The sequence below is a fragment of the Pelomonas candidula genome (genome assembly GCF_043555985.1).
GTDB lineage: Bacteria > Pseudomonadota > Gammaproteobacteria > Burkholderiales > Burkholderiaceae_C > Pelomonas > Pelomonas candidula.
Map to the genome: position 1 here is coordinate 1 of NZ_JBIGIC010000001.1, position 54799 is coordinate 54799.

Below are 54799 nucleotides of genomic sequence, written 5' to 3' on the forward strand. Positions count from 1 at the left end.
CCATTTGCATGATTCAAATCTAATTTCCGTGAGCGTTTAAAGTCCGAAGGACCGTTGCAAGTCACCCTGCAACATCACTTCGCCTCAAACGCCCACGCTTATCGGCTGCTAATTATTAAAGAACATCGCAATCTTCAGAGTCTTGACTCTTCGTCTTGCGCGCTGATTACGTTTATCGTTATCAGCAAAGAGGCGAGATTCTAATCTGCTTTTTCGTCGTCGTCGAGTATTTTTGAAAATTTATTTTCGCGATACTCAGCAATTTCGATCACTTTGCCACTCGCCTTAATTCGCTTTCGCGAATTGTTGTCAGCAGCAAAGAGGCGAGATTTTTATCTGCTTTCGCGGCGTCGTCAAGCACTTTTTGAAAATTCTCTTCAGAACCCTCCGGCGCCTGGCGACTCTTTCAAGCCCGCCCTGATCTTTCGATCCGCCCGCCAATCCCATCTGCCGCCGCCTCCGGCTAGGCCGCTGTGATCAGCGAAGCCTGCCACTGTAGCACAAGGTTTTGAAGCTTGGGAAGAGTCTGCGGCAAATTCTTCGAGAAATCTCTTGCTCGCCCCAACCTGCTTGGGGCCCTGCCTGTTCCATACATGGGTAAAGCCCGACAAAAATGACTGAGAAGCTGCGCACTGCAGAGCAAACGCCGAGCGTCCGCTGGCGCTGCATCGGCTTACCGGTTCAATGCACTGCAGCCACTCCGCCCTTGGCGACGGCCAGTTCCTTCTCCGCGACCGCACGGGGGTCTTCGCTTTCCAGCAGCCTGGGCAACACGCCGGCCAGCCGCTGCGCGTCCGAACGCAGCAGGCGCTGCTTGACGGCGGGGATCTGCGACGGGTGCATGGAGAAGCTGCGCAGCCCCATGGCCAGCAGCAGTTCGGTGAAGTCGGGGTCACCGGCCATCTCGCCGCAGACGCTGACACCCTTGCCAGCCGCACGCGCCTGCGCGATGGACTGGCTGATCAGTTGCAGCACGGCCGGATGCCAGGGATCGTAGAGATGCGCCACTGCCTCGTCGGCACGGTCGATGGCGAGCGTGTACTGGATCAGGTCGTTGGTGCCGATGGAGACGAAGTCCACGTGGCGCAGCAGCAGCGGCAGCATGACGGCCGCGGCCGGTATCTCGATCATGACGCCCAGCTCGACACGGGTGAACGCATGGCCAGCGTCGGTCAACTGCTGCTGCACCTTGCGAATCGTCTCCGTGATCTGCCGCACCTCGCTGAGGTGGGCCACCATCGGCACCAGCAGTCGGACCTTGCCGAAAGCGCTCGCTCTATAGATAGCGCGCAACTGCTGGCGGAACATGCTGGGCTCGGCCAGGCTCCAGCGGATGGCGCGCAGGCCCATGGCCGGGTTGAGCACATGCTCGTGGCGCAGCTCGTTGACGGTCAGGCGGTCCAGCGGCTTGTCCGCACCGACGTCGACGGTGCGGATGGTCACCGGCATGCCCTTCATCGCCTCGACGGCAGCCTTGTAGGCGAGGAACTGCTCCTCCTCGCTCGGCAGCTCGCCGTCGCGGTTCATGAAGAGGAATTCGGTGCGGAACAGGCCCACGCCGGTGGCGCCTGCGACGACGGCCGCCTCGGCGTCGACCGGCATTTCGATGTTGGCGTGCAACTCGACGTGCTCCCCGTCCAGCGTGACGGCCGGCGTGTGGCGCAGCCGGGCCAGGCGGGCCCGCTCCAGCTCGCTCTGGCGCTGGCGGAAGCGGTATTCCTCCAGCACGATGGGGGACGGGTTGACGATCACCGTGCCAGCATCGCCATCGATGATGACCCAGTCATCCTGCATGATGAGCCGCGAGGCCTCGCGCGTGCCGACCACGGCCGGGATATCCATGCTGCGGGCGACGATGGCCGTGTGGGACGTCTTGCCGCCGATGTCGGTGATGAACCCGCGGAACACGCTGCGCTTGAACTGGATCATGTCGGCCGGCGCGATGTCGGCCGCGACCAGCAGCAGCGGGTCCTCGCCGGCGAAGTCCCGCGGCGTCACCGGAGCCGGAGCGTCGCCCTGCGCCTGGGCCAGCGCGCCCAGCACACGCTCGACGACCTGCTCCAGGTCAGCCTTGCGCTCGCGCAGGTAGTCGTCCTCCATCTCGTCGAACTGGCGGGCCAGCACCTCAAGCTGGGCAGACAGCGCCCACTCCGCGTTGTAGTGGCGGTCGACGATCCACTGGCTGGCGCTGCCGGTTAGGGCCTCGTCGTGCAGCAGCATCAGATGCACGTCCAGCAGCGCGGCGAGTTCGTGGGGCGCGTCGTCGGGAAGTTCGTCCTTGAGCGTCTCCAGTTCCTGCACGACGGCATCGCGGCCACGGAGCAGGCGGGCGATCTCCGCCTGGATCTGATCCGGCGCCACGAAATAGTGGGCCACGTCGACACGGCTGGACGCCACCAGCACGGCGCGGCCGATCGCCACGCCGCGCGAGACCGCAATGCCGAACACCTGGAAACTCATCAGCGCACTCCCCAGACCGAGGGGCCAATGTAGCCGCTTGCAACGGTCCCGCGCGTCATGGTTTTTTCATAAGGGCTTCACCGCAGCGTCAAACCGGCCCACCAGCATGACGGGCCATGAACCGCAGCCAAATCGTCACGCATGCGCTGTCGCATGCCCCCGTCGCATCGCGCCCGGAGCGCGCTCCCTCCACCCGCCTCAGCGTCAGCTGGGCCAAGAGCGAAGCCGAGGTGCGTGAAGCCCAGGCGCTGCGCTACCAGGTCTTCGCCGTCGAGATGGGCGCACGCCTCGCGGCCCCCAAGAACTCGCCGGCCGGCCTGGACGTCGACCTCTTCGACGCTTACTGCGAGCACGTGCTGGTGCGCGCCGGCACCGAGGACGGCGAGACCGGCCCGGTCGTCGGCACCTATCGCGTGCTGACCCCGGCGGCCGCCAGGCGCGCCGGCGGCCTCTACAGCGACACCGAATTCGACCTCACCCGTCTGCGCTCGTTGCGCCCGCGCGTGGCCGAGATCGGCCGTTCCTGCGTGCACCCCGACCACCGCAGCGGCGGCGCCATCATCACGCTGTGGGGTGCGCTGGCCGAGTTCATGGCCCGCAACGGGCTGGATACGGTCATCGGTTGCGCCAGCGTCAGCATGCGCGACGGCGGCCACTTCGCGGCCAGCCTGTGGAAGCAGATCGCCGCGACGCATCTGGCCCCCATCGACTGCCAGGTGCGCCCGCGTCTGCCGCTGCCCATCGAGCATCTGCGCCAGGATCTGGTCGTGGAGCCGCCGGCGCTGATCCGCGGCTACCTGCGCTGCGGCGCCAAGCTGATGGGCGAGCCCGCCTGGGACCCTGACTTCAACACCGCCGACCTGCCGCTGTTGCTGCGCACGGCGGACCTGCCGGCGCGCTTCAGGCGAATCAGCCTCTAAGCCAGTTGGGGCAGAGCCGCTCGCCAAGCTCGATCGACCTGCCCAGCAAAGTCTTATTGACCTTCGCCGAACTTGTCGTTGACGAGGGCGGTGATCGCTTCCTGAGCGGCCTGTTCGTCCTCGCCGTCGGTCTCCAGCTCAACGGAGGCGCCGATGCCGGCGGCCAGCATCATGACGCCCATGATGCTCTTGGCGTTCACACGGCGGCCGTTGCGGCTCATGTGGACGTCGCACTTGAAGCTGCCGGCCAGCTTTGTCAGCTTGGCCGAGGCGCGCGCGTGGAGACCCAGCTTGTTGCTGATGGTGAGAGTGGAAGTGATCATTCTTCGGGCGGCAAGGGAGGCGTGGCGATGACGCCGGCGACCGCACCCTGCGCGGCGCGCCGGGCCAGTTCGGTCAAGGACTTCTGGCTGGCGTAGCAGAGCGTGCGCCACAGCATGGGCACGCTGACGCCGGTGAGCACCTGCACCTGCTCGCCCACCAGGCGCAGCGCGCCGTTGCAGGGCGTGGCGCCGAACACGTCGGTCAGCACCAGCCATTCCCGGCCGTCGCCGGCCATCAGCGCGCGGGCGGCGGCCTCGACGTCGTCGGCACACTGGCCGGGCTGGACGTCCAGCACGGTCAGCGTCGGCGCGCAGTCGGGAAAGGTGTGCTCGGCCACCTGCCGCAGCGCGGAGGCGAGCGGAGCGTGGGCGATCACGAGCAGTTGGGCCATGGGCGGGATGTTAGCGGGCGGGCTCGACGCGCAAGCCCGTCACGAAGCTTTCCCATGCCGCCGCGTCGTCCTGCGGCGCCGTCATCAGCGCCTGGTAGAGCCGCCCGCCGTGGGCGAACACGGCCAGGCGCGTGACGCCGCCGCTGCCCGCCAGCCGGTACTGGCCCGCCTCCCGCAGCGGGGTCATGCCGGGCACCTGCAGCGCTTCGGCGGCCGGCAGCGGTTGACCCAGCTTGGTGGCCAGCGCCTGCGCCATCGCCTTCAGCGCGGCGCCGGACTGAGCCGGATCGGGCGCGTCGGCCCAGGACAGCGCAAAGCCCTTGCCGCCCGTCTCGCAGCGGGCCAGGCCCATGCCCGAGCGCTGCTCGGTGTCGGGCTTGCACGGGAACAGCGCCAGCGCACCGGACTGCGCCGGTCGCACCTCGCGCCAATTCAACGCCGGCTGGCAGGCCGAGAGCCATCCCAGCATTAGGGCAAATCCGGCAACGGGGGTGAGGCGCATCCCCGAATTATGGGCAGCCGCCCCACGACAATTCCTCGATGCAAGAACTGCCAACTCCACAAGCGCTGGCGGGCGTGCGCGTGCTGGATCTCTCACGCGTGCTGGCCGGCCCCTGGTGCACCCAGACCCTCGCCGATCTCGGCGCCGACGTCATCAAGATCGAACGCCCCGGCAGCGGGGACGACACGCGCGCCTGGGGGCCGCCGTATCTCAAGGATGCCGACGGCCGCGACACGACCGAGGCCGCCTACTTCCTCGGCGCCAACCGCAACAAGCGTTCGCTGGCCGTCGACCTCGCCACGCGGGAAGGCCAGGCCATCGTCAGGAAGCTGGCTGGCCAGGTGGACGTGCTGGTGGAGAACTTCAAGGTCGGCGACCTGGCCCGCTACGGGCTGGATGCGCAAAGCCTGCTGGCCGAGCACCCGGGCCTCGTCATCTGCTCCATCACCGGCTTCGGCCAGACCGGCCCCTACGCCGACCGCGCCGGCTACGACTACGCCGTGCAGGGCATGGGCGGGCTGATGAGCGTGACTGGCGAGCGCGACGACCTGCCCGGCGGCGGCCCGCAGAAGGTGGGCGTGGCCGTGGCCGACCTGTTCACCGGCATGTACGCCACCGTCGCCATCCTCGCCGCGCTGCGCCACCGTGACGCGACCGGCCAGGGCCAGGTCATCGACATGGCGCTGCTGGACACCCAGCTCGCCATGCTGGCCAACCTGGGCAGCAACTACCTGTGCAGCGGCAAGGTGCCGGGCCGCATGGGCAACGCGCACCAGAACATCGTGCCCTATCAGGTGTTCGAGGCCGCCGACGGGCACCTGATCCTGGCCGTCGGCAACGACCGCCAGTTCGCCAAGTTCTGCGACGTGGCCGGCCGGCCCGAGTGGGCTGCGGACCCGCGCTTCGCGACCAACGCCGAGCGTGTGCGCCATCGCGCCGTGCTGGTGCCGCTGCTGGAAGAGGCCATCCGCGGGCGCCCACGCAACGAATGGCTCACGGCGCTGGAGGCCGCCAAGGTGCCCTGCGGCTCGATCAACAACATCGCCGAGGCGCTGGCCGACCCGCATGCGCAGCAACGCGGCGCCGTCGTCGACATGGACCACCCGTTGACGCCGGACCTGCGCCTCGTGGCGAGCCCGATGAAGCTGTCCGCCACGCCCGTGCAATACCGCCAAGCGCCGCCGCTGCTGGGCCAGCACAGCCGGGAACTGCTGCGCGAGGCCGGCTGCAACGAGGCCGACATCGACCGTTGGCTCGCGGAGGGCGTGATTGCTTGAGGGGCCCGCACCCCGCCCACGCGAGCGGACCTGCCCTGCGGGCAAACCCACCCCGTAACCAAGGGTTTCCACCCAGTCGGGGGATGGAGGCGGGGACGTCCTGTCTACAGAGTGCGTTCTCTCACCGCGGCGGGCCAACAACCTAGAACCATCCGCTGCGGTTCAGTCGTCAGGGTCATGTCCACACCGCCTTCTTCAGCGCCAGTCAGCGCCGCCAACGATGTCGCACCCGAGCCCACGCCGGTGCAGTGGGCCGACATCGTCCAGCAGCTCGGCGCCGAGATCGCCGGGCCGCTGAGCGCCGCGCTGGAGCAGATCCAGAACCTCGCCACGACCGGCCAGATCGACCGCCGCGGCCTGCGCCTGCTGCGCCGCAGCGTGGACGACGCCCGCACCGCCGGCATGCTGGGCCAGCAACTGGCCCGCCTCGCGTCCGGCCGCCTGCGTCTGAACCGCGAGCGCCAGCACCTCACGCAGATGCTGCGCAGCGTGCTCGCCCAGCGCAGCCGCGAGACACAGACGCGCGGCGTGCAGGTGCGCCAGACGCTCAAGCCTGTCGAGATCTGGGCCGACGGCGCGCTGCTGTTCGCGCTGCTGAACGCGATGATGGACTGGGCGCTGGCCAACACGCATTCGTCGGTGGACCTGCGCCTGGACCTGACGCCCTGGCCCGTGAAGGCGCGGCTCTCCTGCCGCTTCGCCCACCGCTCGCTGGAGCTGCTGGGCGAGGAGGCCGAGCCACGGGGCGCATCGGCCACGCTGGACTCGCTGGCCTGGAAGCTGGTGGAGCAGACGGCCATCACGCTGGGCGTGCTGCCACTGCGCGAGCAGGAGGCCGGCATCACACTGCTGACGCTGGAGTTCACGCAGCTCGCCCCCGAGGAGGCGCCGCCGCCCGACAGCACCCACGCCAGGCTGGAAGCCGAGGCCGAGCGCATGGGCGGCAACTCGCGCCCGCTGGCCGGCTGCCAGTTGCTGATCCTGTCGGCCAACCGCGACCTGCGCGCCGAGTCCCAGGCCGCCGTGCGCCACATGGGCATGCTGGTGGACGTGGTGGGCAGCGTGGCAGAGGCCGAGCAGTTCTGCCGCGAGGGCCTGCCGCACGCGCTGCTGTTTGACGCCGCGTTGATGAACGAGGCGCTGCTGCAGCTGATCGCCGAAGTCATGCGCGACGCACCGGACTTCAGCTTCGTCGAGATGTTCGACGGCGAGCACCGCACCCAGCTGTCCACCGCCACCAACGACGGCATCGCCCGCATCTCGCGCCGCCACCTGCCCGACGCGCTGCCGTCGCTGCTGATGTTCGAGCTGGCCAAGCGCAATTGAAGGTTTTGGGCAGGTGCCTAGAATCCGGCCCATGCTGACCCGCCGCCTGCTTTCCACCGCCCTGCTGGCCTGCGCCGCTGCGCTGTCGGGCTGCGCCCGCGACCGCGCCCCCGAGGTCAGCTACGTGCTGCTGAACGGCCAGAAGGCCAGCTCGCAGCAGTGGGCCGGCAAGGTCATGCTGGTGAACTTCTGGGCCACCAGCTGCGCGACCTGCGTGGGCGAGATGCCCCGCATCATCGCCACGCACAACAAGTTCAAGGGCCGCGGCTTCGACACGCTGGCCGTGGCCATGAGCTACGACCCGCCGGCCTTCGTGTCCCGCTTCGCCGAGACGCGCGGCCTGCCCTTCAACGTCGCCATCGACAACATGGGCTCGGTTGCCCAGGCCTTCGGCCCGGTGCAGATGACGCCGACGACCTTCCTCATCAACAAGCACGGCGAGATCGTCAAGCGCTACGTCGGCGAGCCGGACTTCGCCGCGTTGCACGGTCTCATCGAGCAGTTGCTCGCCGAAGGCTGAGCCCCTCGCCTGACGGGCCTCCTGGGGTGGCCCGACGCTCGGCCCGGAATACCCGCCTGGATTAGCCCACCGTCGGGTTCAGCGCCGCGTGCGCCTGCTCGTCCGCGTGGTAGCTGGAGCGCACCATCGCGCCGACGGCCGCGTGCGTGAAGCCCAGCTCGTAGGCTTCCTTCTCGAACTGCTTGAACATGTCCGGCGTCACGTAGCGGCGCACTGGCAGGTGGTGGCCCGACGGCGCCAGGTACTGGCCGATCGTGATCATGTCGATGTTGTGCGCGCGCATGTCGCGCATGACCTGACGGATCTCGTCGTCCGTCTCGCCCAGGCCGACCATGATGCCGCTCTTGGTCGGCACACCGGGCACTTCTTCCTTGAAGCGCTTCAGCAGGTTCAGGCTGAACTCGTAGTCGGAGCCGGGGCGCGCTTCCTTGTACAGGCGCGGCGCGGTTTCCAGGTTGTGGTTCATCACGTCCGGCGGCGCGGCCTTCAGGATGTTCAGCGCGCGGTCGGCGCGGCCGCGGAAGTCGGGCACCAGCACTTCGATCTGCGTACCCGGCGACAGCTCGCGCGTCTTCGTGATGCACTCGGCGAAGTGAGCCGCGCCACCGTCCTTCAGGTCATCGCGGTCGACGCTGGTGATGACGACGTACTTCAGCTTCAGCGCCGCGATGGTCTTGGCCAGGTTCAGCGGTTCGTCGACGTCCAGCGGGTCCGGCCGGCCGTGGCCGACGTCGCAGAACGGGCAGCGGCGCGTGCACTTGTCGCCCATGATCATGAAGGTGGCCGTGCCCTTGCCGAAGCACTCGCCGATGTTGGGGCAGGAGGCTTCCTCGCAGACGGTGTGCAGCTTGTGCTCGCGCAGGATCTGCTTGATCTCGTAGAAGCGGGTGCTGGGCGAGCCGGCCTTCACGCGAATCCAGTCGGGCTTCTTCAGCACCTCGGCCGGCACGATCTTGATCGGGATGCGCGAGGTCTTGGCCTCGGCCTTTTGCTTGATCGACGGGTCGTAGGTGGTCGTGTCGGACATGGTCAGGGCGTCGCGAGGTCGAATTGGGCCGAGAGCCGCTCGGCGAGCCGGCCGGCCGCGGTCGGCCAGTCGGTGAAAACCCCGATTTTATCGAGGGATGTGGTTTCCAGTCCTTCGTACCCGCAAGGATTGATGCGCAGGAAGGGTTCCAGGTCCATCGCGACGTTCAGCGCGAGGCCGTGGTAGGTGCAGTGACGACTGACCTTGATGCCTAAAGCGGCGATCTTGGCCAGGCCGTTGAACGGCCGATTCGGGTCGACGGGGCCGGCCAGCGCCGCATGGCTGCCGGGGTCGCCCGGGCGCACGTAGATGCCCGGCGCGCTGGCCACGCGCAGGCCGGTCACGCCGTAGCTGTCCAGCACCTGGATCAGCGCCGTCTCCAGCCGGAACACGTACTCCTTGACGAAGATGCCCTGGCGCCGCAGGTCGATGAGCGGGTAGGCCGTGACCTGGCCGGGGCCGTGGTACGTGACCTGGCCGCCACGTTCGGTGGGCACCACGGGGATGTCACCCGGCAGCAGCAGATGCTCCGGCTTGCCGGCGATGCCTTGCGTGAACGTGGGCGGGTGCTCGCAGAGCCAGAGCTCGTCCGGCGTGTCTGCATCGCGCGCCGCCGTGAAGGCGCGCATGGCCTCCAGCGTGGGCAGGTAATCGACCCGCCCGAGGGTCTTGACGATCATGGCGGCATCATAGGCAGCCACCGTAAGCCCTCGCCGTCGCTCGCCGACTCATGCCGATGAAGATTCCGCTGATTGCCCTGCTGCTCGTCGCCTCGCTGGCCCGGGCCGAACCGCTGGACGACGCCGTGGCCGCCTACGACGAGGGCCGGCTGAAGGCCGCCGCCAGGGGCTTTGCCGCCTCGGCCGCGCGCGGCGAGCCGCTGGGCCAGTTCAACCTGGCCATGATGCATTTGCGCCGCGAACTGCCTGGCGCAAGCGACGCGAAGGCCTGGCAGTGGCTGCAGCGCGCCGCGATGCAGCACTACGCCCTGGCCGAGAACGCACTGGGCGAGATGATCGAGCAGGGCCGCCACGGGCCGCTCGACAAGACCGCCGCCTGCGACTGGTTCGAGCGCGCCGCCGAACATGGCAACGGCGACGGCGCGCTGGCCGCCGGCACCTGCTTCTACCTCGGCCGCGGCCGGCAGCAGGACATGGCGCAGGCCCACCGCTGGTATCTGCAGGCCGCCACCGCAGGCGACGTCGGTGCCCAGTACCTCGTCGCGTCGATGTTCGAGACGGGGCTGGGCGTGGAGGTCGATGAACGGCTGGCGCGGTATTGGTACGACGTCGCCGCCAAGAACGGCGACGTCGCGGCCAAGGCCAAGCTCAAGGCGCTGAGCGAATCGAGCTGAGCTACTCGAAGCGCTGTGCGCTCTGCCGTTCCGTTCGGTCCCGCTGTGCGATGCGCTCCTCAATCCGCTGCAATTGAGCGCGTGCCCAGGCCACGACGTCAGGCTCGTCGGCCGAAAGCAACGCGCTCAGACGGACCACGAAGGGCTGGGCCGCGGCAGCGTAGGAACCTGCCCAAGAATTGGGAAGTGCGCCCGATTCAAAAGACGCCAGGATTCGTGAGCGGTCATGCGCCTGCTGCAGCAGCGCCCGTGCCAACGGGCCGAAACCTTGCGCCGGCTCGTCAGCGAAAACCTTGATACGCGCTCCCAACCAAGGGCCTCGCCGCGCCGCATCGTGGGCCACCCACGCCAGCAGCACGGCGTCGGCCACCTTGCTGAGGGGGTGCTCGTGCCGAGCGTCCATCAACCACCAATCCTTGCGGGCCTCCTCTTCCTCGTCGTCAGCTCCCGGTCCGAACGCATCGAGAGCCACCACAGGCCGCCCTGCAAACAGCTGCCCGACAACGACTTCTGCCACCCCGGCCAAGAAGCCCCCGTCGCGTCGTTCCATGAGAACCGCGCAAAGATGTTCCGCGACCTCCCGTCCTCGTTGACCGGACAGCGCCGCAGGCACGAGATCACTCACGCTGTACCAGTCACTTTCGTCGGCGAAGCTTGCATCCACCCCGAGCAGCAACTCTGCACACAGTTCGCGAGCCTCGTCGTCGACCTCCGCATTCATGCTGCTCAGGCCAAACAAACGCATGCGATGCAGGCTGATCGCCTCTCGTAGCCCCTCGGGGAGGGCCTTGATGGATCGCAACAGTTCGGCGTGGCTTGCCGACGAAATCCCACTCAATAGCCCACCGAATTTCAACCATCCAAACTTGGCCGCCGGCACCTGCCCCTGCCTGGCAAGTGCCGTCAGCCGCGCCGCGCCCGCCTCGTCGACCGTCTGGCCGGTGTGCAGTTCGACACCCAGTTCAGCCAGCACGGGCTCGGCGGCGCAATCGTCCAGCAATCGCTCGGCCAACTCAGGGTCACGCGCCCGCAACCCATCGAAGAATCCGCGGACGAAGCCCGCATCTCGTGATTCCCGAGGGGCGGCGGCATAGCGGCGAATGAGGACAGACCAGTCGCCAGCAAGATCGACGGCGCGCTCTGCGACCCGTTGACCCAGCAGCGGCGTGTAGCCCGGCGAGAAGTTGTCGATCAGCCGATGCAGGAGGGCAGGCTCGTGCAGACGCAAGGCAAGCTCGGCACCGATGTCAGCCAGCATCTGGCCGTAGTGCCCGAGCACAGGCGCGGCGCCTGAACGATGGGCCTGTATTTCTTCAAGTGACAGCAGATCGACCCTGCCGTTGGGGCTTGCGTAGACCAGCGCCTCGATGCGATCTTCGAGAGATTGCGGGCGCAGTTGGGACTCCAGCCCCTCCAGCCGAGCGCGCAAATCAGAGTCAGCGCCGACCGGCGAGGCGGGCGGCAGGAGCAACGCCACAGCGATGCCACGCCACAAGCACAGTGCCGCAGGCAGATGCGCCACCGCCGCTGCGAACCGCTCCAACGCCGGCAAGACGTCGGCGTCCCAGGCCAGAGCAACGGCGGCGTTCGCGACCAGGTCGGCCAACTCCGCAGCCAGGGCATGCCCCGCGCACAGCCGCTCGGCGACAAGCCGCATCGGCCCGCCATACCAGGCCGCCCAGTCGTCCTCGGAACTCGGCTGCCAGCCTTCGCCCCGCACTCGCGCCCCGAAGGTCTCGGGCATCGAGCCGCTCCAGTTCACAGCCAGCAGGGTTCGCAAAGCGACCAAGGACAGCCGCTGGCGCCTTGAATCCGACGAATCCAGCAGGGACGCAAGCAAGGCAAGGCGCTGCGAGGCATCGGCTTCGGTGCCAGACAGCAGGGGCCTGAACAAGCGTTCCAACGGCCGAGGCAGGCGGTTTTCGCCGCGGTTGCTGCCGCTGCCCTCGTGCGTCGCCAGCCTGACCAACACTTCGGCGGCCCTGGCGAAATCCACGGCCGGATAGGCCAGCTGCCCTGCCAGACCGACGGCCGCGTCCCGGTACAACACATGATGCCAGCCTAGCAAGCCCTGCCCCTCGACGGCCGTCAGTTGCTCTAGCCGGGTCAGTGCCAGATCCGGCCGGACCGGCGCCAGCAGTCTGAAGATTTCGCGGCCCTGCATCGAGTGCTCGTCGAAGATCGCCATGCCCGGCGCCTCGCGAAACCAACGCCCGACCACGTCCTGCGCGTCGCGGCTGTCGTGCAGCGAAGAAAGCCTCCTCGCGAACGACAGCGACAAGCGCTCATGCTGCCGCAGCTCGCGCCAGAGATCGTCGCCGGACACGCCGCCCAGGCCCCTTGCGGCCAGGTGGTTGGCCAGGGCGTGCGGCAGGATGGCCCGCCACGGGCCTCGACGCTGAGCGAGGCCTCGATTCAGCAAGGTGCCGAGATAACGCCGCAGCTCGGCGATGGAGCGGGCTGCCAGCCGGGCCAGGCGCGTGAGTTCCTGGTCGGCTTCGGAGACATCGGATTCCTCGGCGTTGAAGGAATAGACCAGGGCCAACACCTGCGCGGCGTGCTCGAGGCCCGGGTCCGGCTGCTGTCGCTGCCAGAACAGTCGCTGAAACAGGTCTGCATCACTCAGGCCGCTCAATCGGCCGGTTCGACGGGCGGCGCTGGCCAAGGCGAGGGCGACGCGCAGATTGCCTTCGGAGAGACTGACGATTTGCTGCCGGACGCCATGGCCCAGTCTGGGCTCGCGGAGTTCAAGCAGGCGATCGAGCAGCCCAGGCGTGGTAGCCCCGAGGCGGTAGACATCGGCCTGCTCGGCTTCGCCGCCGTCGATGTCGTACTCGATGGTGAGCAGTGCGACCCGACCTGGGCGAGCGGACAGGGCGGCCTGCAACGCACGATGGGTCGCCGGGTTGCAGTTGTCGATCAACAGCGCCACCGGGCGGGCCTGTGCGGCAAGCCGGTGGAGCATCTCTACCGCGGAGGGTTGCAGAGCCTCACCCGCGTCGGCATACACAGCAAGATGCGCAGGTAGGGGCTCATCGCCCAGACTCGCCTCGAACAAAGCCTGTACCAGCCGGGTCTTGCCCGTGCCCGACAGGCCGACGAGGCGGATCGCCTGACCTGGGATGCGCAACTTGGCGCGCAGCTCCGCCAGGGTTTGCGCGACGCTCAGTTGCCGGGTGCCGCGTTCACCCGAGGCCTCGACCCGGGCTTGGTCGTCAGCCAGAAAGGCGGCGTCGATACTGGACGCGGCCCATGCAGCGTACCCACGCCATCCCTGCGACGGGCCATCCAGATGCTCGCGCAGCCACAGGGCCACGCCGGAGTGTCGGTTGGTCCAGTCAGCGATGCGGTCGGCGCCAAAGAAGTCGAGCATCACTTCGGCCGGTAACCCCGCATCGCTGGCAACCTTGCGCATGGCAGCCAGTCGGTCCCGGAGCATCGGTGGCGTGCAGGAGTCCTTGGAGCTGACGATGACGTAGGCGCCGCCTCGCACTAGCAGTTCACGGATGGCCGGCTTGAGCGTGCCGCGAGCCCGCATTTCACCCGCCACCTTCGACGCCGGCATAGCCTCGGCTTTGGCCTGCAGACCAGTCTGGCCGCGGGGGATGAAGTCCAGCCCGGCGGGATCGCCGACCAAGTCGACACAAACGTCGATCCCGCCGTCGGGTGCATCTTGATGGCCGCCGGCCCTCACCGCCGAGAGCGGCAGACCTGCGTCCGAGAGTTCAGCCTGGCAAAGCCGCCTGATCAAGTCGCGCAGCGGCGCATCGGCAAGGCGCTGGATGCATGTGACGGTGACTTCCAGCAGCGCGCTCAAGGCTTGGCGCCTTACAGCACGACCTTGACCATCGGATGCGTCGTCAGCGTCCGGTACAGCTCGTCCAGCTGCTCGCGGCTGGTGGCCGTGACGGTGATGGTCAGGCCCAGGTAGTTGCCACCCTTGCTCGGGCGATGCTCGATGGTGGAGGCGTCGAAGCCGGGGTCGAACTGCAGCGCCACGTGCGTGATGGCTTCCACGAAGCCTTCGACGTGCGCGCCCATGACCTTGATCGGGAACTGCGACGGGTACTCGATGAGCGACTGCTCGGGCGGGATGTCGGGTGGCAGGTTCATGGCGCAGGCCTCATTTGATCCACAGGCGGATGGAGTCGAACGCGCGGCCGAAGAGGCCGGACACCGGCACGGCTTCCTGCACGATCAGCGGCACCTCGGCCACCGGCGTGCCGGTGGTCGTCGTGATGCGCAAGGTGCCGACGCGCTGGCCCTTGTTCAGCGGCGCGACCAGCGGGTCGATGTGCTCGACCTGGGTCTGCAGCTTGCCGGCGTCGCCGCGTGGCACGGCGACGTAGACCGCGTCCGCGGCGCCCAGCTTCGCTTCCTTGGCTTCGCCCTTCCAGACCGACACGGTCTTGATGGCCTTGCCGGCGTCGAAGATCTTGACGGCGTCGAAGGCGGTGTAGCCCCAGTTCAGCAGCTTCTGGCTTTCGCCCGCGCGGGCATCCTTGGACGCGGTGCCCATGACGACGCTCAGCAGGCGGCGCTTGCCATTGGGGAACTCACGATTGGCGCTGGCAACGAGGCTGAAGCCGGCGCCGTCCGCGAAGCCGGCCTTCAGGCCGTCCACGGTCGGGTCGCGGCGCAGCAGCAGGTTGCCGTTGTCCTGGCGGATCTTGTTGAAGATGTAGTCCCGCTGCGCGTAGTAGCCGTAGTACTCGGGGAAGTCCGTGATGATGTGCGCCGCCACGGTGGCCATGTCGCGCGCCGTGCTCTTCTGGCCGGGCTCGCTCAGGCCCGTCACGTTCTTGAACTCGGTGTTCTTCAGGCCCCAGGCCTGAGCCTGGCGGTTCATCAGCTGCACGAAGTTCTCGACGCTGCCCGAGACGCCCTCGGCCAGCGCCACGGCGGCATCGTTGCCGTTCTGGACGATGAGGCCGCGCAGCAGTTCGTCGACCTTGGGCGTCATCGTCGTGTCGATGAACATCAGGTCGCCCTTGCGCTCGCTCGCGGCGCGCCGGGACACGGGCAGCGTCTGATCCAGCGCCAGCTTCTTGTCGCGCAGCGCGCCGAAGGCGACGTAGGCCGTCATCAGCTTGGTCAGCGAGGCCGGGTCCTGCGGCGCGTCGGCCTCACGCTCGGCGAGGGTCTTGTGCGCCGTCAGGTCGATGAGCACGTAATTGCGCGCGGCGATTTCGGGCGGCAAGGGAGCCTGGGCCTGCGCAGCCAGCGACAGCGCTACGAGGAAGGAAACAAGGATTCGTTTCATCGGATCGACTCAGGCGCAGGGCTCAGATCTTGGAGGGATCGAAGGCGCGCACCACGAGGGACTTGAGCAGCGGCAGCTGCCCATGGAAGAAATGGCCCACGCCCGGGACGACGGTGACCGGGAGGCTCTGCGGCCGCGCCCAGTCGAGCACGGACGAGAGTGGCACCACGTCGTCGACCTCGCCGTGGATGACCACGGTGTCGGCGGGCACGGGGGCGGTGTCGAAACGGCTGGTGGCGGGGCCGACCAGCACGAGGCGGCGCGCCGGCTCACCGACGCGCTGCGCGGCGCGCGATGCGACGTAGCCGCCGAAGGAAAAGCCCGACAGCAGGAAGGCCTCGCCGGGCGCTCGCACGGCGTCCAGCACGGCCAGCGCGTCGTCGACCTCGCCACGCCCCTCGTCCCAGCCGCCCTCGGACTTGCCGATGCCGCGGAAGTTGAAGCGCACGGCGCGCCAGCCGAGCTGGATGAAGGCACGGGCCAGCGTCTGCACGACCTTGTTGTCCATCGTGCCACCCTGCGTCGGGTTGGGGTGGCAGATGAGGGCCGTGCCGAGGGGCGTGGTGCCGTCGGCAGGAAGGTCGATGGCCACCTCGATCTGACCGGCGGGGCCGGGCACGAGGCGCTTTTCGGTGTGCGCGTTCATCGGCCGACGCTGTCCGGCAGCACCAGGCGCTCGACGACCTTGCCGTCGCGCAGATGGCTCTCGACGATCTCGTCGATGTCGCTCTTGTCGACCCACGAGTACCAGACGGCCTCGGGGTAGACCACGGCTACCGGCCCGCCGGCGCAGCGGTCCAGGCAGCCGGCTTTGTTGATGCGCACGCCGCCCTTGCCCGCCAGGCCCAGTTGCTTCACGCGGGACTTGCAGTGGTCGAAGCCGCCTTGCGCGTCGTGGTCGGCACAACTGGCCTCGCCGTTGGCGCGCTGGTTCAGGCAGAAAAAGACGTGGCGCTCGTAGTAACTACTCATCGTTGGGATTCTCTCTCAGCGAGGCTTCTGAACCAGCCGCGCCGCGAGCCAGACCAAGGCGACAAAAGGCCATGTCCAGGCCACCCAGCGCGTCAGGCCGTAGAGGTTGACGAAGCGGCCCTGCTCCCAGGCCTGCAGGTTCAGCGTCAGGTAGGGGTCGCTGGGCGACACGCTGACGAGCCCCACCAGCGCGCACAGCGCGAACAGCCCCAGCGCCGCCGCCACGCGCGACGGCAGCAGGCAGGCCAGCAGCGACAGCACGACGCCCAGGCCGACACCCGGCCGCGTCGCCTCGCTGAGCCAGGCCCAGGCATGAGCCGGCCCGAACGCCATGGCCGTTGCCGTGGCGGTACCGATCAGGCCCAGCAGCACGGCGCCGCAGGCCAGTACCAGGCGACGCGGCCCCGGCCGCGCGACGACGATCATCAGCAGCACCGGCGCGACCAGGCCCAGCGCGATGGCCAGCGCCTCCAGGCCCGGCGGCAGCTCGCGCTCGACGACGACGGTGTCGCCCCAGCTCAGCGCCCAAGGCGTGCCGTCCAGACCGTCCAGCAGCATCTCGCGCCACCAGGGCAGCCACTGGCCGAGCCCGAACGGCAGCGGCGTCGGGTACAGCAGCGCCACCGGCCACAGCGCGAGCAGGGCCAGCGCCGGCGCGCTGCTGGCGCCGAACCAGTGATCGCGCAGGTCCTCCCAGCGTCGCAGCCCCCCCATGGCGTTCAGCAGCAGGCCCAGCAGCGCACCGATCGTGCTGCCGGCCGAGTTCAGCGCCAGGTCCGACAACGACGGCACGCGGCCGGGCAGGAAGAACTGCAGCGTCTCCATCGTGAACGACAGCAGCGGCCATGGCATGAAGCCGAACAGCAGCGACGCCCGCAGCCTCCAGCCCGAGCGCATCGCCGCCGCGAAGCCCAGCAGGCCCAGCGGGATGTAGCCGAGCAGGTTGGCCTGCATGTCATAGGCGTAGAAGCGCGGCGGCCAGGACAGGCTGAACAGCCACGGCATGCCCATGCCCGGCGGCCAACGCCATGGGAAGAAGGGGTAGAGGCTCGCGTAGATGACCAGCCCGACGTGGGCCAGCAGCAGCCAGGTCGCGGAGCTCTGGCGATGACGCACGGTCAGAAGGGCTTGACCGTCACCAGCACGACGATGGCGGCGAACAGCAGCACCGAGACTTCGTTGTAGACGCGGAACCACTTGTGGCTGCGGCGGTTGGACAGTTCCTCGAAGCTGCGCAGCAGGCGGCGGTTCATGTGGTGGTAGCCGACGACGCCGACGACGAGCAGCAGCTTGACGTGCAGCCAGTAGCTACCGGCAAAGCGGCCAACGCCCCAGCCGAACCATGCCCACAGACCCAGCAACAGCGCCACGCCCATCAGGATGCTGCTGAAGCGGTGCAGCTTGTGCGCCATCAGCAGCAGGCGTTCACGCTCGGCATGACTGTCGGCCGGCACCATGGCCAGGTTCACGAAGATGCGCGGCAGGTAGAACAGGCCGGCGAACCAGGCGGCGACGAAGACGATGTGGAAGGCTTTGACCCAGAGCATGGCGGCCATTATGGGCAGCCGCCCAGGATGCACAGAAGGTCAAGGCCGGCTGCGCCAGCGGGCGGACTTGCAGATTGGCACATGCCGCGCCGTCGGTCGCGCCGCACGACCAGCGCGGGGGCTGGGTCGTGAAACGGCACAGCGCATGTGCCGAGATGAAAAAAGCCCCGGCAAAAGCCGGGGCCGGAAAGCCTTATCGCTGTCATCACGCTAAGGCTCCTGCTCAGGGAGGAAAAGCAGGGAACGACGACCTTGCGGCTATCATTCGCTGACAAGTTTAGCGCGCTTGTGCGGTGGCGTCACGAATAAATGATGCCGGGATGTGTCGTGCATCACGCACCGGGCCGCATCCCCTGCAGTTTGAGGTACCGCCTTGGCCCGCTCACTTCTGACACCCGCCGCCTATCCCGCCGCACGCCCGCGCCGCCTGCGTCGCGACGCCTTCACCCGGGCGCTCGTCCGCGAAAACACGCTGACGGCCAGCGACCTCATCCTGCCGGTTTTCATCCATGAGGGGCAGGATCTCCTGACCCCCGTCGCCAGCATGCCCGGCGTGTCGCGCCAGAGCCTGGATCACCTGCTGAAAACTGCTGAGCAATGCGTCGAACTGGGCGTGCCAGTGCTGGCGCTTTTCCCCGTCATAGATGCGTCGTTGAAGACCCCGGACGGGGCCGAAGCGCTCAATCCGGACGGCCTCGTCCCCCGCGCGGTGCGCGAGGTAAAGAAAAATTTCCCGCAGCTGGGCGTGCTGACGGACGTGGCGCTGGACCCGTTCACCAGCCACGGCCAGGACGGCGTCCTCGACGAGTCTGGCTACATCCTGAACGACGAGACCGTCGACATCCTCGCCAGGCAAGCGCTGGTGCAGGCTGACGCGGGGGTCGACATCGTCGCTCCCAGCGACATGATGGACGGCCGCATCGGCGCCATTCGCCAGAAGCTGGAGGCCGCCGGCCACATTCACACGCGCATCATGGCTTACAGCGCCAAATACGCGAGCAGCTTCTACGGCCCCTTCCGCGACGCGGTCGGCTCGGCTGCCAACCTCGGCAAGGCGGACAAGAAGACGTACCAGATGGACCCCGGCAACAGCGACGAAGCCCTGCGGGAAGTGGCCCTGGACCTGGCCGAGGGAGCGGACATGGTCATGGTCAAGCCTGGCCTGCCGTACCTGGACATCGTGCGCCGCGTGAAGGACGAATTCCGCGTGCCGACGTTCGCCTACCAGGTCAGCGGCGAGTATGCGATGGTCAAGGCCGCGGCGGCCAACGGCTGGCTGGACCACGACGCCGTCATGATGGAGTCGCTGCTGGCCTTCAAGCGCGCGGGCGCGGACGGCGTACTGACCTACTTCGCGCTCGACGCCGCACGCCTGCTGAAGAAGGGGTGAGGCCCGTGCGGGTCTTCCACATCGAATCCGACCGCTTTACCGAATTGCCGGCCCTGCCCGAGGCCATGCCGGAGCGTGGCTTCCTGTGGCTTGGCTATGGCCGGCGCGAGTTCGAGGTCGGCGAGGCCGCCGTGCAGCAGGCGCTCGCGCGCTGGGGCTGCGGCAACATCGTCGATCTGCATGTGTCGGACCTGATCAACAACCAGTTGCCGTCGCACTTCGACTACACGTCCTGGTACGACATGCTGGTGTTCCGCCGCCTCGCCGCAGCACCCGGCAGCCAGGACCTGTTCGTTGACGACGAGCACGGCACGCTGGCCTCGGCGCAGCGCGCGCTGCGCGCCATCGACACCAGCCCGGTCGGCTTCGCCGTGTTCGACCGCGTGCTGGTCACCGTGCACCCGACCGACTGCCAGGTGCGCGAGTTCTTCGCGCAGAAGCTGGACCGCCTGACCGAAGGCCGCGACAAGACCGCCGCCCGGGGCAGTGCCCGCATGCCGGCCAGCCCGGCCGACCTGATGTTGCGCATGGTCAACCACATGGTGGACAGCTACCTGGAGCTGCGCCGCCTGCTGACGCGCCAGCTCGGCACGCTGCAGCGCGTGCTGCTGGACCAGAGCAGCGAGTTCGACGACTGGCCGCTGCTGCTGGAAAGCCGTGACGCACTGCACCGCCTGGAAGACACCTGCGAAGACCAGCGAGCCGCTATCCAGGAGTGGATCGACGCCCTCGACGAGTGGCCCGCCGACGGCGATCCGCACGTCACGCGCGAGCGCGAATTGCTGCGCGTGCGGTCCCGCGACGTTCTGGAGCATGTGGAGCGCGTGCTGACGCACGTACGCCGGTTGGAGTCGTCGGCGGAGTCGGCCGTGCAGATGCACTTCAGCGCGCTGGGGCACCGCACCAACGGCATCATGCGCACACTGACGGTGCTGACAGCCATCTTCCTGCCGCTGAATCTCATCACCGGCGTGTTCGGCATGAACTTCGATGCCATGCCGCTGATCCACAACGCCGGCGGCTTCTGGGACGCCGCGACGCTGATGCTGATCGTCGCGCTGGGGCTGTGGTTCCTGTTCAGGCGCAAGCGCTACCTGAGCAGCAAGAGCTAGCCGCGCTTGTACGGGTCGGCAATGCCCAGGCCCGCCAGGATCTCGGTCTCCCGCGCTTCCATGCACTCGGCCTCGTCGTCTTCCTCGTGGTCATAGCCCTGGGCGTGCAGCGTGCCGTGGACCAGCATGTGGGCGTAGTGATCGAGCACCGGTATACCCATCTCGGCAGCCTCCTTCTCCACCACCTCGGCACAGATGACCAGATCGGCGCCGACGACGGGCTCGTGGCTGTAGTCGAAGGTCAGCACGTTGGTCGCGTAGTCCTTGCCGCGGAAATCACGGTTCAGCGCGCGGCCCTCCTCGGCATCGACGATGCGCACGGCGATCTCGCCCGGCAGCTCCAGCGCCGCGCGGATGAAGCGCAGCACCTTGTGGCGCGGCAGCAGCGCGCGGTGGCGCGGGTCGGCGAATTGCAGGGACAGGCTCAGTTCGGGTTGGCTCATGCTTCTCGTCCTTCGCGCTTGGCGCGCGCCTCATAGGCCTCGACGATGCGGGCCACCAGCGGGTGGCGGACGACGTCGGCACTGGTGAAGCGCGTCATCGCGATGCCCTTGACCTTGGCCAGCACATGCTCGGCATCGATGAGGCCGCTCTGCACGCCGCGCGGCAGGTCGATCTGGCTGGTGTCGCCGGTGACAACGCAGCGGCTGCCGAAGCCGATGCGGGTCAGGAACATCTTCATCTGCTCGGGCGTCGTGTTCTGCGCCTCGTCGAGGATGACGAAGGCATGGTTCAACGTGCGGCCGCGCATGAAGGCCAGCGGCGCGACTTCCAGCTGGCCTTTCTCGAAGGCCTTGGTCACGCGGTCGAAGCCGAGCAGGTCGTACAGCGCGTCGTACAGCGGGCGCAGATAGGGGTCGACCTTCTGCGTCAGGTCGCCGGGCAGGAAGCCCAGGCGCTCGCCGGCCTCGACGGCGGGGCGGGTCAGGATGATGCGCTGCACCGACGCACGCTCCAGCGCGTCGACGGCACAGGCGACCGCCAAGAAGGTCTTGCCGGTGCCGGCCGGGCCGAGGCCGAAGGTGATGTCGTGCGACAGGATCTGCTGCAGGTACTGGTGCTGGCGAGGCGTGCGGGCCGACAGGTCGGCGCGGCGCGTGCGCAGCACGAGGGCGTCGTCGCCCGGCGTGGCAGCGGCCGAAACGGCATGGGGTGCCTTGGCTTCGACGAGGGCCAGTTGCAGCGTTTCGGCCGGCAGCGGGCGCCTGGCGCGCTCGTACAGCACATCCAGCAGGCTCTGCGTGCGCTCGGCCGCGGCCTTGGCACCGTTGATGCGGAACTCGCCCTCGCGGCGCGAGATTTTCACGCCCATGGCGGCCTCGATGTCGCGCAGGTGTGTGTCCAGGCTGCCGCAGACGCGGGCCAGGCGGGTGTTGTCGACGGGCTCGAAAGCGAAGCGCAGGATCACGACGGGCGCAAAAAAATGAGGGACGCCGATTGTCGCTGGTGCATTCCCCGGCGCTCGGGGCGGCGTGCCTCCCGCACAATGCCGGCCCATGAATTTGCCGACCGCGCCGGCCGCCAACCTGGCCCGACGCCTGCTCCCCTCCTTTCCCCTGCTCGCAGCCCTGCTCTGCCCGCTGGTCGCGCAAGCCCAGGCACAGGCCCCGGCGGGCGTGTACTGGGCCGCCACGCTGCACGGCTGGGTCGCCGCCATGCTGGCGCTGATGGCCACCGTCGTGGGCGTGGTCTCCAGCCTGCACCACCGCGAGCGGCCAGCCAGCTTCCTGGTCGGCATGATGCTGAGCTGGGTCGTGCTGCGCGCCACCGGCGCCCCGGCCGCTGCAGGCCTGCGGCCGCTGCTGATGACGCTGCTGGTGCTGTGCGGCGTGCAATACCTGCTGCGTCAGATGAACTGGAAGCGCAGCTGGATCGACCATGCATTGCTGATCCAGTGCCTGGTCGTACCGGCCAGCCTGCTGCTGACGGGTGGTCAGGTCGGCCTCCTCGGCGCGGTATGGCATGCGGTGCTGAGCGTGGAGCTCGTGGCGGCGATGGGTTGGGCACTGTGGCTGCGCCGGTCACGGCTGCGGGCCACGCCGGACGAGGCCCAGACGCGCGAGTTCCGGCTGATGGCGCTGCTGATGGTGCCGACGATGCTGGCACTGCTGGCCGAGATGGGCCTGGCCGGCGTCAGCGAGTCGCTGTGGTGGACGGCGTCGCCGTGGCTGGGCCTGCTGCTGCCAATGCTGATGCTGGGCCTGGGCCTGCAGTTGGTGAACCAGGTGGCCAGTGCCCGCGTGGACGCCGAAAGGCGCATCGCCGCCGTCGAACAGCGCATGGCCGACCGCATCGCCGAGGTGGAACGCAGCCACGGCCAGCTCGCCGAGCAGAAGCTGGAACAGGTCACCGAGCGCGAGCGCAAGCGCATCGCCGCCGACCTGCACGACGACCTGGGCGCCAAGCTGCTGACCATCGTGCACACCAGCGAGTCCGACCGCATCTCGACGCTGGCCCGCGAGGCGCTGGAGGAGATGCGGCTGTCGGTGCGCGGGCTGACCGGCAAGCCGGTGCATCTCATCGACGCCTTGGGCGACTGGCGCGCGGAGGTCGTTTCGCGGCTCGGCCAGGCCAACATCCTGGCCGAGTGGAAGAGCCCGGCCGAGGACATCGAGCACACCTTCCAGGCCCGCTCCTATGTGCAGACCACGCGCATCCTGCGCGAGTCGGTCTCCAACATCATCAAGCACAGCGGCGCCACGAACGCGACCATTTCCGCCACCATCCAGGACGGCGACTTCGTGTTGACCATCCAGGACAACGGCCAGGGCATCCCGACCGAACTGGACGGCCGGCTGGACCGCGGACATGGCATGGCGAGCATGAAATCACGCGCCAAGCAAATGCATGGCCAGTGCCTGGTTGAATCCGGCCCCGGCTGGGGTACTGTCATCCGTCTGACGATTCCGCTCTGAGTTTCCCGAGGCTCCGCCATGAACCACATCCTGCTGCTCGAAGACATTCCGGAGATCCGCGCCTGGCTGAAGGCCCTGGTCAAACAGGTGTTCGCCAACGCCCAGATCACCGAGTGTTCGCGCGTGCAGGACGCGCTGTCGCTGGTCAACGGCCAGCGCTTCACGCTGGCATTGCTCGACCTCGGGCTGCCCGACGGCTCGGGGGTGGAGGTCATCGCCGCGCTGCGCGAGAAGCAGCCGGAAGTGCAGTCCGTCATCGTCACCATCCACGACGACGACGAGCACCTGTTCCCCGCGCTGCAGGCCGGCGCTTTCGGCTACCTGCTGAAGGAGCAGTCGCGCGAACTGCTGGTGGAGCAGTTGCAGCGCATGAGCCAGGGCGAGCCGCCGCTGTCGCCGTCCATCGCGCGCAAGGTCATCGCCTACTTCGCCGCTCAGGTGAAAAAGCCGGCGGCGGCGCTGCTGCACGAGGTGTCGCTGACCGACCGCGAGACCGAGGTGCTGCTGCGCGTGGCCAAGGGCTTCACGCTGCCCGAGATCGGCGTGCAGCTGGGTCTGTCGCGCCACACCATCGCCGACTACGTGAAGCAGATCTACCGCAAGCTCAATGTGAGTTCGCGCGCCGAGGCGGCGCTGGAAGCGCAGCGCCTGGGTCTGTTCGGTCGAAACTGATGGCTTGGGGATGGACCTGCGTGCGCAGCGCGCAGCTCCGTCCTCAACTGGCTTAGAGCCGCCCGGATAATCCGGGAATGATTGGAAGACTGTCCGGCGTCATCGCCGAGAAAACACCGCCTCAGGTGGTGATCGACGTAGGCGGCGTCGGCTACGAGGTCGACGTGCCCATGAGCACGTTCTTCAACCTCGGCGCCCTGGGCGAGCGCGCTGTGCTGCTGACCCACCTGACCGTCCGCGAGGACGCGCACCAGCTGTTTGGCTTCCTCACGCACGAGGAACGCTCCACCTTCCGCCAGCTCATCAAGATCAGCGGCGTCGGCCCCAAGATGGCGCTGGGCCTGCTGTCCGGCCTGTCGGTCGCCGAACTGGCACAGGCCGTGTCGCGGCAGGAAATCGGCCGGCTGACCAAGGTGCCCGGCATCGGCAAGAAGACCGCCGAGCGGCTACTGCTGGAGCTCAAGGGCAAGCTGGGCCCTGACCTCGCACTGCCGACCACCGTCGCCAACGACGCGCAGGCCGACATCCTGCAGGCGCTGGTCGCACTGGGCTACAGCGAGAAGGATGCCGCCGCCGCGCTGAAGGCACTGCCGCCCGATGTCGGCGTCAGTGACGGCATCAAGCAGGCGCTGAAGAAGCTGTCATGAGTATCCAGACCGACGATTTCGCGCCCGCGCCCCGCGTCGTCAGCGCCGCGCCCGAGTCCAGTCGTGAGGAGGCGCTGGAACGCGCGCTGCGGCCCAAGCAACTGGACGACTACGTCGGCCAGGCCAAGGCGCGCGAGCAGCTGGAGATCTTCATCGGCGCCGCCCGCAAGCGCCGCGAGGCGCTGGACCACGTGCTGCTGTTCGGCCCGCCGGGCCTGGGCAAGACGACGCTGTCCCACATCATCGCGGCCGAGCTGGGCGTGAACCTGCGCCAGACCTCCGGCCCCGTACTGGAAAAGCCCAAGGACCTCGCCGCCATCCTGACCGGCCTGGAGAAGAACGACGTCCTCTTCATCGACGAGATCCACCGGCTCAGCCCGGTCGTCGAGGAAATCCTCTACCCGGCACTGGAGGACTACCAGATCGACATCATGATCGGCGAAGGCCCGGCCGCGCGCTCGATCAAGCTGGACCTGCAGCCGTTCACCCTCGTCGGCGCGACCACGCGAGCCGGCATGCTGACCAATCCACTTCGTGATCGTTTCGGCATCGTCGCGCGGCTGGAGTTCTACACGCCGGCCGAACTGCAGCGCATCGTCACCCGCTCGGCCGGCCTGCTGAACGCGCCCATCGACGCCGACGGCGCGCTGGAGATCGCCCGCCGCTCACGCGGCACACCACGCATCGCCAACAGGCTGCTGCGCCGCGTGCGCGACTACGCCGAGGTGAAAAGTGACGGCCGCATCGTCGCCGGCGTCGCCGACAAGGCCCTGGCCATGCTGGACGTCGACCCGCAGGGCTTCGACCTGATGGACCGCAAGTTCCTGGAGGCCGTGGTGCACCGCTTCGACGGCGGACCGGTAGGGTTGGAGAACGTAGCCGCTGCCATCGGCGAGGAGGCCGGCACCATCGAGGACGTCATCGAACCCTACCTGATCCAGCAGGGCTTCCTGCAGCGCACGCCGCGCGGCCGCATCGCGACGCTGGCCGCCTACCGCCACCTGGGCCTGGCACCACCGGCCGGCAAGGGCGGACCCGACCTGTTCGGGGCATGAAAAAAGCGCCCCGCGGGGCGCTTTTCCGTTTCCGGTCCGCGAGGATCAGAAGTTGTGGCGGATACCCACAGCGAGCGAGTCGAAATCGCCCTGCTTGTTCGGCAGCTTCTGGTCGACGCTGGTGTAGAACGTGTAGACCTTGGTGCGCTTGCTGAGGTTGTAGTTGTAACCCAGCGTCCACTGCGAAGCACCGGCGTTCTGGAACGTACCGTCTGCGCCGGCCTTGGTGCCACCGATGTTGAAGTGGAACTCCGACTGACCCAGCGTGTACATGGCCGACACGCGGCCAATGTTGCGCGACTTGAAGCCGGCGACTTCTTCGCGCTGGGCGTAACCGGTCAGCAGGACGGGGCCGATCGCGTAATCGGCCTCGATGCCGTAAGCCGTACGCTTGGCTGCGGTATCTGCACGAGAGTAGGTCAGGCCAACGTGCAGGCCATCGGCTTCGTAGTTGCCCGACAGGTCAAAAGCACGGGCATCGCCGGCCGTGCCTTCACCAGCATGGGCCGACGCAATGAAGCTGAAGCCGTCCACGGTCGGCGAGAAGTAGCCGATCTTGTTGGAACGGAAGCCGAAGGCGAAGGACGAGAACAGCGCGTCCGACGAAGTGCCGGTGTCGTGGTTGTGGTTGCTGGTACGGTCAACCGTCGAGAAGTACGAATCCGGGAACCAGGAGCCGAGACGGATCGTGCCGAAGGCGCCGCTCAGCTCGACGTTGGCCTGACGGTTCCAGAACTTGGTGCCCTCGGTGGCGGCGCCGGTGTCGGAATTGAGACCGTGTTCCAGGTTGAACGAGGCCTTCAGGCCGCCGCCCAGATCTTCCGTGCCACGCAGGCCCAGACGGGAACCGTTGTTCTCGACCTTGGCGACCCGGTCAGCGTTGCCGATCTTCTCGCTTTCAACAGAAGTGTTCAGGCGGCCCCACAGGGTGACGGAACTTTGGGCGAAAGCCGGAGCAGCCGTGACAGCGGCCAGGGCGGCAACGAGAGCAATCTTCTTCATCGTGAGCCTTTGCAAAGGGTTGCGGCGAGTCGGGAGACCCACCTTGGAAAAGTATGTAAACGAGTATAGGAGGGACTTTTCTTCGGACCGAACGGGCCGATGTGTCGATGCAACAGTCGGCTTAGGGGTCCTGTGTATGACTTTCAGGCGGCGACGTCGTCGGCACTCAGCCCGGCCAGGTGGCGGTCATCGTTCCAGCCGACCAGCGTGAAGCCCTCGCCCGTCGCCAGCAGGCGGTTGATGGTCGCGTTGCCGAGTTGCCAGCTGCGCGGCGCGTCCAGCGCCGTGCGTGTGGCGGCGCGATAGAGGCAGTCCAACACGCCGCCATGGGCAACAAGGGCGATGGCCTGGCCGGGATGGGCGGCGACGGCGCGCTGCGCCGCGACCAGGCAGCGGGCGCTGAAGGTGTTCAAGCTCTCGCCGCCGCCGACCTGGAAGTCCGGCTCGCGCCTGCGCCAACGGGCGGAGTCCTCGGGGTGGTTTTGCGCGATCTCGTCCCAGCTCAGCCCCTCGAAGCGGCCAAAGGCGCGCTCGCGCAGGCCCATGTCGATCTGCACGACCAGGCCCTGGCTGCGCGCCACGGCCTCGGCGGTCTGGCGGGCGCGGCTGAGGTCACTGGAATAGATGGCCGTCAACGGCTCATCGGCCAGCGCCTCGGCCAGGCGCTCGGCCTGGGCCAGGCCCAACGTGCTGAGTGGGATGTCGGTATGCCCCTGGATACGCGTCGCGCGGTTCCAGGCGGTCTCGCCATGGCGAATGAGGATGACGCGGGTCGCCTGTTCCAGCATCAGACGCCCCAGACGACGTCGACGTTTTCGAGCTGGCTGCGCGCCATCAGCTCGCGCAGCGGCCAGGCGCGCTGGCGCAGCGACACGCCCTGGCGCCGCGGCGGCGGTTCGCCGGCAGCCTTGGCGGCATCGACGGCCTGCTGGAACTGGGCCTCGTCGGCAGCGACGCCGGCTTCCAGCGCCTGGATCAGGCCCGGCAGCGCGGCGGCTTCGAGGATGCCTTGAGGAGATGGCGAGCGCCCCAGCAGGCGCAGCACGGCGTCGCCAGACTCGGCCAGCATGACGACGTCGGCGCCAGCCTTGGATTTGAAGCGGTAGAGCATGGCCTCATTGTGAGCCCGCCGACATCGACCGCTCAGCCGGTACTCGCGAGGCCCAGCCAGCCGGAGACGGCGGAGTCGACGACGTGGCGGCGCGGGCGCACGCGCTGCTCGAAGTCTTCGGGCCGCAGCGGTGGCGCGAACAGGTAGCCCTGGAACTCGTGGCAGCCGGCCTGGGCGAGAAAGTCGCGCTGCGCCTCGGTCTCCACGCCTTCGGCGATGACTTGCAGCCCCAGCGCCCGGCCCATCTGCACGATGGCGTTGGCGATGCCGACGTCGCTGGGGTCGCCCGGCAGACCCTGCACGAAGCTGCGGTCGATCTTCAGGCGCTGGATGGGGAAGCGCTTGAGGTAGCCCAGCGACGAGTAGCCGGTGCCGAAGTCGTCGATGGACAGCGTGACGCCCAGCGCCGCGACGGCCTGCATGCGCTTGAGGTTCTCGTCGGCGTCGCCCAGCAGCACGCCTTCGGTCAGCTCCAACTCCAGCATGCTGGCCGGCAGCGCGGCGTCGCGCAGCGCGGCGGCGACGGTCTCGACAAAGTGGGCCTGCTGGAACTGCAGCGCCGACACGTTGACGGCCACCGGCATGCGCAGGCCGCGGCTGAGCCAGTGCGCTGCCTGGTCGACGGCCTCGCGCAGCACCCATTCGCCGATGGCGACGACGAAGCCGCTCTCCTCGGCCAGCGGGATGAACTCGGCCGGCGAAATGTCGCCGCGCTGCGGGTCGCGCCAGCGGATCAGCGCCTCGGCGCCGATGACGCGGTCGCTGCCCAGCTCCACCTGCGGCTGGTAGTGCAGCCGGAAGCGCCCCTCGGCGAGCGCCTGGCGCATGTCGTGGTCCAGCCGCATGCGCGACAGCAGGTCCACTTCCTTGCGCGGCACGTGGAAGCGGAAGCCTGCACGGCCGCCTTCCTTGACCCAGTGCATCGCGCGCTCGGCGCTGGCCAGAAGTTCGTCGGGGGTGCTGCCGTCGCCCGGGTAGAGCGCGATGCCGCAGCTGGCCGTGACGGTGAAGCTCAGCGTGTCGAAGCTGAACGGCTGAGCCAGCAGTTGCTGCACGCGGCGCGCGGCGGCCTCGGCCTCGAACATCTGCGCACCGTCGACCAGCAGCGCGAACTCATCGCCCCCCAAGCGGGCCAGTGTGTCGTTGGGGCCGACGGCGCCGCGCAGCCGCTCGACGACTTCGCGCAGCACGCGGTCGCCGTAGCTGTGGCCCAGGGTGTCGTTGATCTGCTTGAAGCGGTCCAGGTCCAGATGCAGCAGCGCAAACACGGGCGCCGGCTCGCCCGCGGTACCTGCAGCCATCTGCTGCACGATGCGGTCAGCCAGCGCGCGGCGGTTGGGCGCACCGGTCAGCACGTCGGAGCGGCCCAGTTCCTCGATGCGCTGGTGAGCGGCGAGCTTCTCGCTCAGGTCGCGGAACGAGAACACGCGGCCGATGGGCTCGCCACGCGACATCTGCGGCAGCGAGACCTGCTCCAGCACGCGGCCATCGGCCAGGCGCAGCACGTCGCTTGAGCGCATCAGCGGTGCGTCCAGCAGCGCCTCGATGCGCAGCCGGTATTGCTCGCCGTCCAGCATGACGCGCTGCAGGCTCAGCCAAAGGCCGGCGTCGCCGGGCTCGTGCAGCAGGCCACCGGGCAGGCCCCACAGCTTGGCGAAGCGGCGGTTGAAGCTGCGCACGCGGCCGGACAGGTCCACGACGAGGATGCCGTCGGCGGTGGATTCCAGCGTCGCTCGCAGCTCGGCCAGCAGCGTCTCGCGCTCGGCCTCGGCGCGGCGGCGGCGCGTCTGGTCGTGCAGCAGCACCAGCCAGTAGCGGCCGCCATCGGGCGTGTGGATGGGGCTGATGCTGCGGCTGACCCAGCGCGGCTGACCGTCGCTGTGGGTCAGCACCGTGTCGGAGCGGATGCGCGCGAACGGGTCACGCGCGGCGCCCTGCCAGAAGGCCTCATCCTCCAGCGAGCCGCACAGCACCGACGGTGCCTGGCCCAGCGCGCGCTCGGGCTTGAGGCCCAGCAGGCGCAGCGCGGCGCGGTTGACGACGCTGACCGTGAGGCTCTCTCCGTCGACGAGCCAGGCGGGTTCGGGGAGACCTTCGAGCAGCACGCCCACTACGGGCGGCGTCTCGGGAACGCGAGGCACGGGTGAGCTTGCCTCGCCGCTGGCGTTCACGCGGTGAGCTCCCCAGGCCCCGTGCTGACGGCGTCGAAGAAGTAAGCGATGCGCGCCCGCGGGCTGAGGTAGTCCAGCGACGCGCGCGGCAGGAACTGGGGCTTGAGGCTGCGGCGGATGCCGAGATCGGGCATCTCTTCGAGATTGAGGATGAGGGCCTCGTCCTTGGGAATCTTGATGTCGTGGACCATGACACGCGGCTTCAGCGGCCGCGCCGAGTTGACGGACACGACCAGCGCGTAGCGGTCGTCGGTGAGCTGCACGGTCGAGCCCGGCGGGTAGACGCCCATCATGCGGATGAAGGCGTTCAGCATGGTCGCATCAAAACGGTTGCGGCCCTGCGCGAACATCAGCGACAGCGCCTCGTGCGGCGTCATCGCCTTGGAGGTGATGAGCGGGTTGCACAGGCCGTCGAAGCGGTTGACCAGCGCGACGATGCGCGCGCCGGTGCTCATGCGATCCATGTTGATGCGCTGCGGGAAGCCGCTGCCGTCGGCGTGCTCGTGGTGCTGCGCGATGATGAGCAGCGGCGCCGGCGCCAGGCCCATGGTCTGGGCGATGGCCACGCCCTTGGCAACGTGCTGCTGGTAGGCCTGGGTCTCGGCGGCGGTGAAGCTCTCGTCGCGGTGGCGCAGGCGGGCGGCGACCTCGAGCTTGCCGACGTCGTGCAACAGCGAGCCGACGCCGAGGTCCATCATCTCGTCGCGCCCCAGGCCGAAGGCACGGCCCAGCAGCAGCGCGATGATGCAGACGTTCAGCGCATGGGCGGTGGAGCGGTCGCCGGCGGCCTCGTTCAGCAGCCGCATGTTGAGGTCGCCCTCGACCAGCATCTTGTCGAGCAGCGCGGCGGTGAGGTTCTCGGCCTCGGCGCGGGCCTTGTGCGGGTCGGCCTGGACGCTGTCCATGACCACGCGGAAGCCGTCGGCCGCCTCGCCGTACTGCTCCTCGCACAGGCGCAGCGCTTCGCGCTGGGCGGCCAGCGCGCGGCGATGGGCCTCGCGGGCAAGGTCCTCGGGGCTGGGTTCGTTCGGCGTGGCGGATGCGGCGGCCTGGGCATCGTCGGCGCCGCCCGTTGCAGGAGCGCCCGCGGCCTCGGCGGCCGGCTGCAGCGACAGGTCACTCTTGGAAGGGCTCCAGCGCACCTGCGTCAGGCCGAGCCGGCGCAGGATCAGCAGCTGGTCGCTGGAGGCGATCTTGAAACTCGACAGCGGAAACGGATGCGACATCCAGCCCAGATCCAGGTGGATGAACATCCCCACGGTCAATTGGCTGACGTCGATCAGCGGATCGTTTGATCTATCCTGCATTCACTCAAAACCCGCGCCCGGGCACCCCTCGACTTGACTCAAGTTTCGGCACCGCTGCCGAGGAACCTGAGCCAGCCTCCTGCTATACGTCAAATCGGCCGATTTGCGCTCCGTGCGATGCGGGAAAAGTTCCCTTGTGGAGCGCAGGGCGGAGCTTAGCGCCTGAACGTGACCGAATTTCCGAGCATGTGTCGGTGCAAACGCGGAGGAATGCCCGCCTCCGAGCCCCCGGTCGCGGGGGAAGGCCGCCCCGGGGAGTGAGGCCCGGGGCTTGTCGGACAGCAGCGGTCAGCGGCGCGCGTGGTGCTGCGCAATGAAATCTCGGTACCAGTGGGCGCTGTCCTTGGGCAGGCGGGTCAGCGTCTCGTAGTCCACATGAACCAGGCCGAAGCGCTTCACATAGCCCGAGTTCCACTCGAAGTTGTCGAGCAGGCTCCAGTAGAAATAGCCGCGCACGTCGGCGCCCAGGCTCATGGCCGTGGCCAGCGCCTGCAGGTGGGCCGACAGGTAGGCGATGCGCTCGTGGTCAGGCACGCGGCCATCGACGACGCGGTCGGCGTTGGCCATGCCGTTCTCGGTGATGTACATCGGCGGCGGGTTGTACTCGCGGGCCAGGCGCACGAGGTGCTGGGCGAAGACCTCGGGGACGATTTCCCAGCCCATGTCGGTGAAGCCGCGCTTGCCGGGGCCCTTGACGGTGGTGCCGTCGGCCGTGAAGAGGCTGCGCGTGTAGAAGTTGATGCCGAGGAAGTCCAGCGGCTGGCGGATGCGCTCCAGATCACCCGGCTCGACCTTGGGCGCGTCGGCACCGACGAAGTCGATCGCATCCTGCGGATAGGCGCCGCGGAAGATCGGGTCCATGTACCAGCGCACGTTCAGGCCGTCGTCGATGCGGGCGGCGCGGCGGTCGGCCTCGGTGGGCGTGGCGGGGAAGGACGGCGTGTGGTTGAGGACGATGCCGAGCCGGGTCTTGGTCTCGGCGCGCATCGCGGCAATCGCGTCGCCGTGCGACAGCATCAGGTGGTGGGCCACCTGCAGACTTTCGGCGCGGCTCTTGTGACCAGGTGCGAACTGCGCGGTCTCATAACCGAGCGTTGCCGTGCACCAGGGTTCGTTGTGCGTGGCGATGCTGGCGAGCCGATCACCGAAACGGCGGGCGACCTCGGCGCCATAGTCGGCGAAACGGGCGACGACGTCGCGCGACAGCCAGCCGCCATTGCCGTTTTCGTCCAGCGCCTGCGGCAGGTCCCAGTGGTAGAGCGTCGCGTGCGGCTGCAGACCGGCCTGCAGCAGTTCATCGATGAGGCGATCGTAGAAGGCGAAGCCAGCCTCGTTCCAGGCGCCCTGCCCCAGCGGCTGCACGCGCGGCCAGGCCAGGCTGAAGCGGTAGCAGTCCAGGCCCAGGCTCTTCATCAGCGCCACGTCTTCCTTGTAGCGGTGGTAGTGGTCGCAGGCGACGTCGATGTTGGAGCCGTCGTTGATGCGGCCGGGTTGGCGGCAGAAGTGGTCCCAGATGGACGGGCCCTTGCCGTCCTCGGCGCCGGCGCCTTCGATCTGCGCGGCACTGGTGGCAACGCCCCACAGGAAGTCGGGCGGGAAGGACTTGGCGAGTTCGGCGGGATCGAGGCGGGATGGGTCGAGCAGGTTCATGGTGTGGTGGAGGGCCGGGCGGCGGCCGGTGCCGGGGGCTTGGGGTGGCGATGTGGCGGGTTGGACATCGGCCCGTCAGCGCATCGAGAGAGCCGGCGCGAGGGCGCCGGAGCGCAGGGTCCAGGGAACCCAGCCAAAAGATCATCCCCGACAATTGACAACGCTGTCAATATGGAATGACAGCGATGTCTTCTCGAAAGTGGGATGCATCCAGGCGAACGCGGCGCCCGAACACAGGCTCCAGGTGATGGAGGAGAGCGCCGGGCAGGCGGCGGAGAAACGCGCGGTCAGCGCGCGCGGGTGGAGTCGCGCACGATGAGTTCGTGCGCCAGCACCTTGTGCTGGTCGGCGTCGTCGGCCGGCACGTCGGCGCGGTGGCCCTGCACCAGCATCTCGACGGCCGTGCGCGCCATTTCGGCGACCGGCTGGCGCACCGTTGTCAGCGGCGGCCACACGAGGGCCGCAGTGGGCGAGTCGTCGAAGCCCACCACCGACAGCTCGCTGGGCACGTTCAGGCCCAGACGATGCGCGGCGGCGAGCACACCCAGCGCCATGTCGTCGTTGCTGGCGAACACGGCGGTCGGGCGCTGGCGACCGCTCAGCAGCTTGTGCGCCGCATCACGGCCGCTGGCGAACGTGAAGTTGCCGGGCTGGATCAACTCGGCGTCGGGCACCAGGTCATGCGCGCGCAGCGCATTGACGAAGCCCTGATAGCGCGCCGCGCTGGCCGACTGGTCCGGCGGCCCCTTGATGAAGGCGATGCGCCGATGGCCGAGGCTGAGCAGCAGATTGGTGAGCTCCTCGGCCGCGTGGACATCGTCCATGCGCACGGAGGGCACGCCACGAATGTCGCGCTCCGGAGACATCAGCACGCAGGGCGTGCCGCTCTCGCGCAGCGCGGCGAGCACCTCGGGGTTGTCGCACAGCGGCGGCGTCAGGATCATGCCGTCCGGCCGCAGCGCGAGCACCATGCGGTCGATCTGCTGGCGCAGATCGGGCGCGTCGTTGTGCAGCGACTCCACGACGAGGTGATAACCCAGCTCGCGGCAGCGCAGCGTGGCGCCCTGCTGGACGCTGCCGACAAAGATCGCGCTGGGGTCGTAATAGAGCAGGCCGATCAGGAAGGACCGACCGCCTGCGAGACTGCGAGCCGACTGCTTGGGCCGGTAGCGCAGCGCCTCCACCACCTTGAGCACCTGCTCCCGGGTGCTTTCGTGCACGCCGGGCTCATGGTTGAGCACGCGCGACACGGTCTTGATCGACACGCCCGCCTCGCGGGCGACGTCGACGATGGTGGGGCTGCCGCTGCGCGCGCTCATCGCAGTCGAAGAATTACTTCTTCTTGGCCTTGGCGGCGGGCTTGGCGGCCGGCTTCGCTGCGGGCTTGGCAGCAGCCTTCTTGGCAGCGGCCTTGGGGTCGACGGCGGCCTTGAAGCCAGCGCCCGGGGTGAACTTGGGCAGCTTGGCGGCGGCGATCTTGATCTTGGCGCCGGTGCTGGGGTTCACGCCGTTGCGGGCGGCACGGGCGTGTTGCTTGAAGGAGCCGAAGCCGGGGATCGACACGGAGCCACCCTTCTTGACGGTGGTGACGACGGCGTCCAGCAGGGTCTCGAGGACGCGGCCGGCTTCAGCCTTGCTCAGTTCGTGCTTGGCGGCCAGGTGTTCGATCAGATCGGTCTTGTTCATTGCGGGGGGTCTCGTCGAAAAACGCGCCCGAACGACTCGGGCGGGCGCGATTGTGGCGCATACAGTCGAGGCAGAGCCCCGTGTTCATCGCCAATGTCCCCGCCCGTGCACTTTGCCTCACTGCTGGATGCCCTGCCGCAGCAGGTCTGGAAGGCTGATCCGCAAGGCCGCCTGCTGTGGATGAACGCGCGCCTGGCCGAAGCGCTGAACCGCCCCGCGCTGCCCACGCCGCTGGCAGGCTGCCTCCACGACGACGACCGCAGCGCGTTCGAGCAGGCATGGAGCGCCGCTCAGTCCAGCGGCCGCTTCGAAATGGAGTACCGCCTGGGCCACACCTGGGTGCTGGCGCAGGCGCAGCGCATGCCCGACTCGCCGCTATGGCTGGGTACGCACATCGACATCGTTGCGCGGCGCGCGGCCGAGAACCGGCTGCACGAGGCCGACGCGATCTGGAAGCTGGCGCTGGAGAGCACCGGCGACGGCGTGTGGGACTGGCATGTGCAGGCCGGTGTCGAGTATTTCTCCGAGCGCTACCTGCGGCTGTACGGCTTCGAGCCCGGCGACGTAGAAGCCACGCCCGAGGCCTTCGATGCGCGCACACACCCGGACGACCTGGTGCAGATGAGCAAGGACCGGGAGGACCATTTCGCCGGCCGCACGCCGGTCTACCGCAACGAGCACCGCATCCTGGCCAAGGACGGCAGCTGGAAGTGGGTGCTCAGCCGCGGCATGGTCATCGCCCGCGACGCGAACGGCCTGCCGCTGCGCATGGTCGGCACGCACACCGACATCACCGACCGCAAGCTGCAGGAGGCGCAGGTCTGGCTGCAGGCGCGCGTGGACACGCTGACCGGACTGCCCAACCGGCGCTCGCTGCGCGAGCGCATCGAGCACGCGCTGGCCCGGCGCGCCACGCGCGGCGAGGAACTGGCCGTCATGTTCGTGGACCTGGACCACTTCAAGGAAGTCAACGACTCGCTGGGCCACGACATCGGCGACGCGCTGCTGGTGCAGGTGGCTGCGCGCATGCAGGGCTGCATGCCGGCGGGCAGCGTCGTCGCGCGCATGGGCGGCGACGAGTTCACCGTGCTGCTGGCCGCGCCGCAGGTGGCGCCAGTCGCCGAGCAGGTAGGCCACGAACTGCTGGAGGCGCTGTCCGAGGCCTTCGACGTGGCCGGCGAGCGGGTCTACGTGTCGGCCAGCATCGGCGTCAGCCTGGCCCCGCGCGACGGGCAGGAGATCGAATCGCTGTTCAAGCACGCCGACCTGGCGCTGTACGAGGCCAAGGGCGCGGGCCGCAACCGCATGAGCGTGTTCACGCCCGCGCTTCACGAGGCCGCGCAGCGCCGCACGCGGCTGGCCAACGAGCTGCGGGAAGCGCTGCGGCTGGGGCAGCTGAGCCTGGTCTACCAGCCCATCCTGTCGCTGCGCGATCCCACCGCTGCGCCGCGCAAGGCCGAGGCGCTGCTGCGCTGGCATCACCCGCAACTGGGCGACGTGAGCCCGTCGCAGTTCATCCCCATCGCCGAGGCCACCGGGTTGATCGTCGAGATCGGCGATTGGGTCTTCCGCACGGCGGCGGCGCAGGCGCAGGCCTGGCGCGCAGCGGGGCACGCGGGCTTCCAGATCAGCATCAACAAGTCGCCAGTGCAGTTCCTCGGCGAGCGCAGCCACCGCGTGCAGCCGGACTGGGCGCGGCATCTGCGTGGCATGGGCTTGGGCGGCGACGCGCTGGCCGTGGAGATCACCGAAAGCCTGCTGCTGGAACGCGACGAAGCGGTGGCAGAGCGGCTGCGGGCCCTGAGGGACGCCGGCCTGACGATCTCACTGGACGACTTCGGCACGGGCTATTCATCGCTGAGCTATCTGCAGCACCACCAGATCGACACGGTCAAGATCGACCGCAGCTTCGTCGCCGGGCTGGAGCAGGGCGGCAAGGCGCTGGCGCTGTGCCGGGCCATCGTGACGATGGCGCACGAGTTGGGGATGGAGGTCGTGGCCGAAGGCGTGGAGACCGAGGCGCAGATGCTCGCGTTGAAGGCGATGGGATGCGACTGGGGGCAGGGGTGGTGGTTTGGGAGGGGCGTGCCCGCCGCTGAGTTTGAAGGGCGGTGGTTTTCCGCCAACCCTGCAGATTCGGCTTCCGCCACCACTCGCTGAGGCGCCAGACAAGCCGCAGGGCTTGTCCTCGGTCCCCGTCGACACGCCCTTCGAGTCCTCTCCTGGGCGCCAAAGCAAAAAGGCCAGCACTTTCGTGCTGGCCTTTTTCTTTGTTTGGTGCCCAGGAGAGGACTCGAACCTCCACGGAGTTACCCGCTAGTACCTGAAACTAGTGCGTCTACCAATTCCGCCACCTGGGCTTTCAGGAGCCTCGCAGTATAGCCTGGTTTTTCAGGCCACCCGATGAAGTCGCATCAGACGTCGAACTTCACGCCCTGAGCCAGCGGCAATTCACTCGAATAGTTCACGGTGTTGGTCGTGCGGCGCATGTAGGCCTTCCACGCGTCCGAGCCACTCTCGCGGCCGCCGCCTGTCTCCTTCTCGCCGCCGAACGCGCCGCCGATCTCCGCGCCCGACGTACCGATGTTGACGTTGGCGATGCCGCAGTCGCTGCCGGCCGCGCTCATGAAGGCCTCGGCCTCGCGCAGGTCCGTCGTGAAGATGGCCGACGACAGGCCTTGCGGCACGCCGTTCTGCAGTTCGATCGCCTCTTCCAGCATCGAGTACTTCAACGTGTAGAGGATGGGCGCGAAAGTCTCGTGGCAGACGACATCGGTCTGGGCCGGCATGCGCACCAGCGCCGGCACGGCGTACCAGGCGTCGGGAAAGCGGTCGGCCAACGCCCGCCCGCCGCCACTGACCTGGCCGCCCTGCTCGCGCGCGGCGGCCAGCGCAGCCTGCATCGCATCGAACGCCTGCCCATCGATCAGCGGACCGATCAGCGTGCCCTGCTCCAGCGGGGACCCGATGGGCAGTTGCGCGCGGGCGCGCTCCAGGCGCTCGACGAGCGCATCGTGGATGCTCTCATGCACGATGACGCGGCGCGTCGTCGTGCAGCGCTGGCCGGCCGTGCCGTAGGCGCCGAACAGGATGCCGCGCACGGCCAGGTCCAGATCGGCGCTGGGCGTCACGATGATGGCGTTGTTGCCGCCCAGCTCCAGCAGGCAGCGGCCGAAGCGCGCGGCCACGCGCGGACCGACGGCGCGGCCCATGCGGGTGGAGCCGGTGGCGGAGACCAACGCCACGCGGGCATCGTCCACCATCGCCTCGCCCGCGTCGGCGCGGCCGATGACCAGCTCGGAAAGGCCGTCGGGCGCGGCATGGCCGGCGGCGCGGTAGGCCTTCACGGCACGCTCGAAAAGCGCCTGCGTGGCCAGCGCCGTCAGCGGCGTCTTCTCCGACGGCTTCCACACGCAGGCATCGCCGGCCACCAGCGCCAGCGCCGAGTTCCAGGCCCACACGGCAACGGGGAAGTTGAACGCCGAGATGATGCCCACGACGCCCAGCGGCAGCCATTGCTCCATCATGCGGTGGCCGGGGCGCTCGCTGGCGATGGTCAGCCCATGCAGCTGACGGCTCAAGCCGACGGCGAACTCGCAGATGTCGATCATTTCCTGGACTTCGCCCAGGCCTTCACTGGTCACCTTGCCGGCTTCGATGGACACCAGCTGCGCCAGCTGCGCCTTGTGCGCGCGCAGCTCTTCGCCGAACAGCCGCACGAGCTCGCCACGCTTGGGTGCCGGCACGACACGCCAGGCCTTGAAGGCCTCGTGCGCGCGGCCCACGGCGGCCTGCATGTCGGCGGCACTGGCGGCGGGGAGTTGGGCCAGCACGCTGCCGTCGATGGGCGAACGCACGGTCAGGTCGCCGGACGCCGGCAGGTGGACGCCGAGAGCGTCGAGGAGGGAAAGGGTCTGTTGCTTCATGGCGAACATTGTCCTCACGAGATCGATTCGACCTGACGCGACTGTTGATACGCCGAGCCGAAGCGGTTGGCCAGGAAGTCCGGCAGCCTGACCTGCTCCTGGCGCACGAAGCCGCTCTGCGGCAGCTTGCCTTCGCGGAACAGATCCACCGCGGCGCAGATGCCGGCGGCCGTCGTGATCTGGATGGCGCTCAAGGGCTGAGCGCCATCCCGAGTCGCGAAGATCTTGCGCGCGAACACCTCCTGCAGCAGCACGCCGTTCTTCATGCCCGACACGGTGACGAAGACCAGCACGACGTCCTGCATCGTCGCCGGCATGCTCTTGCGCATGATGTCCTTGAGGTTGCCCTGGTCGCCCTTCAGGCCCAGGTCGCCGAGCAGGAACTGCATCAGGTCGCGGTGGCCGGGGTAGCGCACGGTCTTGTAGTCCAGGTTGCGGACCTTGCCCGCCCACGTTTCGCACAGCGTGCCCAGGCCGCCGGAAGTGTTGAAGGCCTCGTACTCGGTACCGTCCAGGCTGAAGTGCTCCAGGCCCTCCAGCGGCAGCGCGGCGATGGTCTCGCCCTCGTGGATGGCCTCGCAGGGGTGGCAGTACTCGTTGATGAGGCCGTCGACCGACCAGGTCAGGTTGTACTTCAGCGCGTTGGTCGGGAAGGCCGGCAGCGCGCCGACACGCATCTGCACGTCGCGCACGCTGTCGAAGCCGCTGGCCAGATGGTGGGCCACGATGCCGATGAAGCCCGGCGCCAGACCGCACTGCGGCATGAAGGCGGTCCGGGCGCCCTTGGCCATCTCCTTGATGGCCTTGGTGGCGGCCACGTCCTCGGTCAGGTCGAAGTAGTGGCAACCGCACTCCAGCGCCAGCTCGGCCGCGGTGATGGCCAGGTGGTAAGGCAGCGCGTTGACGACGGCGTCCTTGCCGCGCAGCTGGGCGGCGAGCGCGCCGCGGTGGTCGCTGTCGACCTCGGCCGTGGCAATGCCCTCGGCGGCCAGCGTCTTCAGGTAGGCGGGGTTCTTGTCGAGCACGGTGACCTGGTAGTCACCGGTGGCGTGCAGCAGGCGGGCGATGGTCTGGCCGATATGGCCGGCGCCGAGCAGGGCGATCTTCATGGGAGGGCTCCAGGCAGGTTCTTGCGTGGCGCCGACTCTAGGCAGGGCCGATGACGAAAGAAAGCGATGCTTCGACGAAAGACATTGTGGATTCGTCGGATCGTCGCGATGATTCGCCGTTATGAATGAAGCACGGGTAAATCCCGCCCCGACCGCCGACGACCTCGACCGCCGGCTCATCCTGCTGCTGCAGGCCAACGCCCGCGAGAGCACGGCCACGCTGGCGCGCAAGCTGGGCGTGGCGCGCACCACCGTCGTCGCGCGGCTGGCGCGGCTGGAGGCCAGCGGGCGCATCGTGGGCTACACGGCGCGGCTGGGCGGCGACGAGGCCGGCCGCAGCGTGCAGGCCTTCGTCGGCATCACGGTCAGCCCCAAGGCCGGGCGCGAGGTCGTCAAGCGGCTATCAGAACTGCCGGAACTGCGCCAGCTCGCATCCGTCAGCGGTGAGTTCGACTACATGGCGCTGCTGCGCGCCGACACTACGGCCCGGCTCGACGCGCTGCTCGACGAGATCGGCGACATCGACGGCGTGCTGCGCACCAACAGCTCCGTCGTCCTCGCGCTGCGCGTCGACCGGCAAACCTGAACCCACACGAAAGACCCCGATGAGCTGGCTCTCCCTCGGCCTCGCCCTCTTCCTCAGCATCCACCTGACCCGCGCCGTCATGCCGCGCTGGCGCGACGCGCAGATCGCCCGCATGGGCGAGAAGGGCTGGAAAGGCTTCTACACGGTGGTGTCGCTGCTCGGCTTCGTGCTCATCGTGTGGGGCTACTCGCAGGCGCGCCTCGAGACCGTCGCGCTGTGGCCGCGCATCCCCGGCATGAACCACGCGGCGGCCGCGCTGATGCTCGTCGCGCTGGTGCTGATGGCCGCCGCCTACGTGCCGCGCAACCACTTCAAGGCCAAGCTGCAGCACCCGATGACGCTGGCGGTCAAGGTCTGGGCCTTCGCCCACCTGCTGGCCAACAACTCGCTGGCCGACGTGATGCTGTTCGGCAGCTTCCTCGTCTGGTCCATCCTCGTGTTCCGCGCAGCGCGGCGCCGCCCGGCGCCTGTGCTCCCGGCGCCGACCGCCGCGGGCACGGCGACCACGGTCGTCATCGGCGTGGCGCTGTGGGTCCTCATCGCCTTCTGGCTGCACGCGGCGTGGCTGGGCGTCGCGCCGCTGGGGCGCTGATCAGCCGCGGCCCCGCGTCACGCCGGCTCGGCCGCGCTGACTGGCAACGGATGCCCGAGCGCCTCCAGGCGGGCCAGGACCGCATCGCGTTCGATGAGGCCTTGATGCTTGCCGAGCAATGAGCGTTTGAGGAAGGGGAAGCCAGCGTCGAGCAGCTCCATCGGGCGCGCGAGCGGGGGGTCGCTCACGTCCTGCACGTCGCCGAACCATAGCGCCCCGACCGACATCGACCGCGCCGCAACGCGGGCGAAGCGGGCTTCCTGCAGGTCGACAACGTGCCGGAACTGGTTGAACGCGACGCCCGGCAGCAGCACCGGCGCCAGCCGCAGCAGCATCGCCGGCCGCACGTCGCGCAGCAGGAAGGCATACGACTGGATGTGCGCCGCGCGCTGGTTGGAGGCGGTGAAGCCGGCCAGCGCCCAGGGCGCGGTGTCGAACACCTCGCGCAGGTCCGAGAACGGGCCGTAAACCGAGTCGTTCATCACCAGCACGTCGGCGCCCGGTGACCGGGCCGCCAGGTGGGACAAGGCGAGCCGGTACGCCGAGAAGTCGTAGCCCGGCAGGTCCTTCCACAACAGGGCATCGCACAGCCCGCGCAGCACCTGCAGCACGGCAGCGTCGCGCGGGCAGGCGCACACCACCAGCACGGGCAGCGCCAACGCCCTCAGGCGCTCCAGCGTGAAACGCTGGCCGGCCGTCAATTCGACATCGGGCGCATAGACGAAATACACCATCCAGCGCGCGGCCGGCGATGCCGGCTTCAGCGTGGCCGACGCGGGCGCGCGGCCGCCATGCCGCAGCACCCGGTTGGCCGTGCGCAGCCGCTCCGACCAGCGCACCGGCGAGGGCTGAAAGGTCCAGTTGCGAATCAAACCGGGAATGGCGGGGGGCGACTCGGACGGGTTCGATGGCGGCATGGCTGCCATGCTAAGGGCGCGGCAGGCCGTCGCAGTCGGCCGGGCTCGCGTCGAGGGCATCCTTCAATCTGGGGACAGGCTCGCATGCCGACCAACCCCGGCCCGCGCCGACGCGCCATCATCCTGCGCTCATCCGGAGACCCCCATGGCCACCCCATCCCGCAAGCCCGCAGCCGCAAAGACCGCCAAGAAGGCCGCCGCCGACACCGCCCCCACACCCACGCTCGACGCCCGCCCCGACCGGCTGGACCTGCGCGACCTGGTCTACCGCTCGCCGCTGCGCTCGCTGCCACCGCGCTGGCCGCTGGACGCCGACCTGAAGAAGCTGCTGCCCGCCTACGTGAAGACCGGCCGCATCCTCAACCAGGGCAACGAAGGCGCCTGCACCGGCTTCGGCCTGGCCTGCGTTACCAACTACCTCTACTGGCTGCGCCACCTCGACACGCCGCGCAGCAAGCTGCCCGACCTCGTCAGCCCACGCATGTTCTACGAGCTCGCCAAGCTCTACGACGAATGGCCCGGGCAGGACTACGAGGGCTCCTCCTGCCGCGGCGCGCTCAAGGGTTGGCACAAGCACGGTGTCTGCTCGTCCACGCTGTGGCCCTACCCGCCGAGCGGCGCCTTCAAGCGGCCACTGCCGGGCTGGGACGAGGACGCCACGCGCCGGCCGCTGGGCGTCTACTACCGCGTCGACCGCAAGAGCGTCGTCGACATGCAGGCCGCCATCTACGAGATCGGCGCCATCTACGTGTCGGGCAGCGTGCACGACGGCTGGGGCGTGGACACCTCCGGCCTGCCCGACAGCCACGACAAGCTGCCCCGCATCGGCCGCATGACCAAGATCACCGGAGGCCACGCCTTCGCCCTCGTCGGCTTCAACGACCGCGGCTTCGTCGTGCAGAACAGCTGGGGCACCGATTGGGGCGCCAGCGGCTTCGCCGTGCTGCCCTACGAAGACTGGGTCACCAACGGCACCGACGCCTGGGCCGTCGCGCTGGGGGTGCCTCAGGACCTGTCCGACGTGAAGGCCCATGGCGCCGCCGCGGCCAGGGGCGCGAAAGGCGCGCAGGCCGCCGCACGCGCGGCCAGCGGTTTCCGCGTCATGGCCGGCGGCGGCCTGGCCGGCGTCGGCGCCACGCTGCGCAACGACGACAACCCGCGCGACGACCCCTGGCCCGTCAACCACGTCTTCGCACACCAGCCCTACCAGCCGCTGCGCACCGACGAGGCCTACACGCACACGCTGGTCTCGGGCAACGACGGCCAGCTGATGGCCACCGACTTCACCCGTGCCCGCGACGACCGCGAAGGCCTGGCGCGCGAGATCGTCGTCGAGCGGCCCGCGGCCTGGTTCAAGGCCGGCAAGGACAAGACCGTCAAGCTCGCGATCTACGCCCACGGCGGGCTCAACAGCGAGCTCGACTCCATCCAGCGCATCCGCGTGCTGGCGCCCTACTTCCTCGCCAACGGCATCTACCCGCTGTTCTTCACGTGGAAGACCGGCCCCGGCGAGACGCTGATGGACATGCTGGAGGACCTGGCCCACCGCGTCGTCGACGGCGACCGCAGCGCCGGCTGGCTGGACCGTCTGCGCGAAACCGCTGCCGAGGCCAAGGACCGCGCCATCGAGGCCGTGGGCCGACAGTTCGCGCGCGGCATCTGGGGCGAGATGCGCGAGAACGCCGAAGACGGCGCCACGCCCGGCCATGTGCTGGACCTCGCCGCCCGCATGCTGCGCGAACTGCGCGACACGCTGGCCAAGAGCGGCAGGACGCTGGAGATTCACCTCATCGGCCACTCCGCCGGCTCCATCCTGCTGGGCCATCTGCTGGGCCGCCTGGGCGGCAGCGGCGGCACCAGCGTCGTGCCGGCGGCCAGCTGCGAGCTGTACGCCGCCGCCTGCTCCAGCGCCTTCGCCGTGCAGCACTACGGCGCCGCCCAGCAGGCCGGCGTGCTGTCCCTGCAGGCGCTGCGCCTGCACGTGCTGACGGATGCCAACGAGCGCGCCGACGGCCTGCCCACGGCCGAACGCGACATCTACGGCAAGTCGCTGCTCTACCTCGTGTCGCGCGCGCTGGACGACATCCGCAAGCAGCCGTTGCTGGGCATGGAGCGAGCCCTCGTCGAGCCGGACCCGGCCTGGAAGGAGGACCAGTGGGCCGGCCCGGCCTACGACGACGTGCTGGCCTGGCAGAAGCTCTGGCCGGCCGGCACGCTGCTGAACCGGGTCACGACGCCCAAGGTCCGCACCACCAAGACCGGCGACCAGATCGCCGCCAGCCACGGCAGCTTCGACAACAACATCGACGTGCTGACGGGCACGCTGGAGCGCATCCGCGGGTCAGCCCTCGTCGCGCCGATGGAGTGGCTGGACTACTGAGCACCCCCAGGGCCGGGCTGCGCCCAGCCCGGCCCCCCCGTGGGGGCAAGCAACTCGGGAGCGGCCCTTCGTTTGCTTGAGAGCCGCCCGGCGACACTGCCGGCTCCGCCCGCAAGGGCCAACCGGGCACTGGCCGCGGGCCAGGCAATCGATGGACACATCCACCCTCCTCTGGAGCGTCTTATTCGGCGCCATCGGCGCCGGCTACTTCGTCTACGGCAAGAAGCAGCGGGCCTGGGTGCCGCTGTGCTGCGGCCTGGCGCTGATGGTGTTTCCCTACTTCATCGCCAATGTCTGGCTGCTGGTCGGCGTGGGCATCCTGCTCTGCGGCGTGCCCTATTTCTACCGGCCCTGACACCGACGCACACGACGCCGCCATGCGCCTGGGCCTCATCTCATCCTCTGCCCGCGGCATTGCGAGCCTCGCCATCGCCCTGCTCGCCGCAGCCTGCAGCAGCGCCGGTTCCAGCGACGCGCCGGCGCGGGCGCCCGAACCGGAGTTCGTCGTGCGGGACGGGCTCCATGCCGCCGGCGCCGTGTCCCGCCAGGCGCTCGCCGGCATGACCCCGTACAAGGGCCCGGACGGCCGGCTCGTCTACCTGTCCATATCGCCCTGCTGCGACATGTTCAACAAGCTCTACGACGCCGACGGCCGCTTCATCTGCGCGCCGTCCGGCGGCTTCACGGGCCAGGGCGACGGCCGCTGCCCGCACTGGGTCTCACGCCTCCTGTGGCCGCAGCCGGCCGACCCAGCGGCCAGCAACCCCAGCCATGTTGCGGAAACCCACAGCGGCGAAAATCCTTCGCCATGAAATACCTGCACACCATGGTTCGCGTCCATGACCTGGACGCGTCGATGAAGTTCTACCGTGACGCCCTCGGCCTCGTCGAGGTCAAGCGCTCCGAGCACGAGGCCGGCCGCTTCACGCTGGTCTACCTCGCCGCCCCCGGCGACGAAGACGCGCAGATCGAGCTGACCTACAACTGGCCGGACGCCAACGGCCAGGTCGAGGTCTACACCGGCGGCCGCAACTTCGGCCATGTGGCCTACGCCGTGGACGACATCTACGCCACCTGCCGCAAGCTCGCCGACCACGGCGTGACGATCAACCGCCCGCCGCGCGACGGCCGCATGGCCTTCGTGCGCTCGCCGGACGGCATCTCGGTGGAGCTGCTGCAGCGCGGCGCCGCGCTGGCGCCGGCCGAGCCGTGGACCTCGATGCCCAACGTCGGCAGCTGGTGAGCCGCTAACACTCCACTCGTATTCGGGCCGAGCGCTGGGCTGCCAAGGGCCAGAGGCCCTTGGCCTGTCGTAGGCACAAGCAGTCCGCAGGGACTGCTTGTGTCCGACTCCAGTTCACCGAGCCGGCCCGGTTGGCGATGTGCAAGCGGCTCGATGCCGCTTGCATCGCCGTCCCCTCGGGGGACCGACTGGACTTGCCGGCGTTCAGCCGGCGCAAGACCAGGCGAGGGGCTACAGCTTGTGTGACCGGTCGCCGCGCTCGAAACCGAAGGCGTCGAACGGCGCGTCGATCGGGGCGAAGCCGATGACCTTGAACAGCTCGCCCATCTCGTGCTCGGCCAGCAACCGGTGCGCCATCGCGCGCTCGGCCAGCGACGCGCCGCCCAGCAGCTCGGCGATGCCGCAGTTCAAAAGAAAATTTGCCTGGCTGGTGTAGCCCAGCACGACGAGGCCGGCGTCCTGACCCGCGAGCGCGATGCCGGTGAAGTTGACGTGGGCCGTGATGTCCTTGTCGCCCACGGCCACCAGCGGGTCCGGGTCGGCCATGTGGCCCTGGTGGCACATCAGCGTGCCGCCGCGGCGCTGCGGGTGGTAGTACTCGGCCTCGGGGAAACCGTAGTCGAGGAAGAACGCCGCACCCTTCTTGAGCTTGCGCGCCAGCGTCTGCGTGAAGGCCTCGGCCTGCGGATGGATCTCGGTGACGGTGCCCGGCACGAAGCCGGTATCGAGTGGCGGCCTCAGCATGCTGTCGTGATCGGCGAACACAAAGCCCTCGCCGGCCGACATGACGCCGCGCTCGCGCCACACCTGGCCGTCGAAGGCGATGAGCTGCACTGGCATCGCGTCCAGCACCTCGTTGCCGACGACGACGGCCTCGATCTCGTCAGGCAACGTGTCCAGCCACTCGACGCGGTCGCCCCAGTGCGACAGCCGCTCGCGCTGGCGCTCGCGCAGCTCGGCCGACAGCTCGACGATGCGGTAGCGCGCCAGACCGGCGTCCAGCGCATCCAGCTCGGCGATGAGCTGGGCCGCCAGCGCGCCGGAGCCGGCACCGAACTCGATGACATCGCGGCAGCCGCTGACGGCCATCGCCTGCGCGACCTGGCGCGCCAAAGCGCGGCCGAACAGTGGCGACATTTCCGGTGCGGTCACGAAGTCCGAGCCCTCGCTGGGCATGGTGCCGAACTTGCGCCGGCCACCGGCGTAGTAACCCAGGCCCGGCTCGTACAGCGCCATCGCCATGAAGCGGTCGAACGGCAGCCAGCCGCCGGCCGCCGCGATCTCGGCGTGGATCTTGGTCGCGAGGCTCATCGCGCGCGCACCCAGGCTTCGAACTCGGCCGACGCCATCGGCAGCCCCACCAGCTCGCCCTGCAGCTGCTGGCAGCCCCAGCCGGCGAGCAACTGCCACTGTGCGGCCGTGCGCACGCCTTCGGCCGTGACGGTCAGGCCCAGGCCCACGGCCATCTGCACGATGGCGCGCGTGATGGCCTGCGCGCCGACGTCGTCGGGCAGGCGGGCCGTGAAGCCCTGGTCGATCTTGAGCTTGTCCAGCGGCAGCTCGGTCAGGTGGGCCAGCGACGTGTAGCCAGTGCCGAAGTCGTCCACCGACACCGTCAACCCCAGCGCACGCAGCTGCGCCAGCGTGGCGGGCGCGTGCGCGATGTCATCCATCAGCATGCGCTCGGTCAGCTCCAGTTCCATCCACTGGCCCTTGGCGCCGGCGTCGTCGAGCACGCGCTTGACCGTGTCGGCGAAGCCGTGCAGGTTGAACTGCATGCGCGACAGGTTGACGGCGATCCGCATCGGCCCGTGGCCGTGGGTCAGGCCCTGCTCGCGCCAACGCCGCGCGGTGCGGGCGGCCTCGGCCAGCACCCACTCGCCCAAGGCGAGCATGAGGCGGTGGCGCTCGGCGACGAAGATGAAGGCATCCGGGCTCAGCAGGCCGCGCTGCGGGTGGCGCCAGCGCAGCAGCGCCTCGGCGCCGGAGAGCTGGCCCGTCGTCGCCTCGACCTGGGGCTGGAAGAACAGCTCGAACTCGTTGCGCGTGAGGCCCTGGGCCAGTTCGGCCTCCAGCACCAGATCGGCGTAGGCCGTCTCGGCCAGCGCCGGCTCGAAGAACTGATACGTCGCGCGTCCACGTGCTTTCGCGCGGTACATGGCCGTGTCGGCGTGCTGGATGAGCTCGTCCGCCTGGCGGCCGTCGTCGGGGAACACCGCGACGCCGATGGACGGCGTGACCGACAGCGCCCGGCCGTCGGCGCGCACCGGCACCTCGACGACGGACAGCAGCGCCTCCAGCACGACGACGATGTCGGCTCGGCTGTTCAGGTCGTTGAGCAGCACGATGAACTCGTCGCCGCCGAAGCGGCCGATGAGGTCGCTGCCGCGCAGCGCGCCGACGAGGCGCTCGGACACCGTCGTCAGCACCTGGTCGCCTTCCAGATGACCCAGCGAGTCGTTGACGCGCTTGAAGTTGTCCAGGTCGATGAACAGCAGCGCCAGCATGTCGCCGCGGCGCTCGGCCTGCTTGAGCAGCGCGTCCATGCGCTCCATGAAGGCGGCGCGGTTGAGCAGGCTCGTCAGCGCGTCGTGGTGGGCGAGGTGCTGGATGCGTGCCTCGTTGGCGAGGCGGTCGCTGATGTCGCGCACGACGGCCATGCGCAGCTTCTCGCCGTCGCGCTCCATCGTGCGCATGATGAGCTCGACCGGGATGCGCCCGCCGTTGCGGTGGCGGATGACGGTCTGGTAGCGCAGCTCCTGGTTCTGCAGCATGACCTCACGCACCTTGGGCAGCTCGTCCTCGGTCACGTAGGACAGCACGTGGCGGCCGATCAGCTCGCCGGCCGACCAGCCGGTCATCGTGCACAACGGCTCGTTGACGTCCGTCATGTAGCCGTCGCGGTGGAAGAGGATGCCCTCCATCGTCGCCTGCATGAACTTGTCCAGCCGCGCCTCGGACTCGCGCAGCCGCCGCTCGGCGCGGCGGTGGCGGGTGATGTCGTAGACCAGCACCCAGCTGCCCAGCAGCACACCCTCGTCGTCGAACTGAGGGATCAGGTGGATCTCGAAACAGGCCTCCACGCCGCCCGGCTGCTGCAGCTCGCGCTCGTAGACGACCGGCTTCAAGGTGCTCACCAGCCGCTCGACCGCCGGGCCGACCTGCTCGTAGGCCTCGGCGCCGACGATCTCGCTGAAGTGCTTGCCGACGATGGACTGCTGCGTCAGCCCGAAGGCTTCGGCATAGCCTCGGTTGGCGAACTGGCAGCGGTGGTCGGCCGCGCCGTACAGCGCGATCCACGCGGGCACATGGTCGGCCAGCATGCGAAAGCGCGCGGCATCGAGGGCCTGGCGTTCGAGGTCGGATTCGTTGAGGGCGGTCACGAAGAAGTCAGCGTCCGGCGGGCCAGACAGAGGTCGTCCCAGGCGCCGGCCTTGTCGGCGGGCGAGCGCAGGAGGTAGGCGGGATGGTAGGTGACCACCACGGGCAAGCCACCCCACGAATGCGCGTGGCCACGCAGTTTGCCCAGCGGTTCGGCCAGGCCGGTCAGCCGGCGCGCGGCCTGCAGGCCCAGGGCCAGCACGAGGCGCGGGCGCAGCAGTTCGACCTGGCGGGCCAGCACGGCCTCGCAGGCGTCCAGCTCGGCCGGCTGCGGCGCGCGGCCGCGCGGCGGGCGGCACTTGATGATGGGGGTCACGAAGGCGGTGGGCGCCTCCCCGTTCTTGCCGGCCACCCGGCTCTGGCCGGCGGCCAGCAGCATGCGGTCCAGCAGCCGGCCGGCATCGCCGGTCAGCGCGTCGCCGGCCGCGTCGTCGGCGTCGTCGGGCGGGTCGGTGACGATCAGCCAGTCGGCCTGCTGCAGCGCACCGTTGCCGTAGACGGCGTTGCGGCGCTGCTCGCACAGGCCGCAGGCGCGGCAGCCGGCAACGGCGTCGCGCAGTGCCGGCGCGTCCAGGCCGGCGAAACCGGCCGGTGCGGCGATGCGGGGCGCCGGCGCAGCGACGGGGGCAGTCAGCGGCGGCATGGCGACCGGCGCACGGGCCACGGCAGGCGGCGCGACCGGATGCTCGGCGGCGACCTCGGCCGGCGCGTCGACCTCTTCGGCCGCGACGGACCCGGCCGCACGCACGGCCGGCAAGCGGAACCCCATCTCGGCCAGCATGGCCCGTTGTCTCTCGTCCCAGCCCATGTCAGACCGCCACCGGCAGGCTCATCAGCACCGCGTCCTCGCGCGGCCCCTGCGGCACCGGGTAGTAGGCACGGCGCCTGCCGACCTCGACGAAACCGTAGCGCTCGTAGACGTGGCGGGCGCGCTCGTTGCTGACGCGCACCTCCAGCCACAGCTGCGTGAGGCCGCGCTCGCGGCAGGTGGCGACCAGCCGGTCCAGCATGGCCACGGCCAGGCCGCGCCCCTGCCAGGCCGGCACGACGGTGATGTTGAGCAGGTGCAGCTCATCCACACCCGGCATTGCCACCCAGTAGCCCAGCAATTCCGTGTGCCCCCAGGGCCGGGCTGCGCCCCCCAAGGGCGTCAGGCCCGCTTGGGACGGCCCGGCGCCGGCTTGGGCGCGCGGCCCACGCAGCACCTCGGCCGGGTAGCCGGCGGCCAGCGAGTCGACGAAGTTGCCATGCGTCCACGGCACCGGGTAGGCCTGGCGCTCGACGGCCATGACCTCGGTCAGGTCGGGCACGCGCATGGGCTGCGCCTCCCAGAGCGGCTGGGCGCGATCGAGTTGGGCGTTCACGAAAGCGCCGCCTTCTGCTCTCGCTCGGCCGTCGTCAGCGCCACCTTGTCACGCACGTAGACGGGCAGCGCCTCGGCGGCGTCGCGCGTGTCGCCACGCTGCCAGGTGGCCAGCGCCAGCGCGCCCAGGGCGGCGGCGCGGGAGCGGGTCTGCGGCCAGGCATTCGGCAGGTCTCCCAGCGCGGCGGCGTATTCGGTCAGCGCCGTGCCGGCCACGGCGGCCGGCCGGCCCCAGTGGGCTGCCAGCACCGCGGGGGCGTAGAGCGCCGGTGCCTCGACGACCGCCCAGGCGCCGTCCGTCCAGCGGTAGTGGGCGGCGTAGATCTCGCCGATGCGCGCGTCCATCGCCACCCAGATGTCGTCGCCCGCACCCTGGGCGCGTGCGTCCTCGGCCACCAGCATCAGGCTGTCCACGGCCAGCACGGGCTTGTCCAGCCCGAAGGCCAGGCCCTGCGCGACCGCGCAGGCCGTGCGCAGGCCTGTGAAGGCGCCGGGGCCCTGGCCGAAGGCGATGGCGTCCAGCTCGCTCATGCGCACGCCGGCTCCGGCCAGCAAGGCCTTGACCTCCGGCAGCATCCGCGCCGAGGCCTGGGCGCCGCCCGCGGCCTCGAACACCCTCGTCTGCCCCGGCGTCACGAGGGCCAGGGCCATCGTGTCGGTGGAGCTGTCGAGCGCAAGCAGATGGGGCATTAAGGCAGTTTACCGTTGGGGTACGCCCGCCCTGCGGCCTTCAACGATGGGCCACACTGCGGCCTTCGCCATCCCGCCAGTTCCGACCCTTGTCCCCGCAACCCCTGCTGATCGCGCTCGTCTCGGTGCAGTTCTTCGTGCATGCGCTGGTCTGGGCCATGACGGCGCGCATGACGCGGCGGCCGCGCGGCGTGGAGGGGCATTTCGCGCTGTTCTGGTTCCTGCTGGCGGCGGGGCTGGCCTTGTTCGTGCCGCCCTGGGACAGCGGCAGCGCGCCTCGCAACCTGGCCGACCTGCTCATCGTCGCCGCATCCATGATGGAGCACCGCGGGCTGGCGCTGCACTGGGGCCGCCGACTGCCGCTGCGCAACGACGCCCTCGCGCTGGGTGCCGCGGCGGCCGTCGTCGCGGCGAGCTTCCTGCTCGACAACGGCCACGGCGTGCGCGTCGCGGTCGTCTGCGTCGGCTGCGCCGGCTTCATGCTGGCCAGCGTCCACCTGATGTGGCGGCTCGGCCGCGCGGCCACGCCCATCTTCGCGCCGGTGGCGGCGGCGGGCTATAGCCTGCTGGCCACCGCGCTGCTGGTGCGCGGCGTGCAGGCGCTGTTGATCGGCTCGACGACCAAGATCTCCATCGACGCACCCGGCCACGCCAACATCCCCTTCGCCATCGCCGTGCTGTTCATCGGCGGCCTCATGAACCTGGTCCACATCCGCCTCGTCGTCGGCCGCGTGCTTCACCGGCTGGGCCAGCAGGCCAAGACCGACGAGCTGACCGGGGCGCTGAACCGCCGCGGCCTGCTGCTGCAACTGGAGAACGAGCATGCCGACGCGCTGCAGGGCAAGGCCGGCTACGCGCTGATGATGGTGGACGTGGACCACTTCAAGGCCGTCAACGACCAGTACGGCCATGCCCAGGGCGACCGCGTGCTGCAGGCCGTGTCCGCCAGCCTGCGCGCCGCGCTGCGCGGCGACGACCTGGTGGGCCGCTGGGGCGGCGAGGAGTTCTGCGTGCTGCTGCCCCGCACGCGGCTGCACGACGCCGCGCAGCTGGCCGAGCGCGTCGCGTCGCGCGTGGCGGCGTCGGGCCCGGGCATTCGCGTGACGGTCAGCATCGGCGTGTCGGAGTACGGCCCGGCCGACCGCGACCTGCAGGCCGTCATCCGCCGCGCGGACGGCGCGCTCTACGAGGCCAAGGAAGCCGGCCGCAACCGCGTCGTCACGGCCGCCGCCGGCTGACGCCGCTCACAGCATCGGTGCGATGTCCAGCAGGATGTGGGCCAGCACGGCCGGCCACAGCTTGCCAGTGGCGACGTAGGACAGCGTCATCACCAGGCCCATCGTGCCCACCGCGACGACACCCGTCGGGCCCTGGTAGACGTGGTACAGCACCCGCACCAGCAGCGGCACGCCGATCGCGACGGACAGGCCGAAGCCGCGCAGGCCGCGCACCAGCACGCCGAGCAGGAAGACCTCCTCGTAGCTGCCGTTGACGACCGCCAGCAGCACGGCCGACGAGGCCGAGACGTCCTCGAACGAGACCTCCACCATGTCCGCCTGCCCCGGCGTGTGGAACAACGCCACCACGAGCTGGGCCGCCACCCAGCTCAGGCCGAAGACGGCCAGGCCGATCAGGCTGCCCCGCAGCGTCGGCGCCGGGTAGAGCGCCTGGATGTCGAACTGGCGCCGGCGCAGGTAGGCGAGCGCGCCGGCCCCCAGCACCAGCTCCAGGCCCACGAGGCTGCAGAAGCCTTCGTCCGTGAACCGGGCCTCGGGGAAGCCCGCAGCCACCGCCTGGAACGAGAACACGATGAACAGGCCGAAGCAGATGGCCGTGACGATGCCGGCCTCGGTCAGGGAAAGCGTCGATTTGCGCAAGCGGTGTGCTGTGCCGTCATGCGGACGGCAACCCTCCGGGGCGCGAGCATAGGGGCGGAGCGCCGCGCCGCCATCCATCCGGCTGCCACGCCGTCCATGCGGGCCGCCCCGCCATTCGCCCGCCAGGCCCCCGGCCCGGGCCGCCACCGGCCCAACATCGGGCCATGAACCTCAAACGCACCCTCCGCGACAACCGCGGCTTCCTCCTCTTCCTGTTCAGCTTCGCGTTGCTGCGCACCGCCGTGGCGGACTGGAACCCCATCCCCTCGGGCTCGATGCGGCCCACGCTGCTGGAAGGCGACGTCGTGCTCGTCAACCGGCTGGCCTATGGCCTCAAGCTGCCGCTGACCGACGTCGTGCTGATGCCGCTGGGTGAACCACAGCGCGGCGACGTCGTCACGCTCAGCTCGCCGGCCGGCGGCACGCGGCTCATCAAGCGCATCGTCGGTCTGCCGGGCGACCGCGTCGCGATGCACGACGACCAGCTGATCCTGAACGGCCGGCCGCTGGCCTACACCGGCGCGCAGACGCGCGGCGAGACGTTGGCGCCCGGTTGGGTCGTCGACGCCGTGCGCGCCACCGAGGAGCTCGACGGCCACGCGCACGTCGTGCAGTTCCTGCCCACCGTCAACGCGCGCCGCGACATGGCCGAGATCACCGTGCCGGCAGGCCAGTACTTCCTGCTCGGCGACAACCGCGACAACAGCGAGGACTCGCGCTTCATCGGCACCGTGCCGCGCGAGAAGCTCATCGGCCGCGCCCACCACGTGCTGGTGGCCGCCGACTGGCTGGGCGAGGACGGCTGGCGGATGGCACCGCGCTTCGATCGCTGGTTGACGGCGATCCGGTAGTCAAAAGCCGTGCCGTGCGCGCAGCGCGTCCAGCTCGGCCTGCACCGCCGCCAGGCCGCCGTTGCCGTACAGCACCAGGATGCGCTCCTGGCTGATGTGGGCGAACACCGGGTTGCGGAACTGCGTGTTGTAGACGGCCACGTTGGCGGGGTCGAAGCCATAGCCCGGCGCGAGCTTGGCGATCAGCAGGGCCGCGTCGCCCGCGGCCGGGATCGAGAACGTGAAGTCGCCGTCCGACAGGTTGTGGATGGTGTACTCGGCGAGCAGGTTGGTCTGGCCGGCGCCGACCAGGTCGAAGCCATCGGCCAGCTTGCGCAGCGGCGGCAGGTGGAAGCCCTGGCTGTCCTGCACGAGGTAGCCGGCGGCGACGGGGTCGACCTGGGCCAGGATGCCGGCCGCCCGCAACCAGGCCACCACCTTGAACTCGTTGCCCAGCGTCGGGTTGCTGTGCGCCGAGGCCTGGGCGATGACGAAGGCCGGCGGCAGCGCGCGCTTCATCGACTCGGCAATGCTGAGGATGTGGTGGCCACCGGTGGCCGTGCCGTTGGCGGGCGTGCCGCCGAAGGAGAGCTCCTTGAACTCGGAGCCGTCCGCCGCCCACTGAAACACGAGGGTCTTGGCCCAGTCGTGCCAGATCGGCGCGGCGATGACGATGTCCTGATCGATGAAGAAGGGCGAGCGCATCCAGCGCGGGTCTTCGTCGTCGTGCCCGTGCCCGTCGTCGGCATCGGCGCCGCGGTAGCTCTTGCGATAGCCGTCGGCCAGGCCCAACCCGGCGCGCAGGTTGTTGGCCTCGTGGATGGGCAGGCCGCCCGGATAGCCATGGTGGCTGGTGAAGGCGCTGCCCGGCGCGGCGTCGAAAGCCATCGGCAGGCGCGGGCAGGTCGTCTGGGCCGCCAGCACGGGCGGGAAGACGCCGGCGCTCAGCCCGCCGGGGAAGCTCGCGTCGTCCGCGGGATTGATCAGGCCGGCCGCGGTCAGCTGGGCCAGCAGCGCCGCCTTCGTCGCGTCGTCGACGCCGACGCGGGAGCGCACGCAGAAGCCGCGGTTGCCCAGCAGGTCCAGCGTGGCCTCGCGCAGCGCGCGGCTCTTGATCTGCCGCGCCTGGCGCAGCAGGAAATCATGGGCCTCCCGCACGCGCGGCGATGCGGCGGCAGTCAGGTCGGCCTGCGCATTGCCGGCGCCCGGCAGCGTCTGGTCGACGGCATGGGCCTGCAGGGCGACGGCGCCGAGCGCGGCGGCGACAAGGGTGGACAGGGCGGCGCGGGCCAGGTTCATGGTCG

The 54799-nt window shown here is 69.2% G+C and carries 53 protein-coding genes and 1 tRNA gene; 20 read left to right on the forward strand and 34 right to left on the reverse strand.

Annotated elements, in window-relative coordinates; genetic code table 11:
- Positions 1-681 precede the first annotated feature (681 nt).
- Complete coding sequence (ptsP, locus tag ACG04R_RS00005) at positions 682-2460, reverse strand: phosphoenolpyruvate--protein phosphotransferase (RefSeq protein WP_394405333.1); 1779 nt, start codon at positions 2458-2460, stop codon at positions 682-684.
- A 116-nt stretch (positions 2461-2576) separates the two neighbouring features.
- On the opposite strand from ptsP, the gene ACG04R_RS00010 reads away from it, so the two are divergent.
- Positions 2577-3380 carry a GNAT family N-acetyltransferase gene (locus ACG04R_RS00010; protein ID WP_394405335.1) on the forward strand — a complete coding sequence of 268 codons (804 nt, stop codon included), beginning with the start codon at positions 2577-2579 and terminating at the stop codon, positions 3378-3380.
- Between the two features lie 53 nt (positions 3381-3433).
- On the opposite strand, the gene ACG04R_RS00015 is transcribed toward ACG04R_RS00010, so the two are convergent.
- The 3 genes from ACG04R_RS00015 to ACG04R_RS00025 are packed head-to-tail and all read right to left on the reverse strand — an operon-like array spanning position 3434 to position 4564.
- Positions 3434-3703, reverse strand: a complete 270-nt coding sequence (locus tag ACG04R_RS00015; RefSeq protein WP_394405337.1) for an HPr family phosphocarrier protein — start codon at positions 3701-3703, stop codon at positions 3434-3436.
- Complete coding sequence (locus tag ACG04R_RS00020) at positions 3700-4095, reverse strand: PTS sugar transporter subunit IIA (RefSeq protein ID WP_394405339.1); 396 nt, start codon at positions 4093-4095, stop codon at positions 3700-3702. The genes ACG04R_RS00015 and ACG04R_RS00020 overlap by 4 nt, the downstream gene beginning before the upstream one ends.
- Before the next feature lie 10 nt (positions 4096-4105).
- Positions 4106-4564, reverse strand: coding sequence for a hypothetical protein (locus ACG04R_RS00025; RefSeq protein ID WP_394405341.1), 459 nt, complete (start codon positions 4562-4564; stop codon positions 4106-4108).
- A gap of 71 nt (positions 4565-4635) precedes the next feature.
- On the opposite strand from ACG04R_RS00025, the gene ACG04R_RS00030 reads away from it, so the two are divergent.
- From ACG04R_RS00030 to ACG04R_RS00040, 3 genes are all read left to right on the forward strand, one after another.
- Positions 4636-5874 carry a CaiB/BaiF CoA transferase family protein gene (locus ACG04R_RS00030; RefSeq protein WP_394405342.1) on the forward strand — a complete coding sequence of 413 codons (1239 nt, stop codon included), beginning with the start codon at positions 4636-4638 and terminating at the stop codon, positions 5872-5874.
- 177 nt (positions 5875-6051) lie between these two features.
- Entirely contained in the window at positions 6052-7200 is a 1149-nt protein-coding gene (locus ACG04R_RS00035) for a hypothetical protein (RefSeq protein WP_394405344.1), read from the forward strand.
- A gap of 31 nt (positions 7201-7231) precedes the next feature.
- On the forward strand, positions 7232-7720 hold the full coding sequence (locus ACG04R_RS00040) for a TlpA family protein disulfide reductase (protein ID WP_394405346.1): 489 nt from the start codon (positions 7232-7234) through the stop codon (positions 7718-7720).
- A gap of 61 nt (positions 7721-7781) precedes the next feature.
- Here the strand turns inward: ACG04R_RS00040 and lipA are convergent, their stop codons facing one another.
- Both lipA and lipB read right to left on the reverse strand, forming a co-directional pair.
- Entirely contained in the window at positions 7782-8747 is a 966-nt protein-coding gene (gene lipA, locus ACG04R_RS00045) for a lipoyl synthase (RefSeq protein WP_394405348.1), read from the reverse strand.
- A gap of 2 nt (positions 8748-8749) precedes the next feature.
- On the reverse strand, positions 8750-9427 hold the full coding sequence (gene lipB, locus ACG04R_RS00050) for a lipoyl(octanoyl) transferase LipB (RefSeq protein ID WP_394405350.1): 678 nt from the start codon (positions 9425-9427) through the stop codon (positions 8750-8752).
- 56 nt (positions 9428-9483) lie between these two features.
- Here lipB and ACG04R_RS00055 point away from each other — a divergent pair, with 56 nt between their 5' ends.
- Entirely contained in the window at positions 9484-10101 is a 618-nt protein-coding gene (locus tag ACG04R_RS00055) for a tetratricopeptide repeat protein (RefSeq protein WP_394405352.1), read from the forward strand.
- Position 10102: 1 nt separating this feature from the next.
- On the opposite strand, the gene ACG04R_RS00060 is transcribed toward ACG04R_RS00055, so the two are convergent.
- The 7 genes from ACG04R_RS00060 to ACG04R_RS00090 are packed head-to-tail and all read right to left on the reverse strand — an operon-like array spanning position 10103 to position 17883.
- Positions 10103-13918 (reverse strand): hypothetical protein, encoded by a 3816-nt coding sequence (locus ACG04R_RS00060; protein ID WP_394405354.1) that lies wholly within the window; start codon positions 13916-13918, stop codon positions 10103-10105.
- 11 nt (positions 13919-13929) lie between these two features.
- The gene (locus tag ACG04R_RS00065; protein ID WP_394405356.1) at positions 13930-14214 is read right to left on the reverse strand and encodes a DUF493 family protein; all 285 of its coding nucleotides are present in this window, start codon (positions 14212-14214) and stop codon (positions 13930-13932) included.
- Positions 14215-14224: 10 nt separating this feature from the next.
- Positions 14225-15364 (reverse strand): D-alanyl-D-alanine carboxypeptidase family protein, encoded by a 1140-nt coding sequence (locus ACG04R_RS00070; protein WP_394405358.1) that lies wholly within the window; start codon positions 15362-15364, stop codon positions 14225-14227.
- A gap of 22 nt (positions 15365-15386) precedes the next feature.
- On the reverse strand, positions 15387-16010 hold the full coding sequence (locus tag ACG04R_RS00075; protein WP_394405360.1) for an alpha/beta hydrolase: 624 nt from the start codon (positions 16008-16010) through the stop codon (positions 15387-15389).
- Positions 16007-16336, reverse strand: a complete 330-nt coding sequence (locus ACG04R_RS00080; RefSeq protein WP_394405362.1) for a (2Fe-2S) ferredoxin domain-containing protein — start codon at positions 16334-16336, stop codon at positions 16007-16009. Before ACG04R_RS00080 ends, ACG04R_RS00075 begins: the two co-directional genes overlap by 4 nt.
- 15 nt (positions 16337-16351) lie before the next feature.
- Positions 16352-17452 carry a VanZ family protein gene (locus tag ACG04R_RS00085; RefSeq protein WP_394405364.1) on the reverse strand — a complete coding sequence of 367 codons (1101 nt, stop codon included), beginning with the start codon at positions 17450-17452 and terminating at the stop codon, positions 16352-16354.
- 2 nt (positions 17453-17454) lie between these two features.
- Positions 17455-17883: a CopD family protein gene (locus ACG04R_RS00090; protein WP_394405366.1), complete on the reverse strand. Its 429-nt coding sequence runs from the start codon at positions 17881-17883 to the stop codon at positions 17455-17457.
- Between the two features lie 373 nt (positions 17884-18256).
- Here ACG04R_RS00090 and hemB point away from each other — a divergent pair, with 373 nt between their 5' ends.
- The gene (hemB, locus tag ACG04R_RS00095) at positions 18257-19273 is read left to right on the forward strand and encodes a porphobilinogen synthase (protein ID WP_394405368.1); all 1017 of its coding nucleotides are present in this window, start codon (positions 18257-18259) and stop codon (positions 19271-19273) included.
- Between the two features lie 5 nt (positions 19274-19278).
- Complete coding sequence (locus ACG04R_RS00100) at positions 19279-20385, forward strand: magnesium transporter CorA family protein (protein WP_394405370.1); 1107 nt, start codon at positions 19279-19281, stop codon at positions 20383-20385.
- Here ACG04R_RS00100 and ybeY read toward each other — a convergent pair.
- The gene (gene ybeY / locus ACG04R_RS00105; RefSeq protein ID WP_394405372.1) at positions 20382-20828 is read right to left on the reverse strand and encodes an rRNA maturation RNase YbeY; all 447 of its coding nucleotides are present in this window, start codon (positions 20826-20828) and stop codon (positions 20382-20384) included. The two genes, ACG04R_RS00100 and ybeY, sit on opposite strands and share 4 nt — an antisense overlap.
- Positions 20825-21793 (reverse strand): PhoH family protein, encoded by a 969-nt coding sequence (locus ACG04R_RS00110; RefSeq protein ID WP_394405374.1) that lies wholly within the window; start codon positions 21791-21793, stop codon positions 20825-20827. Before ACG04R_RS00110 ends, ybeY begins: the two co-directional genes overlap by 4 nt.
- A gap of 88 nt (positions 21794-21881) precedes the next feature.
- Between ACG04R_RS00110 and ACG04R_RS00115 the strand changes: the two genes are divergently transcribed.
- From ACG04R_RS00115 to ruvB, 4 genes are all read left to right on the forward strand, one after another.
- Entirely contained in the window at positions 21882-23300 is a 1419-nt protein-coding gene (locus tag ACG04R_RS00115; protein ID WP_394405376.1) for a sensor histidine kinase, read from the forward strand.
- An 18-nt stretch (positions 23301-23318) separates the two neighbouring features.
- A complete protein-coding gene (locus tag ACG04R_RS00120; RefSeq protein WP_394405378.1) occupies positions 23319-23972 on the forward strand; it encodes a response regulator in 654 nt (217 codons plus the stop codon).
- Between the two features lie 77 nt (positions 23973-24049).
- Positions 24050-24619 carry a Holliday junction branch migration protein RuvA gene (gene ruvA / locus ACG04R_RS00125; protein WP_394405380.1) on the forward strand — a complete coding sequence of 190 codons (570 nt, stop codon included), beginning with the start codon at positions 24050-24052 and terminating at the stop codon, positions 24617-24619.
- Positions 24616-25674: a Holliday junction branch migration DNA helicase RuvB gene (ruvB, locus tag ACG04R_RS00130; RefSeq protein ID WP_394405381.1), complete on the forward strand. Its 1059-nt coding sequence runs from the start codon at positions 24616-24618 to the stop codon at positions 25672-25674. The genes ruvA and ruvB overlap by 4 nt, the downstream gene beginning before the upstream one ends.
- A 45-nt stretch (positions 25675-25719) precedes the next feature.
- Here the strand turns inward: ruvB and ACG04R_RS00135 are convergent, their stop codons facing one another.
- From ACG04R_RS00135 to ACG04R_RS00170, 8 genes are all read right to left on the reverse strand, one after another.
- Positions 25720-26676 carry a porin gene (locus ACG04R_RS00135; protein WP_394405383.1) on the reverse strand — a complete coding sequence of 319 codons (957 nt, stop codon included), beginning with the start codon at positions 26674-26676 and terminating at the stop codon, positions 25720-25722.
- Positions 26677-26819: 143 nt separating this feature from the next.
- Positions 26820-27464, reverse strand: a complete 645-nt coding sequence (locus ACG04R_RS00140; RefSeq protein WP_394405385.1) for a histidine phosphatase family protein — start codon at positions 27462-27464, stop codon at positions 26820-26822.
- Positions 27464-27787 (reverse strand): DUF1840 domain-containing protein, encoded by a 324-nt coding sequence (locus ACG04R_RS00145; RefSeq protein ID WP_394405386.1) that lies wholly within the window; start codon positions 27785-27787, stop codon positions 27464-27466. The genes ACG04R_RS00140 and ACG04R_RS00145 overlap by 1 nt, the downstream gene beginning before the upstream one ends.
- A 32-nt stretch (positions 27788-27819) precedes the next feature.
- Positions 27820-29928, reverse strand: a complete 2109-nt coding sequence (locus tag ACG04R_RS00150) for a putative bifunctional diguanylate cyclase/phosphodiesterase (RefSeq protein ID WP_394405388.1) — start codon at positions 29926-29928, stop codon at positions 27820-27822.
- Between the two features lie 26 nt (positions 29929-29954).
- Positions 29955-31265 carry a cyclic di-GMP phosphodiesterase gene (locus ACG04R_RS00155; protein ID WP_394405390.1) on the reverse strand — a complete coding sequence of 437 codons (1311 nt, stop codon included), beginning with the start codon at positions 31263-31265 and terminating at the stop codon, positions 29955-29957.
- 288 nt (positions 31266-31553) lie between these two features.
- Positions 31554-32915 carry a GH1 family beta-glucosidase gene (locus ACG04R_RS00160; RefSeq protein ID WP_394405392.1) on the reverse strand — a complete coding sequence of 454 codons (1362 nt, stop codon included), beginning with the start codon at positions 32913-32915 and terminating at the stop codon, positions 31554-31556.
- 287 nt (positions 32916-33202) lie between these two features.
- Positions 33203-34234 (reverse strand): LacI family DNA-binding transcriptional regulator, encoded by a 1032-nt coding sequence (locus ACG04R_RS00165; RefSeq protein WP_394405394.1) that lies wholly within the window; start codon positions 34232-34234, stop codon positions 33203-33205.
- A gap of 13 nt (positions 34235-34247) precedes the next feature.
- Positions 34248-34601 (reverse strand): HU family DNA-binding protein, encoded by a 354-nt coding sequence (locus ACG04R_RS00170; RefSeq protein WP_394405395.1) that lies wholly within the window; start codon positions 34599-34601, stop codon positions 34248-34250.
- Positions 34602-34706: 105 nt separating this feature from the next.
- On the opposite strand from ACG04R_RS00170, the gene ACG04R_RS00175 reads away from it, so the two are divergent.
- On the forward strand, positions 34707-36761 hold the full coding sequence (locus ACG04R_RS00175) for a putative bifunctional diguanylate cyclase/phosphodiesterase (protein WP_394405397.1): 2055 nt from the start codon (positions 34707-34709) through the stop codon (positions 36759-36761).
- A 115-nt stretch (positions 36762-36876) separates the two neighbouring features.
- Here ACG04R_RS00175 and ACG04R_RS00180 read toward each other — a convergent pair.
- The 3 genes from ACG04R_RS00180 to ACG04R_RS00190 form a co-directional block, all read right to left on the reverse strand.
- A tRNA-Leu gene (locus tag ACG04R_RS00180) sits at positions 36877-36961 on the reverse strand.
- A gap of 54 nt (positions 36962-37015) precedes the next feature.
- Positions 37016-38527, reverse strand: a complete 1512-nt coding sequence (amaB, locus tag ACG04R_RS00185; protein ID WP_394405399.1) for an L-piperidine-6-carboxylate dehydrogenase — start codon at positions 38525-38527, stop codon at positions 37016-37018.
- A 14-nt stretch (positions 38528-38541) separates the two neighbouring features.
- The gene (locus ACG04R_RS00190) at positions 38542-39636 is read right to left on the reverse strand and encodes a saccharopine dehydrogenase family protein (protein WP_394405400.1); all 1095 of its coding nucleotides are present in this window, start codon (positions 39634-39636) and stop codon (positions 38542-38544) included.
- A gap of 121 nt (positions 39637-39757) precedes the next feature.
- On the opposite strand from ACG04R_RS00190, the gene ACG04R_RS00195 reads away from it, so the two are divergent.
- Together ACG04R_RS00195 and ACG04R_RS00200 are read left to right on the forward strand one after the other, a co-directional pair.
- Positions 39758-40222: an Lrp/AsnC family transcriptional regulator gene (locus tag ACG04R_RS00195; RefSeq protein ID WP_394405401.1), complete on the forward strand. Its 465-nt coding sequence runs from the start codon at positions 39758-39760 to the stop codon at positions 40220-40222.
- A 19-nt stretch (positions 40223-40241) separates the two neighbouring features.
- A complete protein-coding gene (locus ACG04R_RS00200) occupies positions 40242-40814 on the forward strand; it encodes an NnrU family protein (protein WP_394405403.1) in 573 nt (190 codons plus the stop codon).
- A 17-nt stretch (positions 40815-40831) separates the two neighbouring features.
- Here the strand turns inward: ACG04R_RS00200 and ACG04R_RS00205 are convergent, their stop codons facing one another.
- Positions 40832-41740 (reverse strand): rhamnan synthesis F family protein, encoded by a 909-nt coding sequence (locus ACG04R_RS00205; RefSeq protein ID WP_394405405.1) that lies wholly within the window; start codon positions 41738-41740, stop codon positions 40832-40834.
- 136 nt (positions 41741-41876) lie between these two features.
- Here ACG04R_RS00205 and ACG04R_RS00210 point away from each other — a divergent pair, with 136 nt between their 5' ends.
- The 4 genes from ACG04R_RS00210 to ACG04R_RS00225 all read left to right on the forward strand — a co-directional run bounded on the left by ACG04R_RS00210 (position 41877) and on the right by ACG04R_RS00225 (position 45354).
- Positions 41877-44111, forward strand: a complete 2235-nt coding sequence (locus ACG04R_RS00210; RefSeq protein ID WP_394405407.1) for a C1 family peptidase — start codon at positions 41877-41879, stop codon at positions 44109-44111.
- 151 nt (positions 44112-44262) lie between these two features.
- Positions 44263-44466: a hypothetical protein gene (locus ACG04R_RS00215; RefSeq protein ID WP_394405409.1), complete on the forward strand. Its 204-nt coding sequence runs from the start codon at positions 44263-44265 to the stop codon at positions 44464-44466.
- Between the two features lie 22 nt (positions 44467-44488).
- Positions 44489-44923 carry a DUF6970 domain-containing protein gene (locus tag ACG04R_RS00220; protein WP_394405411.1) on the forward strand — a complete coding sequence of 145 codons (435 nt, stop codon included), beginning with the start codon at positions 44489-44491 and terminating at the stop codon, positions 44921-44923.
- Entirely contained in the window at positions 44920-45354 is a 435-nt protein-coding gene (locus ACG04R_RS00225; RefSeq protein WP_394405413.1) for a VOC family protein, read from the forward strand. The genes ACG04R_RS00220 and ACG04R_RS00225 overlap by 4 nt, the downstream gene beginning before the upstream one ends.
- A 231-nt stretch (positions 45355-45585) precedes the next feature.
- Here the strand turns inward: ACG04R_RS00225 and ACG04R_RS00230 are convergent, their stop codons facing one another.
- Genes ACG04R_RS00230 through tsaB form a run of 5 tightly spaced genes read right to left on the reverse strand, consistent with a single transcriptional unit; the run spans position 45586 to position 50788 of the window.
- Positions 45586-46665, reverse strand: coding sequence for a class I SAM-dependent methyltransferase (locus tag ACG04R_RS00230; RefSeq protein WP_394405414.1), 1080 nt, complete (start codon positions 46663-46665; stop codon positions 45586-45588).
- Complete coding sequence (locus ACG04R_RS00235; RefSeq protein WP_394405416.1) at positions 46662-48737, reverse strand: putative bifunctional diguanylate cyclase/phosphodiesterase; 2076 nt, start codon at positions 48735-48737, stop codon at positions 46662-46664. Before ACG04R_RS00235 ends, ACG04R_RS00230 begins: the two co-directional genes overlap by 4 nt.
- Positions 48734-49516, reverse strand: a complete 783-nt coding sequence (locus tag ACG04R_RS00240) for a uracil-DNA glycosylase (RefSeq protein ID WP_394405418.1) — start codon at positions 49514-49516, stop codon at positions 48734-48736. The genes ACG04R_RS00235 and ACG04R_RS00240 overlap by 4 nt, the downstream gene beginning before the upstream one ends.
- 28 nt (positions 49517-49544) lie before the next feature.
- Positions 49545-50051 (reverse strand): ribosomal protein S18-alanine N-acetyltransferase, encoded by a 507-nt coding sequence (gene rimI / locus ACG04R_RS00245; RefSeq protein WP_394406483.1) that lies wholly within the window; start codon positions 50049-50051, stop codon positions 49545-49547.
- A 44-nt stretch (positions 50052-50095) separates the two neighbouring features.
- Positions 50096-50788 carry a tRNA (adenosine(37)-N6)-threonylcarbamoyltransferase complex dimerization subunit type 1 TsaB gene (gene tsaB, locus ACG04R_RS00250; RefSeq protein ID WP_394405420.1) on the reverse strand — a complete coding sequence of 231 codons (693 nt, stop codon included), beginning with the start codon at positions 50786-50788 and terminating at the stop codon, positions 50096-50098.
- 89 nt (positions 50789-50877) lie between these two features.
- Here tsaB and ACG04R_RS00255 point away from each other — a divergent pair, with 89 nt between their 5' ends.
- Positions 50878-52026, forward strand: coding sequence for a GGDEF domain-containing protein (locus tag ACG04R_RS00255; RefSeq protein WP_394405422.1), 1149 nt, complete (start codon positions 50878-50880; stop codon positions 52024-52026).
- Positions 52027-52032: 6 nt separating this feature from the next.
- On the opposite strand, the gene ACG04R_RS00260 is transcribed toward ACG04R_RS00255, so the two are convergent.
- Positions 52033-52665 (reverse strand): CPBP family intramembrane glutamic endopeptidase, encoded by a 633-nt coding sequence (locus tag ACG04R_RS00260; RefSeq protein WP_394405423.1) that lies wholly within the window; start codon positions 52663-52665, stop codon positions 52033-52035.
- A gap of 164 nt (positions 52666-52829) precedes the next feature.
- On the opposite strand from ACG04R_RS00260, the gene lepB reads away from it, so the two are divergent.
- Complete coding sequence (lepB, locus tag ACG04R_RS00265; protein ID WP_394405425.1) at positions 52830-53516, forward strand: signal peptidase I; 687 nt, start codon at positions 52830-52832, stop codon at positions 53514-53516.
- Here lepB and ACG04R_RS00270 read toward each other — a convergent pair whose 3' ends face one another.
- Entirely contained in the window at positions 53517-54794 is a 1278-nt protein-coding gene (locus ACG04R_RS00270) for a hypothetical protein (RefSeq protein WP_394405427.1), read from the reverse strand. It abuts the gene before it with no gap.
- Positions 54795-54799 lie beyond the last annotated feature (5 nt).

What these genes read in the sequence shown, in the direction of transcription:
- ACG04R_RS00270 (WP_394405427.1), bottom strand. Translation starts at nt 54,794, where the DNA reads ATGAACCTGGCCCGCGCCGCCCTGTCCACCCTTGTCGCCGCCGCGCTC.
- ACG04R_RS00240 (WP_394405418.1), bottom strand. Translation starts at nt 49,516, where the DNA reads ATGCTGGCCGAGATGGGGTTCCGCTTGCCGGCCGTGCGTGCGGCCGGG.
- ACG04R_RS00075 (WP_394405360.1), bottom strand. Translation starts at nt 16,010, where the DNA reads ATGAACGCGCACACCGAAAAGCGCCTCGTGCCCGGCCCCGCCGGTCAG.
- ACG04R_RS00015 (WP_394405337.1), bottom strand. Translation starts at nt 3,703, where the DNA reads ATGATCACTTCCACTCTCACCATCAGCAACAAGCTGGGTCTCCACGCG.
- ACG04R_RS00195 (WP_394405401.1), top strand. Translation starts at nt 39,758, where the DNA reads ATGAATGAAGCACGGGTAAATCCCGCCCCGACCGCCGACGACCTCGAC.
- rimI (WP_394406483.1), bottom strand. Translation starts at nt 50,051, where the DNA reads ATGCGCGTGCCCGACCTGACCGAGGTCATGGCCGTCGAGCGCCAGGCC.
- ACG04R_RS00160 (WP_394405392.1), bottom strand. Translation starts at nt 32,915, where the DNA reads ATGAACCTGCTCGACCCATCCCGCCTCGATCCCGCCGAACTCGCCAAG.
- ACG04R_RS00055 (WP_394405352.1), top strand. Translation starts at nt 9,484, where the DNA reads ATGAAGATTCCGCTGATTGCCCTGCTGCTCGTCGCCTCGCTGGCCCGG.
- ACG04R_RS00230 (WP_394405414.1), bottom strand. Translation starts at nt 46,665, where the DNA reads ATGAGCCTCGCGACCAAGATCCACGCCGAGATCGCGGCGGCCGGCGGC.
- ACG04R_RS00205 (WP_394405405.1), bottom strand. Translation starts at nt 41,740, where the DNA reads ATGGCAGCCATGCCGCCATCGAACCCGTCCGAGTCGCCCCCCGCCATT.
- ybeY (WP_394405372.1), bottom strand. Translation starts at nt 20,828, where the DNA reads ATGAGCCAACCCGAACTGAGCCTGTCCCTGCAATTCGCCGACCCGCGC.
- ACG04R_RS00210 (WP_394405407.1), top strand. Translation starts at nt 41,877, where the DNA reads ATGGCCACCCCATCCCGCAAGCCCGCAGCCGCAAAGACCGCCAAGAAG.
- ACG04R_RS00115 (WP_394405376.1), top strand. Translation starts at nt 21,882, where the DNA reads ATGAATTTGCCGACCGCGCCGGCCGCCAACCTGGCCCGACGCCTGCTC.
- ACG04R_RS00190 (WP_394405400.1), bottom strand. Translation starts at nt 39,636, where the DNA reads ATGAAGATCGCCCTGCTCGGCGCCGGCCATATCGGCCAGACCATCGCC.
- ruvA (WP_394405380.1), top strand. Translation starts at nt 24,050, where the DNA reads ATGATTGGAAGACTGTCCGGCGTCATCGCCGAGAAAACACCGCCTCAG.
- lepB (WP_394405425.1), top strand. Translation starts at nt 52,830, where the DNA reads ATGAACCTCAAACGCACCCTCCGCGACAACCGCGGCTTCCTCCTCTTC.
- ACG04R_RS00135 (WP_394405383.1), bottom strand. Translation starts at nt 26,676, where the DNA reads ATGAAGAAGATTGCTCTCGTTGCCGCCCTGGCCGCTGTCACGGCTGCT.
- ACG04R_RS00035 (WP_394405344.1), top strand. Translation starts at nt 6,052, where the DNA reads ATGTCCACACCGCCTTCTTCAGCGCCAGTCAGCGCCGCCAACGATGTC.
- ACG04R_RS00025 (WP_394405341.1), bottom strand. Translation starts at nt 4,564, where the DNA reads ATGCTGGGATGGCTCTCGGCCTGCCAGCCGGCGTTGAATTGGCGCGAG.
- ACG04R_RS00020 (WP_394405339.1), bottom strand. Translation starts at nt 4,095, where the DNA reads ATGGCCCAACTGCTCGTGATCGCCCACGCTCCGCTCGCCTCCGCGCTG.
- ACG04R_RS00070 (WP_394405358.1), bottom strand. Translation starts at nt 15,364, where the DNA reads ATGAAACGAATCCTTGTTTCCTTCCTCGTAGCGCTGTCGCTGGCTGCG.
- ACG04R_RS00170 (WP_394405395.1), bottom strand. Translation starts at nt 34,601, where the DNA reads ATGAACAAGACCGATCTGATCGAACACCTGGCCGCCAAGCACGAACTG.
- ACG04R_RS00145 (WP_394405386.1), bottom strand. Translation starts at nt 27,787, where the DNA reads ATGCTCTACCGCTTCAAATCCAAGGCTGGCGCCGACGTCGTCATGCTG.
- ACG04R_RS00165 (WP_394405394.1), bottom strand. Translation starts at nt 34,234, where the DNA reads ATGAGCGCGCGCAGCGGCAGCCCCACCATCGTCGACGTCGCCCGCGAG.
- ACG04R_RS00120 (WP_394405378.1), top strand. Translation starts at nt 23,319, where the DNA reads ATGAACCACATCCTGCTGCTCGAAGACATTCCGGAGATCCGCGCCTGG.
- lipA (WP_394405348.1), bottom strand. Translation starts at nt 8,747, where the DNA reads ATGTCCGACACGACCACCTACGACCCGTCGATCAAGCAAAAGGCCGAG.
- ACG04R_RS00225 (WP_394405413.1), top strand. Translation starts at nt 44,920, where the DNA reads ATGAAATACCTGCACACCATGGTTCGCGTCCATGACCTGGACGCGTCG.
- ACG04R_RS00215 (WP_394405409.1), top strand. Translation starts at nt 44,263, where the DNA reads ATGGACACATCCACCCTCCTCTGGAGCGTCTTATTCGGCGCCATCGGC.
- lipB (WP_394405350.1), bottom strand. Translation starts at nt 9,427, where the DNA reads ATGATCGTCAAGACCCTCGGGCGGGTCGATTACCTGCCCACGCTGGAG.
- ptsP (WP_394405333.1), bottom strand. Translation starts at nt 2,460, where the DNA reads ATGAGTTTCCAGGTGTTCGGCATTGCGGTCTCGCGCGGCGTGGCGATC.
- ACG04R_RS00080 (WP_394405362.1), bottom strand. Translation starts at nt 16,336, where the DNA reads ATGAGTAGTTACTACGAGCGCCACGTCTTTTTCTGCCTGAACCAGCGC.
- ACG04R_RS00010 (WP_394405335.1), top strand. Translation starts at nt 2,577, where the DNA reads ATGAACCGCAGCCAAATCGTCACGCATGCGCTGTCGCATGCCCCCGTC.
- ACG04R_RS00140 (WP_394405385.1), bottom strand. Translation starts at nt 27,464, where the DNA reads ATGCTGGAACAGGCGACCCGCGTCATCCTCATTCGCCATGGCGAGACC.
- ACG04R_RS00090 (WP_394405366.1), bottom strand. Translation starts at nt 17,883, where the DNA reads ATGCTCTGGGTCAAAGCCTTCCACATCGTCTTCGTCGCCGCCTGGTTC.
- ACG04R_RS00030 (WP_394405342.1), top strand. Translation starts at nt 4,636, where the DNA reads ATGCAAGAACTGCCAACTCCACAAGCGCTGGCGGGCGTGCGCGTGCTG.
- ACG04R_RS00040 (WP_394405346.1), top strand. Translation starts at nt 7,232, where the DNA reads ATGCTGACCCGCCGCCTGCTTTCCACCGCCCTGCTGGCCTGCGCCGCT.
- amaB (WP_394405399.1), bottom strand. Translation starts at nt 38,527, where the DNA reads ATGAAGCAACAGACCCTTTCCCTCCTCGACGCTCTCGGCGTCCACCTG.
- tsaB (WP_394405420.1), bottom strand. Translation starts at nt 50,788, where the DNA reads ATGCCCCATCTGCTTGCGCTCGACAGCTCCACCGACACGATGGCCCTG.
- ACG04R_RS00200 (WP_394405403.1), top strand. Translation starts at nt 40,242, where the DNA reads ATGAGCTGGCTCTCCCTCGGCCTCGCCCTCTTCCTCAGCATCCACCTG.
- ACG04R_RS00065 (WP_394405356.1), bottom strand. Translation starts at nt 14,214, where the DNA reads ATGAACCTGCCACCCGACATCCCGCCCGAGCAGTCGCTCATCGAGTAC.
- ACG04R_RS00220 (WP_394405411.1), top strand. Translation starts at nt 44,489, where the DNA reads ATGCGCCTGGGCCTCATCTCATCCTCTGCCCGCGGCATTGCGAGCCTC.
- ruvB (WP_394405381.1), top strand. Translation starts at nt 24,616, where the DNA reads ATGAGTATCCAGACCGACGATTTCGCGCCCGCGCCCCGCGTCGTCAGC.
- ACG04R_RS00155 (WP_394405390.1), bottom strand. Translation starts at nt 31,265, where the DNA reads ATGCAGGATAGATCAAACGATCCGCTGATCGACGTCAGCCAATTGACC.